This is a genomic window from Phaeodactylibacter sp. (assembly GCF_022763345.1).
Taxonomy (GTDB): Bacteria; Bacteroidota; Bacteroidia; order Chitinophagales; family Saprospiraceae; genus Phaeodactylibacter.
Window position 1 is genome coordinate 1 of record NZ_JALEGS010000062.1, and the last position, 57671, is coordinate 57671.

The following is a 57671-nucleotide window of genomic DNA, read 5'->3' on the forward strand; positions in this document are numbered from 1 at the left end:
GATCATGCTCGAAAGCATAACCTCCTTTGGTAGTGCTAATCTATGAAATTTTCAAAGAACTTGCTCAGATGCTAAACATAGCATCTGACATTGAGTGGGTTTGCCGCGGCAAACCACTTAATCGTCAGTATAACCACATAAAATAAACAGTAGATAAGCGGCTTGATCCATTCTTGACCACAATATACAATGGTCCTGGCTTTCTCTTCGTGACAGTTTTGCGGAAAAAAGACAGGGCAGAATTTAGTGCAGACTAAAAGAACATAGCCTAGCCGCCTTATTTTTTTTGATTTTTACTCAATCAAATTAGTAGCTCTTAATACATTTCCTTTTCGAAAAAGCCGCAAAATCATTCCAAAAAAGACAGTGTAAACAGAGCGTTCTCACTTCTGCAAAGGCATAGCAATCCTGTCTGGAGATTAAAGGAAGCTAGTGCAGAGCGCCTGGAAAGGCCCGGGCTCAAGCGCTATACCAGCAAGCTCACCTTCCGCCGCAGCCAGCTGCGGTTTGCCAGCTCGGGCTGAGCATCGATGCGGTGCAGCAGGGCATTCAGGTTGTCCGGGGGGGCGCTGCCGTATTGTGCCTGACGGCTGCGCAGTTTTTGCAGGCGGGCGATCATCTTGAGAAAATTGCCGTTGGACTGTTTCTGATAGGTGGAGAGTTGCCGGTTGCGCTTGATGTACTTGCGGGACGCTTCCAACAGAGCGTAGAGCGCTTCCTCCTCCTGTAGTTCGTAATAGCTTTTGAGCTGTATCATTTTGGCAGCCATGTGGTAGAAGGCGTCGGAAAACTCGACGCCCTGAAGGGTTTGCAGGGCTTCCTGATACTGAGCGCGTTCAAATTGCAGGGCGGCCAGGTTGTAGGTAAATACGTTTTCCTGTACCTCCGGCGCCAGCTGAGACCGGTAAGTGTAAATAAAATCTTCGGTCCACTTAAATTCCTTGAGGCGGATACCGGCAGTGACGATGTTGATGTAACTCCACTGCGTGAGGTAGCCTTGCCGCAGGAGCACTTTGCGGTCCAGCATTTCCTTGTAGAGGTCCAAAATATCCCGGTAGAAAGCGGCTTCCCCGGAGTTGATACGCTTGACGCAGTAGTTCTGGGCGTAGTCGTATAAATCCTGCAACTCTTCCAGTGCAAAAACACTATGGTGCTGACTGAGCAGTTGGCGCAGCGACCGGTAGTGGGCTTCCTCCTCCGAGGAAAGCATCATGAGGGCCTGATAATAGGTTTGCAGGGCCGGAGATTCTGCCAGTAACGGCGGTTGTTGCCGGAACAGGCTCAATAGCTCGTCCAGAAAATGGCAGGTGTAGGTTGCATTAATCGCCCGGTTGCGGCTGGCCATATCGCAAGCCAGGCGGAGTTTGTTGCACCAGTAATAGCGGTCAAGGGCATCGCTTTGGTGTTGCAGGTGGGGCGTAAAGCGGCGGGGGTTACGCTGTAGCGAAAAGCGGTCCAGCAACTGCGCCATCTCGTAGCGCTCATGCTGATAATGATGGGACCGGTGAGGCAGGCGCTCGGTAAGCTGTTGCAGCCGCTGCGTACTGTGCCGCAGGTGCTTTTCGGCCCTGCGGCCGAGCAGGGCCTCTAGCTCCAGGCGCTTTTGAAAAGGGCTCCGGGTTTCCAGTTCCAGTTGGGCCAGTAGCTGATAGCCTAGCTGTAGGGTGTCCGACAGTAGGTTGTTAATGCGTAGCTCCTCATACCCTTCCTCTTTATAAATATGGCGGTAGGCGGCACGCTTGTCCAGCTCTTCCGCATCGTAATCCGGTCCAAAACCCAGGCAAAAGTCCAGCAAAGCCCGTATCTTTTGGTTCTTATTGAAAAACGGAGAGGCTACCAGCTCCCGAAAACGGGCTGTTTCTCTGGCATCAAAGCTCCGTAGCAGGTCAATTAACTTAGATTGCCGCATCTTTATATCTATATTTTCCTATCGCTAATCTATTAAAAACAAGCATTTCAATACCTAACCTCAGCTTTAAAAATCTATAATTGAAGAATAATGTACTTTTTTCCGGGATAGGGTCCGGCTACATTTGTATCGTAATAATTCCAGGAACGCCCGCAAGGGGCAGACCTTTTGCGGAAAAAAGACAAAACTATTATCTCCATGAAAAAAATGATCTTAGGCATAGTCGCGCTTGTGCTCAGCACCTTTGCCCTACATGCCCAGCAAAATTGTTTCAACCTACTCATTGACAGTCAGACCGCCACGCCTGGCGATACGGTCTGTTTGTCCGTGCGCGTAAACAACTTTGAAGACATACTGGCCGTACAAACGGCTTTCGAATGGGACACCACCCGACTTGACTTTATAGAAATTTCTAATTTCAACCTACCTGGCCTTATCATCCAGAATTTCAACGTAGAAGGTGGAAATATTGGGGACGGCCGAGCTACTTTTGCTTGGTTCAATACAGACTTTACCGGTCTGGATTTGATGGACGGCACGGCAATATTCGATTTTTGCTTCGAAGTCATCGGGGACGATGGCTATGGTGGGTTTCAATTCGTTTCGGCCAGTGAAATCACTTATACAGAAATAGTATTGAGCAATTCTGAAATATTGCCCAGCTTCAGCCTGCTGGGAGGCGGAGTCTCCATAGAAGATGGTTTCTCCGAGCCGGTTAGGTTTGCCAGTGCCTGTCAGGACCTGGGCGACTGCAACACAGGCAGTAACCTTTCAGTTGTTGTAGCTGGAGGCACACCGCCCTACACCTATTCCTGGATGCAGGGCAATGCCACAGTTGGCAGTGGCGCCGATTTCACAAATGCCCCTGCCGGATTATACGAACTCATCGTATCCGATATGAACGGCGATGAAGTTTCCGGCTTATTCAATGTGACCCCTGAGGATGGCATCAGCGTCAGCAACCTCATCCTTACACCCCCTACCTGTGGAAACAGTGACGGCGCTATTCAGGTACTGGTGGCAGGCGGCTCCGGAGCTTATGATTTCATTTGGAGCACCGGGCAGACGGACGCTCACAGCATTTCTAACTTACCAGCAGGCAGCTATAGCCTTACCGTTACGGATGCCAATACCGGCTGCGATTTTGCGATAGGTATTGCCCTCGAGGACGAAGAGCTGATTACCAGCTACGCCTATGAATGCACCATAATGCCGGATGGCAGCACGATTGCGGATATTTCCTGCGCCGTGTGGTCAGACGGGCAGACGCCTTATACGTTTGAGTGGAGCACCGGCTTTACAGAGACCACCGATGAAATCATAAGTACGCTTGCCGGGGTGAGCCCCGATCAGTCTTATTCTGTAACGATTACAGATGCGAACGGCTGTACGAGTATCCCGGGGCCAGCTACGCCCGATTGCCCGGGAACGGGAGGTGACCCCACCATTTACGTTGCCAATGAAACGGTAGCCGAGGGCGGGTCCATCTGTATTCCGGTCAAAGCAAGCGAGGTCCCGCCCATCACCCGGCTGGATTTTGCACTGACCTGGTCCACTGATGTCCTGTCCTTCACAGGCGTCAATGAAGGGGCGCTGACCGCCCTGCTTGACGATGGGCTTGACCTTTCTCAAACGGACAATGGGGAACTGACCGTGCAGTGGGATATCGATATCCCGGAAGGTCTGCCGATACAGGAAGATGCCACTCTCTTTGAAATCTGCTTCGATGCCGTAGGCGATCCGGGCAGCTCCACCGACATAGCATTTGATGACAGCATCCTGGCCAGTTACCTCGAAAGCGGGGCGGAGGTGTCTGCTGCTTTTGAGGATGGCAGTTGCAGTATTCTGTGGGACTTTTTGACCGCGTATTCTTACGAATGCAATGAATTTGCAGACGGTTCGGTACTCGCTTCTGTGTCCTACGTCGTCTGGGCTGGTGGTGTACCACCCTACACTTTCGAGTGGAGCACGGGGTTGGTGGAGCAGGACTCCATCTTTTCAACCCTGGAAAATGTACCGGACAATACAACCTACAGCCTAACGATTACAGATGCGGAAGGTAGGACGCATAGCCCCGACCCCGTTACACCGAATTGCGGAGGCGCGGGCAGCTCAGCTACCGTGACGATTGGCGAAGCGGTAGTGAATACCAATACCAACTTCTGCGTACCGGTAACCGTCTCAGGTGCAGCTGAAGTTACTGGTTTTGAAGCAGGAATGGCTTGGCTGCCAGGTATACTTAGCTATACCGGGGTTACAGGTGGCGTTCTTGGCGATGCGGCCACCTTCACCATTGATGACAGCGATTCGGATATTGGGCAACTGAGCCTGATTTGGAATCCTACCGCGCCTGATGCTATTTTTGTTGAAGACGGAGATGTGCTCTTTGAATTGTGTTTCGATGCAATCGGGGATCCGGGCAGTTCCACCGGAATCAGCTTCAATGCGTCCAATCACCCCTTCCTGTTAGAGAATGTAGAAGGCATTGAATTCACACCGGTCAACGGCGGGGCTTTCATACAGGGCTCCGGGGGACCGGATGATGTGACGCTGCAGATCGGTAGCGCTATGGTGGACACTGGCGAGGTGGTTTGCCTTGACGTGACCGTTGAAAATTTCACGGAAGTTGGCACTGTACAGCTATCCATCAACTGGGACGAAGACCGGCTCAGCTTTGACACTCTGATATTAGCCGGCAACCTACCCGGGCTGAATCCGGCAACAGACTTCAACCTTAATCTTACAGACGAAGGCATTATTGCCATGTCCTGGTTCAATCTCGACCTCAATACGGTAACCCTCCCGGATGGTGCACCGCTATTCACGCTTTGCCTGCGGGCCGACACCCTGCAGGGGCCCACTCCGGTGACCTTCTCCCCCACCCCGGTCAATATTGAAGTGACGGATCTGGAAAACATCCTTCCTGTTGTCCTCCAAAACGGCACCGTGGATGTGCTGCAGCCCGAAGTCTGGCCCGGTGATACCGATGTGGATGGGCTGGTGACCCACTTCGACCTGCTCAATATTGGGCTTGGGTTTGGCACTGCCGGACCAGAACGGGCCAATGCAACGATTGCCTGGGAAGCCCAGGTAGCACCAGGCTGGCAAAACGCCACACCAAACTCCAACGTCAACTACAAGCACTTGGATACCAACGGCGACGGCTTCATTGATGCGGCAGATACCCTGGCGCTGGTGAACAACTGGGGCGAAGAGGTGAACTTCCTGCCGGAAGAGGAAAACCGCAGCATAGCGGGCGTCATCTACATCGAACCGGACACGGTGGTCCTTGGCATCCCGGCTACCTTCAATATTATGCTTGGGGAGCCTGGCACGACCGTACCCGAAGTCTATGGCCTGGCGTTCACCATTGTGTACGACACTTCCGCGGTAGCGCCCGGCAGCGCCTCCGCTTCCTTCCTGGAATCCTGGATTGGCAATACCAACGAAGACCTGATCGGGCTTTCCAAAGACCGCTACGACGACGGCCGCATTGATGTAGCCCTGACCCGTACCAATGGCCTCAACGCGGAAGGCAGCGGCGCCATTGGCCAATTGCACATTACCATTCAGGACGTCATTTTCATGCGGGGCAATGACTATCCACTCGACTTTGACATTGAGAACATACGGCTGATCAATGCTGCAGAGATGGACTTCCAGCTGGAAGGGCTGCCTACTTCAGGAGTGGTCAAGGATGGGCTGGTGAATGTGCCGGAAACTGCTCAGGCGTTTAATGTACATGCATTCCCTAATCCAGCCAGTGATCAAATCAGCATCCTGGTGGAGGGTGCGCAACTGGAAAGCGCCCGCCTGATGGCAACTGATGGCCGTACCGTACAACAAATCCAGGGCGGACAGTCTGAGGTCAACCTGCAGCATTTGCCGGAAGGCTTGTACCTGCTTCAGGTGTTGACCAGCGAGGGGGCGACTACCCATCGCATCATGATTGCGCGTTAACTTTAATTTCCTTTCGATGAATTATTAGTGGTGCTGCCTGCTTACGGGCAGGCAGCACCTTTTAAAACCCGACTATTATGAAAAATACACTCATAACTCTGGTAGTGCTATGTTTATGCTCAGCTACCGTCTATGCTCAAACGGCTACGATTAGTGGCCAAATCACCCGACTGAATGACAGCCCGGTAAGCGGTATCGTAGTGCATCTCCTCAACTGGAATGAGGGGCTTATCGCAGTGGATACAACCGATACACAAGGTGCATATGCCTTCAGTGGCCTCACGACCGGGCAGGAATATACTATTGTGCCTCAGGACAATCAGGAAGTCAGCTACCTGCAGGATGTCTCGACCTTAGATTTGGTGATTGCTGCGCGTATCATTCTTGGGATACAGCTACCGGAATCCCCCTTCGTTTACGTTGCAGGAGACGTCAATAGTAGTGGTAGCCTGACCACACTAGACCTGATTATGATGCGCAAGCTAATCCTTGGTATTGATACAATTTTCGAGAACAGCCCTTCGGTACGGTACCTGCGTACAAACGCCAGTTTTATTAATCCTGACACCCCATTTTCAGGCATCAACTATGGTAATCCGACCCTGCTTTTAGACACCGATGCCCCTGCTTTCGACTTTTACCAGGTAAAAACAGGCAACCTTGCCCCATAAGGGCCTCTACCCCATTATTGTAATCCCATAAATCCCTAAGGGGCAAGCTGGCACTGAACTGCGCGGCTTGCCCTTATTTTTTTTTGGATTTGCCGACTGTGCCCGGCTGTTTTTGCTGTAAATCAGGATGGAGCAGCTCTTAAATTGAACGAATTAACGTTAATTCGTTCAACTAACGGTCCGTATATGCGTAGTGCGACCGCTTAGGTAGCATTATCGCATATACATTGTTGTAGCCAGTTTTTCTCGGTATTTTTTCTCCAAGGCACTCGCAAAAGCCATTTTATCTTTCCGTAGTAATTCCATTGCTTCTCCATTTACAATGGTCGGATGAACATCCCTGAGGTAACTATCGCTCCAAGTTGCAAGTTCTACAAGTATGGGGGTTAAAGCTAAGCCCTTCTCGGTCAACAGATAAAGATTGGTCTTTTTATTATCAGGTCGTTTTGTTTTCATAACAATCCCTAACTCTTCCAGCAATTTGAGTCTGGTTGAAAGAATATTGGTAGCAATGGCTTCATCACTTTCAACAAAGTCCTTAAAGGTTTCCATGTCCTCTACCAGCATCTGCTTTATGATAACCAATGTCCATTTGTCACCTAAGATATCCAAGGCTGAAGTAAACGGACAATTACAGCGAAATTTATGTTTCATGTTAAGTCTATGTTAATTTTTACTTGCAAAATGCAATTTAATCTTCATTAATGCTTGCATATTGAAAGTTACTCTGTAGTTTTACTTGCTAATCAAAAGTAATAATGATTTTTCAAAGGACATAGCCAATGAGAAGAGTATTAACTGCAATAGCTCTAACAGGTATCCTCGCTTCCTGTGGTACAGCTCAGACAAATTCAACAAGCGAGGTCAACTCAAACAACACCAAAATGGATCATAAAGTAACCGTAGGCACTTTTTTAGGTGCAGTAATGAACAACGACCCAGAGACAATGCGTAAGTACGCAAATGCCGATTACATTCAGCACAATCCATTTATCCCAACAGGTTTAGAGCCATTTATTCAAATGCTTCCTGTTTTACAAGAAAATGGAACAACTGCTGAAAATATCCGAATGTTTCAGGATGGCAATTATGTATTCATGCACAACATTTGGAGAAATGCCAAGCCGTTTGGTGCCGATGAGGCGGTATCGTTCGATATTATTCGATTGGATGATAACGGCAAAGTAGCCGAACATTGGGATGCCATGACTCCATTAGTAAAAGAAACTGCGAGTGGAAGGACACAGACAGACGGACCAACAACGCCAACAGATTTAGATAAAACGGATGCCAATAAGGCATTGGCAAAAGCTATGGTTGAAGATATTCTCATGGGTAAAAATCCACAGAAGATTACCGATTATATAAGCACCGAACAATACGACCAACACAATCCTGGTATCAAAGATGGATTGGCTGGTATCGTCGAAGCCGTAGAATACCTCACTTCTCAAAACAATATGTTCCAATACACTAAAATTCACAAAGTGTTGGGCGAAGGGAATTTTGTACTCACCATAAGTGAAGGAAAATGGAACGGAACGACCAATGTTTTCTATGATTTACTACGCTTTGAGAATGGAAAAGCTGTGGAGCATTGGGATGTCATTCAAGAAATCCCAACCGAAAATTTAGCAAACGATAACAGCATGTTTAACTTTTAAACTAAAAAAATGAAAATACTAAATCTTAAAACAATAGTCGCACTTTTTATTCTAACCGCATTTTTTGCATCCTGCGACAAGGACGATGACTTAACTCCCGAGTTGACTCAAAGAGAAAAAATAACAGCATTTTTTGAAGCTGTTAATACCCGTGATGTTACTACCATAGAGGAGCTGGTAACGGAAGATTACATACAGCACAATCCATTTATACCTACAGGCAGAGACCCTTTTGTTGGCCTTTTGACAACGGTATTGGAGGATAATGGCACAAAGGTCGAAAATATCCGAATACTTGAAGAGGGTAACTTTGTCGCTATTCATAATCTATGGACTAATGCTGCACCTTTTGGAGCAGACACAGTAGTGAGTTTCGACATATTACGGTTTGACGAAAATGGGAAAATTGCAGAACATTGGGATGCCATTCAACCTTGGGAAAGCCAAACGGCAAATGGCAATACGATGGTTGATGGACCAACCAATATTACTAATTTGGATGAAACAGAGGCTAATAAAGCGTTGGCTATATCTATAATAGAGGATGTTTTGATGGGGCAAAACCCAAATAACATTATCAATTATATCGCTGAGGATTATGTTCAGCATAATCCTGGTATCGATAATGGTTTGGTGGGGATTCAAGCCGCTGTGGATTATCTAATTTCTATCAATAATATGTTTCAATACAACACGATTCACAAAGTTATTGGTGAAGGCAATTTTGTATTGACGATTAGTGAAGGAACTTGGAATGGTACTTCTAATGCCTTTTATGATTTGTTTCGCATGGAAAATGGTAAAGCCGTAGAACATTGGGATATTATTCAGCCTGTTCCTACCGAAGGTTTGGCGAATGATAACGGAATGTTCGGTGGCTTTTAATAGTAACCGTTAACTTTTAAAACAAAATAAATGAAAAATATTATTATTACAGGCAGTAGTAGTGGTTTTGGCTTAAAAGCTGCCAAAGATTTGGCCGATAAAGGCAACAAGGTATTCGCTACGATGCGTAAGCCTGATGGCAAGAATGCAGAAAAGAAGGCGGAATTGGAAGGACATTCTGTTCACATCAAGGTCGTGGATATGGATGTGACGGACGAAGCATCTATAAAAAATGCTATTGATAACATTATCGCTGAGGTAGGGAATATTGATATTCTGATTAATAACGCAGGGATTATGTACTTGGGTATTACCGAAGCGTTTAGTGTGGAACAGGCTCGTTTCCAGATGGAAACCAATTATTTTGGTGCGATTAGAACAATGCAAGCAGTTTTACCAAGTATGCGTAAAGCTGGTAGTGGATTAATTATCAACACATCCTCGCTGGTTGGTCGTATGTCGCCACCGTTTTTTGGCACTTATACTGCCACCAAACACGCATTAGAAGGGTATTCACAAGCCTTGCGTTACGAGGTTTCCCCATTTGGTGTAGATGTGGTCATGGTAGAACCAGGACCTTTTGGAACAGGACTTTTAGCATCTGGTCAAGCTCCTGCACATTCCGAAGTACTTGATTCTTATGGAGAATTGGCAGGAGTCCCAACAGCTATGGGCGAAAACTTTGCTCAAATGTTACAGAGCGAAGATGCTCCAGACCCACAATGGGTAGTGGATGCCTATTTGAAGTTAGCCGAAATGCCTTTTGGCAAACGTCCTACACGAACCGTAGTTGGAATTACTTGGGGTGTTGACAAAATAAATGAATTGACGCAACCCATTCAAGATAGTGTCCTCAAAGAAATGCAATTGGATTCCATTCTTGCCGGTGCTTCTGCCTAATCGTTGAAAATTCAATTAATTGTATAAAATCACAAGGGTTACGGCTCTTGTGATTTTTTTTGTTTTCGATATTCTAATTGGCTACAACTGAATGAATTAACGCGAATTCGTTCAAAATACAACCCTGGCAATATTTCTTCGTATTCCCATTAACCACACAGCGCCACCCCGTCGCAACAGGCTGGCGCTGTGAATTTCCATTATTGAGTAGCCTTTGGGAAAGCGTAAGACAAACGGTATTAGCTGCACGACTTCATAGAAGTCGTATGTTAGTATCAACAGCACACCACGGGAAGCCGACTTCGTAGAAGTCGCATGTTAAACCACCAAGGGGCAGCCCCCTGACTACCTCATCTCTTCCCTCACTCCCTACAGCCCAAATGCCGCTTTCACCTTATCCACGTAGTCAAGTTTTTCCCAGGTGAAGGTTTCCACCTCCATCTCCTTAACGCGGCCGGCACCATCGACGAACTTCACCGTCTTTTGCTCCGGTGTACGGCCCATGTGGCCATAAGCGGCAGACTCGGAGTAGATCGGGGTGCGGAGCTTCAGGCGCTGCTCAATTGCATAGGGGCGCATGTCAAACACCTCCTCTACTTTCTTCGCAATCTCGCCATCACTCATTTTCACGTTAGCGGTGCCGTAAGTGTTGACGTAAATGTTGGTAGGCGCCGCCACACCGATCGCGTAGGACACCTGCACCAGGACTTCATCACAAACACCGGCAGCCACGAGGTTCTTCGCAATGTGGCGGGTCGCATAGGCCGCAGAACGGTCTACCTTGGAAGGGTCTTTGCCGGAAAAGGCACCACCACCGTGGGCACCCTTGCCGCCGTAGGTATCTACGATGATCTTGCGGCCCGTTAGCCCGGCGTCTCCGTGCGGGCCACCGATGACAAACTTACCGGTCGGGTTGATGTGGTAGGTAATATTATCATCAAACAGCTTCTGAAGTTCAGGCTTGAGCTGAGCTTTGACCCGTGGGATAACAATCTTGATGATGTCCTCACGGATTTTATTCAGCATGCGCTCATCCTCATCGAAGTCATCGTGCTGTGTGGAGACGACGATGGTATCGATGCGCTGAGGCGTGTTGTCATCTGCATACTCGATCGTCACCTGCGACTTAGAGTCCGGGCGGAGGTAAGTCATTTCCTCCCCTCCCTTGCGAATAGCCGCCAGTTCCTGCAGGATTTTGTGAGAAATGGCAAGCGCCAGTGGCATATAGCTCTCCGTCTCATTGGAAGCATAACCGAACATCATGCCCTGATCGCCGGCGCCCTGCTCCTCCGGGCTTTCGCGCTCCACGCCCTGATTGATGTCAGGCGATTGCTCGTGGATGGCAGAAAGGACACCGCAAGAGTGGGCCTCAAACATGTATTCTGACTTAGTATACCCAATGCGCTCGATCACATCGCGGGCAATTTGCTGCACATCGAGGTAAACATCAGACTTGACCTCACCGGCAAGCACCACCTGACCGGTTGTTACCAGCGTTTCACAGGCGACCTTTGAAGAAGGGTCAAAAGCAATGAAATGATCAACGAGGGCATCGCTAATCTGATCAGCGATTTTGTCAGGGTGCCCTTCGGAAACAGACTCAGAGGTGAATAAGTATGGCATAAATTCGGTTTATTTCGGATTAACGCCGGGAAATAGCCCCGGCAAAATCGCTGCAAAAATAGGAATAAAGCACAAAATGGCTCGCTTTTCAGGGCTTCTCGACAAATAAAATACACAACTGGGTTTGCCCCAATACTAAGGCACTTGTTGCGCCCTTATTTGATTTCGCAGCGGAACATGGATTTAACTTCCGTCTTCGTGTGCAGGAAGCCCTCCAGCTGATCGCCAATTTGCACCGGCCCTACGCCGGCAGGCGTGCCTGTGTATATGAGGTCGCCCATTTGCAATTTGAAGAACTTCGATACGTAAACAATGATGGCATCAAAGGAGAAAAGAAGGTCTTTGGTGTTGCCGTGCTGCACCGTCTCCCCGTTTTTCTTCAGCTCAAATTCTATGGCGCCCCGGTTGCACTGCTCAATGGGCAGAAAATCGCTGATCACAGCAGAACCATCGAAGCCCTTGGCAATTTCCCAAGGGTGGCCTTTATCTTTCAGGCGTTGCTGCACATCGCGGGCGGTAAAGTCGATGCCCAAACCAATTTCCGGGTAGTACTCAGCGGCAAACTCCGGCTGTACGTGGCGGCCGTTTTTGCCGATTTTCAGCACCACTTCTATTTCATGGTGCAGGTCTTTGGTGAATTCCGGGTAGTAAAAGGGCTTGTTGTTCACCAGCAGCGCAGAAGGCGGCTTCATGAATACCACCGGGCTGCCCGGCACCGGGTTATTGAGCTCTTTGGCATGTTCGGCGTAGTTGCGGCCGATGCAGATGATCTTCATAGTCGTGATTTAAAACTTCACATTGGACAGCCCCGCCATTTCCTTTACGGCACGGACGGTCTCCTGTGCTTTCTTGCGGATTTCAGCAGAAGACGCCTTGATTTGGTTCTTGATCTCCTTCTTATCGGCCTTCAGGGCTTCCTTACGGGCTTTAAAATCAGCGCTCAGCCCCACAAGGGCATCGGCTACGGCATCTTTTAGGTCCACATACTTTAATTCGCCGGCCTCGTAGTCTTTCATCAGGCTTTCGTAGGCCTCCATAGACTCAGCAGCCTTGAGCAGGGTGAAGAGGTTGTCCACGCCCGGGCTCATTTCGCCGGCAGGCGTATCTCCGGTATCGGTTACTGCGGAGCGGATTTGCTTGCGGATGCGGTTATCGTCACCAAACACATCAATGTAGTGCTTCTCGCCTGCACTTTTGCTCATCTTACGAGTGGGGTCGGCGGTAGAGCGAACCTTAGGCACTTCTGTATACAGGGGCTCCGGCAGGACGAAGTATTCTTTGCCCATCTGATTATTGAAGCGTTGGGCGATGTTGCGGGTGAGCTCCAGGTGTTGTTCCTGATCCTTGCCTACCGGTACATAATCCGCCCGGTAGATCAGGATATCCGCGGCCTGTAGCACGGGATAGTCCAGCAAGCCAGCGGAGATAAAGCTGTCGGTAGCGGTTTCAGCCACCTGCGCGCTTTTGTCCTTGAACTGCGTCATACGGGTCAGCTGCCCGTAGGAGGTGAAGCAATTGAAAATCCAGCACAATTCTGCATGCTCCGGCACCAGGGACTGAATAAACAGGGACTCCGGCTTAACGCCAACCGCCATCAGGTTAAAAAGCAGTTCCCAGGTATTTTCCCGAAGTTTTTTCGGATTGTAGGGCATCGTCATGGCATGGTAATCCACCACCCCGTAGATGCAATCGTACTTTTCCTGTAGGGCGACCCAGTTCTTCACTGCCCCGAAGTAGTTGCCAAAGTGCATTTGCCCGGTGGGCTGAATAGCAGAAAGGACTTGTTTGCGTTGCTCCATGGTCATTTTTTTGGACAGCGCGAATATACTTGTTCCATTGGTTTTGGAGCAATAAAAACGGGGAATTCCCATCAGAAGCCGGGTTTTGGCCAGCCCGGCAGTCACAGCACTGGAAAATCCAAGTTGGGCAGGCCAGCCGCAGTTCGTACTTTTGCTGCGGATTCAAACAATACCGAATTGCGAATGAGAATACTGATTGTTGTTTTTGCACTGCTCACCATCCTCCCTGCCTGCCAGTCGGGCTATCAGCCTGCCGACCTGCAGGGAAACTGGCAAGCTGTGGCTATCACGGAAGAAGGCACGCCTTTGGCGGTTGACCCCAGTCAGATTGAACTTCAATTCACGCCCGCAGACCGCTATACCTACCGGAGCACGCTTAACTACCGGGAAGCGGGCAGCTTTTACTTGGATGGCACTTATCTGTTCACCCGCGACACCCTCAACCAGGCCAGCACCGAAAAGGCAGTCGAAATTCTCAAGCTTGCCAATGACACGCTTCAGCTCAAAATGATGGATGGGGATAAGGAGCGGCTCTTAACGATGGTAAAACGGTAATGCTCTCGTACTGAAACTGGTTTTTCGGGCGTAAATTTCGTACCTTTAATAACATTAAAAGCTGACTGACAGCAGATTAAAAAAGTCAGTTCCTATTATCGTGTACTCAATCGCCCCTGCTTATGAAATCTCTTTACAACGGTTTACTATCTGGTCTGCTGATGCTGAGCGCCTTCCTCAGCCACACGCAAACCCCTGGCAACCCCATCCCCCTAACGGCAGGAACACGAGCAGATGCTTACTTCCCTTGTGATTTCTCTGCCTTCGCCTTTACCAATGAGTATTCGTATGACCAATTAGAGGTGCCGCCTGATTATTGCCCGGGCAGCCCTATTGTGCCCCACAATATTCAATGGATTGGATTTACGCCACAAACATCGTCCTTGATCATTGAACTGGAAGCCGTAGTCTGTGAATGGCATTTCGGCATTCAGGTTGGGGTTTGGAAGGCACCGGATGAGCATTGGCCTTACCTGCAATACGTTCTGCCTTGCTACTATGAAGTGCCGCCCTATGCACCTACCAATCTTTACCTGGATGGCTTACAGCCGGGAGCACTGTATTATTTTGTCTTTGATGGCTATGATGGAGATATATGCGAAATCGAAATGCATTTGCAAAGCGGCTTAATGGATTCAGGTACTATTCTTGGGGAGACCTCTATTTTGATGGGGGGCAATGAGGACTTTCAGGTTTGTACGGGGTCTGATTTTTCATTGGAAGCCAGTTCTGTGTTTAACGCCAGTATCTACAATTGGACCATTGATGGGGAACCCCAAAGTAACCTGCGGTCCTTTGAACTCAGTATCGAAGAAGCTGGCAGTTATGAGGTTTGTGTCACTCCGACGAATGGTTGCGACAGCCTGGGCACTACGGTATGTGAAACCATAGAAGTTTTTGACCTGCCTGACCTTTCTACCGTTCAGGATACTGTAGTCTGTGGCGCTTACACACTACCACCAATTGAGGGCAGTAACCTTACCGGCAACGAAAACTATTACCTCAGTAACGATTTTAATTTTTGGGAAAGCACACCAGTCCCTGTAGGCACGACCATAGACACTTCCGTTTCCTTAACCATCATGGACGGAGTTGAAAACTATTGTGCCTCCACCCGAAGTATTGATATTCTGATTACCCAGCCGCTAGCCCCGGATACCCTTGCCGACCAAACCGGGTGCAGTTTTTTCGTATTTACCGCACCAGATACCAGCCTGCAGCTTCCGCCAGTAACGTATTATTCCGCCCCCAGTGGCAATGGCGATATTTTTCTGCCCGGAGACACCACTTTCAACAGCGGCACCTACTATCGTATTTTTGAACAGGATGCCTGCCTGGCAGCACAAGCTTTTGAAGTCGAGCTTTCCGCAGCCTATTGCCCCGATGGCGTAGTAAGTATTGCCGGTCAAACCACTAAACCCGATGGCACACCAATCAGCAATACGCAGATCAGCCTGCAGTCTTTTTCTCAACTCCTGCAATCCACCGATACAACCGGGCATTTTGCCTTTGACAGCATTCCCGGAGGATTCAATTACACGCTGCTGCCCACCCGTCAGCAAGACGTTCTCGATGGTGTGGACTTATCGGACGCTTTCGCTATTCTCAAGCACGTTTACGGGCTGGAAACTTTTTATGATACCCCGCAGGCCCCGTACCTGCTCATCGCAGCAGATGTCAACAGCGATCAGGCGGTTACTGTAGCTGACTTTGCCATTGTCCGGAATACCTTTATGGGGCTTCTGGACACTTTTCCCTCAGCACCTTCCTGGCGGTTCATCCCTGCCGGTTTCACTTTCGATTCCCCCAATAACCCCTGGCTGGACGATTTTCCGGAAAGTGCGGCCTTCCCAAATTTGCTGACAGACACATTAGTGGATTTCTACGGCATAAAAATCGGGGATGTCGATTTCACCAATACCGCAGAAGGCTTGCAGGTAGCCCCTCCCACCCGCCTCTGCATGCCTAATCCGGCCTTAAAGCGCGGGGAAAAGATTACGGTGCCCGTTACGGTGAAAACAGACCGGCTGGCGGGGGTCCAATTTGAGCTCAGGTATGATACTTCCAGGCTGAGGCTTTTGAAAGCGCAGCCCAACAAAGACTTGTTCCCGGATCAGCCTGTGGAGGAATTGAGACCAGGACAACTACCGGTTATGCTACTCTGTCCAGCGACGGAAGGCATAGCAGCCGGTACGACCCTGCTCACCCTGGAATTTGTAGCTAATCAACCTGGTCAGCTGTACAGTGGATTAGAATGGCCTATATCGGAACGGCAGGCTCTAAGCGTGCAGGCAGATGGGCAGAAAAGCCCTTTGCTGTTTACGGATTGCAACCAGGCTACAGTCAGCACTTCAGACAATATTGAGGTGCCCAATTTAGAGATTGCATGCCTGCCAAATCCCTTCTCAACTTCAGCAACGCTTAGCTTCCATACGCCTGTTGAAGGCCCTGTTGAAATACAAGTCTTCACGCCATCGGGCCAACGGGTCAAAAGACTGCAACAACAATATGGTGCAGGTACGCATCACGTTGCTCTGGGAGACTGGCTCCCTTATTCGGGCAGCTTTCTCATCACTGTGACAAATCAAAATAAAACTGCCCGGCTGTGGGCTGTGCGCATGTAAGATCAGTTCAACCCCTTCACCCGCACATTGACGTTGCCCGTAAGGGCCAGGTCAACGACCATGCCATCCACCGTGAGGTAAGCATTGCGGAGGTCGAGGGCTTCCAGGTTGCCATTCAGCACCACGCCGGTAGCCAGCTCATACTCCTGAAGCTGCTCCTGGAATTGCGCCTGCATGTCCTTCATGTTGTAGTCGAGCAGGAAATTGAGGTTTTCGGCAATTTTGTTTTTGATGGTACTCTTCATCAGCCAGCCGGCAGACCGGAAGAGGTAGTTTTTGGTATCGAGCGTATACTCCAGGTCTTCGATATCGATGGTATTCTTTTTGGGGTTGAAGACCGGGCGGCCGACCAGGTAAATGCTGCCGTTGTAGGTGCCGCTCAGCGTGGTATTGACTACGATATTACTGCCTTTCCCAAAAAACTCCAGGTCCTGTATCGTCACGGACCGACGGCCGTAGGAGAAGGTTTCGCCAACCAGCTGGGTTTTGGCGAGGCGTTCGGCTTCATCGTAAGAAATCTCGGCGTTGATGTGCAGGGTAAAGTCTTCGGCTTCCACCGGGCTGATGCGCAGGGGCGGCAGGGGCTGTATGTACTTGGGGTCCGGGCGCTCACCGATTTTCACCGAGGGTTTGCCCTCCACGTAGATGGTAGTCGCGATCCTCCCCCGCTCGGTGGAGACCGGGCTCATACCGATATACTGTGGGTTCACGGTAAGCCAGGTGTTGTATTCTTCGGAAACCAAGGCCGGCTGAAACATCTCCCGCCAGGCTTCCTCCACGGTCTTGCGCAGGTCAAACTGCTCCCGGACCAAGTCGTCTATCGCTTTGGAAATCTGCCGGGTACTGTTGCGCAGGACGATGTCCGCAATAAAACCTACAGGCAGGTCCACGAAGCCCATTTTCACCCGCGGTTTTTGTTGCCATTGGTGGCCTTCCAGCGTGGTCGTGGTAAAGATGCTCCAGTCTGTATTCACTCCAAAGCCGGTTTTGAAATCCAGCGAAATCTGACCATTGGCTTCAACGGTACTGATGCCAAGGTCGTACTTGATCCAAAGGTCGAGTGGGATACGGTAGGTAATGGCTTGGGAGTCAAGCCCCAGGAGGATATCATCTTGTTTGATGGCCCGGACCATCATTTTATCGCCATCCCGGAGGTTGTTGTCTTCGTAGAGGATGCCGCTCAGTTGTTTGTTGAGCACAGCCTCCAGGTCCCGCACCGGGACATCCACAGGGATGTTGATGATGGATACTTGATCACGGTACAGCTCTTCGTATTCTTCCATAGGGCGAACGGGCTTCGTCACTTTGCAGCTGCTAAGCAGTAGCATCAATATAGCGCAGGCAGGCAGTAGATGTTTCATTTAGGGTAGTTCTTTGCCCCGAAATTAGCAGAAAGAAGACTACCGAAGCAAATAATTGAGGTAGAAAAAGATGACCAAATAAATCCAAAGCCCGTCCAAAAAATGCCAGTAGATGGTCAGCAGGCGGAGCTTGAGCCGCTTTTCGGGGTCAGAAAAATAAACCAGCACACTCACCGGCTCTTTCATGCGCTTGCGGGCCGTCCACAGGAATAGCCCCAGGAAAGGCAGGCCAGCGATAACGTGGGCAAAATGCAAGGCTGAAATCACATAAAGGTAGCCCGCAGAATTGTCGCTGTGGATGTAAATCTGATTGCTAAATAACTGATACCAACCCACGCCCTGCAGGATCATAAAGATGAAGGAAATCGCCATGGTGGCGATAAGCGCCCGCTGATAGTTTTCCGTATCATCAGATTTGTAGCAGCGCTTTGCCCAGACCATTGCGCCACTACTTGCCAGTAAGACCAGCGTATTGAAAATAAAAATATTCGGTAGCTTGATTGGCGGAAGGTCACTCTGCACCCTGGTGTACACAAAGGCGGCAGTAAATGCAAGGAACATAGCGGTAATGCCCAGCAGGGACAATATCAGCAATACGTTGTAAGGGTGGAAGGCAAAGTTGCCATATTCGTTGTACCCTTCCTCTGCAGGGTCTTTTTGCTGTGATGGTGGATTTTCAGACATATTATTTGGCTGCTTACCAGCTAAATTTTTGAGTGAACAGTTCAGTTTCGGTCCCGTTTGGCCTCCCGCCGGCAACGCTCGCTGCAATATTTGACCTCCTCCCAGACCTTTTCCCATTTTTTTCTCCAAGTGAAGGGGCGGCTGCATTGTACGCAGTCTTTGGTGGGGAGGTCTCCCTTTTTGCGTTGCTTTGGCATTCGATTTTCTGAAGGAAACGGCAATTCGCTCTTTTTGTTTTCAGGATATTTTGGGGCAGCGGAACGTTAAAATATTTGCTGGCACCTCAAGGATAAGGATTTCACGTTTAATCAAAAAATCAATCACTCATGCGCACGACTATTCTCCTGCTTTTTGCCCTATTGATGCTGCAATGCGCTGCTCAGGCGCAGTCTGATACGCTGCCCACTTCCCCGACCTTTGGGCCTTACTACAACCAGATTGGCGTGGATCTTTTGCCTGCCATTATTACAGGGGGAGGTGGAAAACTCGGACATTATCAGATAGAAGTGCTCTACCGGGAGCATCAGCCCAATGGCGATTTACGGATCAAAATCGAGGTCAACAACAGAAATTACTTTGAAGGCTTCGTTCCGTATCCGGACCAATTGCTGCCGGGCAGTACGTTGGAAGAGCAGCTCTTCCAGCAGAACGACCTCTTCCCGCGCGCCAGCCTCCTGTTTAGCATAGGGCGGTCTACCTACCGGTTAAGCCAAAAGCTGCCCGTCTACCTCGGCGTGGATGCTCAGGCCGGTGTGATTTTCACCGAACGTATCACCTTTATAAACGATCGTCCACTGGAAGGCATGCCTTCTGGCTTCAGCAGTATTGTCGGCTCTGCCAACCACACCCATTTTCTTGGAGGGCTGACTCCATTTATCGGGACCAATATCCCGGTAACTGACCGCCTTTCTTTTGGAATAGAATTTGGGCTCCCTATCCTCTACCATACCGGCACCTCCAGCTATATCACGGAAAACGGGGACCGCTTTGATGTGAACATTTCGGAATTCACGCTATTTGACGGGCGGCCGATTAATGACCTGGCTATTTTTTACCGGCTTTGAAACGTTGCTGTAGCCGCTTAAGCAACTTGAGCATCTTGATATTGAATCGGAGGTTGATGTTGAAGAACTTTTCATCGATGAGCAGCCAGTCCTTTTCGCGCTCTACGTTGCCCAGGGTTTCGTAAAGCACATAGTGGGGCGTTTGCAACTGCGCTTTCCAGTACAGGCCCCGCTCGGTCATAGCAAAGCCTTCTTTGCAGGAGCCCAGCAGGCTTTGATCGCAGATAAAGTAAATCCGCTCGTCCCGGCGCTCCGGCTTCAGGAAGAACTTGCCGGCATTGCGCAGTTTCTGTACAGGCATTTTTATAAAGTCCGTGTAAACCGTTTCATCGGGCTCGCTGCCAAAATCGAGGTAGTCAAAGATGAGTGTTTCCAGCGGGTGATCATCTGCGCCAGACCCCTGATGCCGCAAAATGGCTTCGGGGAGAGGGACGGAATTCAGGCCTTTTGCATAATGAATGAGGAAATAATCGGTGAGTTCTTCCAGATGGCGCTTTACCCTGATATTTTGCGAAGTAACTGACTCGCCTTCTCCATCCAGGTATCGCAGCTGATCGGCCAACTGAGTCTCCCGCCGGTGGAGCATATCCCGAAAACCGGATTCGTACAATAGTTCCCGGTAGGCTTCCACTTCTGTGCCGGGCTGTTCCTCTTCTACTTTTTGGCGCATTAGGCGGAAGAAGGCTTCCGTCAGTTGTTTGCTTACGTTGCCATTGAGGTCAATCATAGGCTGCGTATCTGCTTCTACAGCCGCCTGCCCCTCCGGCTGCGGCGCACCGCACTGATGGCAAAATCTTGCATGATCAGGCAATTCGGTATGGCAATTGATACACTTCAACAGACGTCGGTATTTGCTCCAAAGTTAACAAACTTATCTTATGGTCAGCTGTACCTGAGGCGTGGCCGGGTAGGCTACACAGGTGAAGATATGACCGTTGGTAGCGTCGCTGTCTACCCGGCTGTTGTGGGTGTACATTTCGACCCGCCCTTCGGTCAGTTGAGCGGAGCAGGTTGTGCAGCTCCCGCTCCGGCAACTGTAAGGCAATTCTATACCTGCAGCTAATGCTCCTTCCAACAGGGTCTGCCCCGGCGATACCGGAAACGACAGCACCTTGTCTTTGAACTGTAGTGTTATTGTGGCCTGCGGCAACTGACTGGCTTCCGGCCGGAAAGGGGTGTGAATAATAAAGTCCTCCTGATGCAGCCGGTCGTCTCCAAAACCGAGAAACCGCAAGGTCATAGACGCTTTGAGCATGAGCCCCGGCGGGCCGCAGACATAGGCATGAGTCTCTGGCATTTGCTTACCCAAAACCTGCTCCGCCCAGAACTCCAGCCACGCATTGCTCATCCGCCCCTGCCTGACTTCTGTGTGGGCCGTTGCTTTTAATTCGTCTTCGCAGGCTTCCGTGGCCTGGCTTAGGAGGTGAAAGACCTTTAGGCGGCCAGGATGGCGGCGCTCCAGTTGCTTCAGTTCCTCCCGGAAAAAAACGGACTCGGCATTCCGATTGGCCAGCAGCAGTTGGGTTTTTTCGGTTCCCGGCCCGTTCAGCGCGGCTTTGAGCAGGGCAAACACTGGCACAAAACCACTGCCCCCGGCAATCAGCAGCAAAGGACGGGGCGTGTCGGGCAGCACAAACTGACCGGCGGGCGGCAAAGCCTGAAGGGTATCCCCCACCTGCAGCTTTTGGGTCAGGTAAGCCGAAGCCTGCCCGTTCACAGTCCGCTTGACGCAAATCGACAACTGAGGGTCTACTCCGGGAGTGGAAGCCAGCGAATAGGACCGCCGAAATGGTACAGGCCCAAGGTCCGGGAAAAGCAGGGTCAAAAACTGCCCGGCCTGATAATCCGGCAATGGCTGCTCCTCCACATCAAAAAAGATATGCGCACTCCCCGGCACCGGCCGGCTGATGTGCGTGACAATGAGGGTTAGAAGTTCCTGGTTCATATTTATGCTTAGTCATGCGGCGACCACCGCTTCCAAAACGGCAATCTGAAGGTACGAACATACAACACTTAGTGTAAAAATTGGCAAAACCCTGCAAGCTGAGTATATTTGCCCACGCGAAACAGCAGCGCCGCAAACAAGGTATACCTTCAGGTGTTGTAATGACAAATATTGAACACTAACCATAGAATTCAGGTATGGATACAGCGACGGAAAAGAAAAAAAACACCCGCAAATCGCGGTCTAAGAAGCCTAAGTACAGCAAAGAGCAGTACCTACAGTGGTATGAACTCATGTTCCGCATCCGCAAATTTGAGGAGCGGGCACTGATGATGTACGGCCAGCAGAAAATCCGCGGGTTCTGCCACGTTTACATTGGGCAGGAAGCGGTTGCAGCGGGTATGGAATCTGCCATCCGCCGCGAAGACGCTATTGCTACCGCTTACCGTCAGCACGGTACAGCACTGGGGCGTGGCTGTGATGTCAACGCCTGTATGGCAGAGCTTTTCGGTAAGGAAACGGGTATTGTGAAGGGAAAAGGTGGTTCTATGCACTTCTTCTCGAAGGAGCACCGCTACTTTGGTGGCAACGGTATCGTGGGCGCTCAAATCCCAATTGGTACAGGCATCGCTTTCGCGGAAAAGTACAAAGGGACGGACAACCTCTGCGTAACCATGTTTGGTGATGGTGCTGCCCGTCAGGGTGCCCTCCACGAATCCTTTAATATGGCTATGGCGTGGAAACTGCCGGTGCTTTACATCGTGGAGAACAACGGCTACGCCATGGGTACTTCCGTAAAGCGGACGAGTAACGTGACCGAGCTCTACAAGATGGGACTGGCCTACGATATGCCCAGTGAAGCCGTAGACGGCATGCAACCGGAAGCAGTTCACGAAGCAGTGAGCCGCGCTGCTGAGCACATCCGTGCCGGCAATGGCCCTTACTTCCTTGAAGTGCAGACCTATCGCTACAAAGGCCACTCCGTCTCTGACCCGGCCAAGTACCGTACCAAGGAAGAGGTACAGGAGTACAAGGACCGCGACCCGATCAAGATTACGGAAAGAACGATTCTGGACAACAAAATTGCGACAGAAGACGAACTCAAGGAAATTGAGAATAAAATCAAGGAAGAAATCAAAGCAGCTGTAAAGTTTGCGGAAGAATCAGACTACCCTGACCCTTCAGAACTCTACACGGATAATTACCTGCAGGAAGACTATCCTTTTATAAAGGATTAGGATACCAAAGGAAATTCTGTTTGAAGAAACACTGTATCAGCAGTTCCAAATTTGGGACTGCTGATTTTTTTTGCCCTCCTGATAAATGTCAGTGGCTCAAGTGAGCAATCTCAATTGCAAGGCTAAAGATATCGCGCATATTTGAACCGTAATCAACAACAAAAAACTAGGATTCATGCAAAACGCCAAAGCAATTGAGACGGCCCTAAAGAATCTGGGCATAGAAAGCCCGGCAGCAGTTCGCTACAACCTGCTACCGGAGGAATTGGTCGAAGCTACCCTATGCAAGGATCAGGGCGTACTGGCCGATAGCGGCGCGCTCTGTGTCAGCACAGGCAAGTTTACCGGACGCTCACCACAGGACCGCTTCATTGTTGAGGATGAAGTATCCAGAGAACGGGTAGACTGGAACGCCATTAACAAGCCCTTTGATGCCACCGCTTACGACAACCTTCGCGCTAAGCTGGTGAAGTACTTCGATGGCAAGGAAATCTACGTACGCGACGTACAGGCATGTGCCGACCCCGAATACCGGACCAATATCCGGATCGTTACCGAATATCCATGGAGCAACCTCTTCGTTTACAATATGTTCCTGCGCATGAGCGAGGAAGAACTCGAAAACTTTGAAGCCGACTGGACCGTGCTGAACGCGCCAGGCTTTGAAGCGGATGTCGAAATTGACGGTACTCGTCAGCCTAACTTCTCAATCATCAACTTCGCTAAGAAAGAGGTGATCGTAGGGGGCTCCGGCTACACCGGTGAGATCAAGAAAGGGGTATTCTCTGTACTCAACTTTGAATTGCCTGCTTTCCGCGATCTGCTGACCATGCACTGCTCTGCAAATGTAGGCAAAGACGGCGACGCTGCCGTATTCTTCGGCTTGAGCGGTACTGGTAAGACTACTTTGTCTGCTGACCCTAACCGCCTGCTGATTGGTGACGATGAGCACGGCTGGGGCGAAAATGGCATCTTCAACTTCGAAGGTGGCTGCTACGCAAAGACCATCGATCTGACTCGCGAAAAAGAACCGGAAATATTCGATGCCATCAAACATGGGGCGATTCTGGAAAATATTGGGTTCTTCCCCAATACTCGAACCGTTGACTACGAAGACAGCACGGTTACGCTGAATACACGGGTATCCTATCCGATCTATCACATTGACAATATCGTTGAGCCATCTATGGCCGGGCATCCGAAGAATATCTTCTTCCTGACTGCTGATGCTTTCGGTGCATTGCCTCCGATCAGCAAGCTGACGCCCGGACAGGCGATGTACCACTTCATCTCTGGCTATACTTCCAAAGTAGCAGGTACTGAAGTAGGTATCGACGAGCCGGTGAAGACCTTCTCCGCCTGCTTCGGCGCACCATTTATGCCACTGCGCCCCACTGAATATGCCCGCATGCTGGGTGAGCGCATGGAAAAATACGGTGTAAATGTATGGCTGATCAATACCGGCTGGACCGGTGGCCCTTACGGTGTGGGCACGCGCATCAAACTGAAGTATACCCGGGCGATGATCACGGATGCCCTGGAAGGCAGACTAGACAACGTGGAGTACGAACAGGAGCCGGTATTCGGCCTGCACATTCCAAAAGAATGCCCTGGCGTGCCTTCAGAACTGCTCAACCCTCGTAATACCTGGGCAGACAAAGATGCATACGACTACAGAGCCAATAAGATGGCAAAAGCCTTCATTGACAACTTCCGCAAGTTCGAAGACAGCGCGGATGAAGAGATGATGGCGGCAGCACCACGCGTCATTGAAACGGCGTGAGCAACTACAGCATACTGACTGACAACTAGACAATAGCTTGGTTTTCGAATGCTGCGGGCGAACTTTTGTTCTCCGCAGCATTTTTTATGGATAGCAGTATTAATCAATGCTAAAACCTAACCACATGAAAAACCTACTCATCCCCGTTGATTTCTCCAATGCTTCCCGCAATGCGTTTCAGTATGCCATGGAACTGGCTGCCCATATTGGTGCAGAACAGGCCAAACTGGTCCACGTATTCCTCCCGGAATCAAGCGGGGAAGCGGACTTTATCCCACCCGTAAATGCTTTAATGGAGACCCGCCATAAGCTGCTGAATGACTTCTTAGAAGACTTGATCAGCGAAAGTCCGGGCGACTTACCGGTAGAGGTGCAAACGGAACTGCTCGTAGGCTTCCCTGCCGATGAGATTGCCTCGAAGAGTGAAGATTTCGACCTCGTAGTGATGGGTACTACCGGTGATGGGGGCGTGCTGGAGCGTGTGTTTGGCAGTGTCTCCTCCAGCGTGTCGCAAAGAGCCGAGTGCCCGGTGCTCCTCATCCCAAAAGACGTGCGCTATGCCCCGATCAAACATATGGTGTACGCCAGTCATTACGATGCCCACCATGAGACGGTAGTCAAAAAACTCATTGCTTTCAACCGGCTTTTCAATGCTCACGTCCACTTTGTGCACGTACAGCGCAAGAAGGACATCCCGTTTGAGCAAGAGCAGGGGAAATTGTTTGAAGAGCTATTCGAGCAGGGCGATCCGCCTTTTGCTTTCGAAATGGCAGAAGTCAAAGACGACTCTGTTGTTGAGGGGCTAAGCGCTTATGCTGCTGCTCACGGTGCACAGGTCATTGTCATGGCAACCCGCCACCGGGGCTTTTGGGAAAACATTCTCCACAGCAGTCAGACCAAAAAGATGGTGTTATCCGCAGAGACACCATTGCTGATTCTCCACCTGGACATGGATTAAAAAATAGGGGGTGCCCGGACTGGAGGCTCCCCCTTCATGATTTTAACGATGCGTCAAAGCCCGCGAGACTACGCACTTTGACAGATGTGACTTTTGGCTTACTCCGCGTTATCGGGCTGAGGTTTGTATTCTGCCCGGAAGGACAGTTGCCCCTGCCCGCCTGAGATTTCCAGAAAGACTTTATTCACGCTATAGGCATTTGCGGACTTCAGTAAATCGAAAAAGCGGGATTCCTGAGTCATTTTACCCTGGCAAAGCATTTTCGTGGAAGCGATCTCACCAATGTTTAGGGTACCGTCCTCCTGAAGCGTGATAGTGGAACTGAACTTATTGCAGCCACTGTGCCCGGAGATTTTACCATTAGCGATGGTAATCATAGGGAGGTCCTCTTTTCCCATTTTAACACTTCGCCCATCGTAAACATACTCCGTCAGAAACCACTTCTTTACCTCCACCTGAGGAAAAGCAGGCTTGTAATCCGGTGACACCAGGCTGGCGTCTTCGATAGGCGAAGCTTCTGTCTCCGCCGGAGCGGCAGGAGCCTGACCTACGTCCCCTTCTGTTCCTTCCTGAGCAGCATCACTACCACAAGCCAATAGGCTGAACGACAGCAACATCATCAAAAGCGTTCTCATTTTCTATCTTGTTTATTAGAAATTGGTTCTTTTATGCAGCAGGATGAGCGCTCCGGCCCACTTCTGTCTGTGCGGGCGAAATTACAAAATTTTAGTGCGATACTATCTTTTAGGTGTGGAGAATGGACGGATAATGCAACCCTCTGCTTACGACTGCCCCCCTACAGCCCTGTTCTTGGCGCTGACCGTAATGCTCCCAGCGTCTCCACACCCCGCTTTTGGAGCCGGTGCAACAGCTTGAGCAGCAATAGCGCCGTTATAAAAGCGTCTCCCGGGGCTGTATGCCGGTCACTTTGGGGAATCCGGTAGATATCACACAGGTGGTCAAGCCCAAATGCACCGGGACGGGCCATCTGAGGGTTCCGGGCCACCCTACGGGCCAGCACCCCTGTATCCAGGACGATATTCTGCAACTTCCCGCCACCTGCTGACCGAATGGCCGCGTTGAGCATCGCAACATCAAAGGCAGCGTGATGAGCAACCAGCACATCGCCCCCAACAAAGGCCAGAAAACGGCGTACGCCTTCTGACTCCGCAATACTGTGAAGTTTTTCTCCTGGTAATATACCATGTACGGCGACGGTTTTCCCATCCGGATGGTATTCCTGATGAATGTAACACTCCAGGCGGTCCTCTACACTAAGCTGCCAGTTTTTCACCCGTACGGCACCTATGGAAAGGATTTGGTCTTCTTGTACATCCAGACCCGTGGTTTCGGTATCAAAAACTACAAAGCCAATCTCTTCGATTGGGGTCTTTTTGTAATAGGGGGCAGCGGCCAGGTCTTCCAGGTAAGCCCTCCAGAAGGCAGGCGCATTCGGGTCAGGGGGCGGCTTTTTTTTGAACCATTTGAACATGCAGCACAGGGTGTATTGGTTAGGAAATAGGGCGGTCAGCTAAGTAGAGCCAGCCGGAACCGGGTATTTAGCAAAGATTGCAGCTCTTTAATGGGGCGAAAACAATTGCGCAGGTTAATCCGCTCCATTTTGGTCAGGTCGGAAGGGTTGAAGTAACGGCCGGAGTTTTGCTTTTTCAGCCCCTGAAGCGCCCGGTAGCGCATCAGAATTTCATAGGCATCGGCAGCCTGCTCGTAAAGTTCTCTGTTTTTGGGCTCCAGCTCTGCCAGTCGCTCAAACCGTCGAAAGGTATTGTTGATCATGCCAACCCGTGCGTGCAGGACCAATAGACGGGCGGCATCTGCCAGGGGCATCATGGCCCGGGCTTTGATGTCGAACTCATCTTTATGAGCACCGCTGCTCTCTACCACAAAGTTCCGAAAGAACGTCAGGGGCGGTGGGTTTTGCAACGCATTCTTACCCAGGTAAACGAGGAAAATCTCCTGATCGTCAAGTGCCTCGAAGATGTGTGTTGTCAGAGCTGAGGATAAGGAACGGTCACCGTGTATGGGGCGGAAGTCGAAGAAAATCGTACAGAACATCACGGCTTTAGGCTCCGGCTTGTGAATCCATGTGGAGAACTGCTGCTTCCACTCGCTCAACGACAGGCACCAGGAAGGATTGCTCGCCATCATATCTGCCGGGCAATATTCGAAGCCCACCTCATTGAGCAGGCGGGTAACCCGGCCGGCAAAATCCAGATAATAAGCCTTGGTTTGCTCATAGGCATCCTCCGGCACGTCCTCAAAGACCAGCGCATTGTCCTGATCGGTCCGGAGTAGCTGCTCTCCCCTGCCCTCGCTGCCCAGCGCCAGCCAGCAATACTTTGCACCAGGGCGCTGCTGTCCTTCTGATGCCAGATCTGCCTCTGCCAGTTCAATGCAACGGACAATGATCTCGTCGTTGATCTCGGTCATCACCGTTGAGATGAATGCGATGGACACTTCCTGAAAAATGTATTTTTTGAGCAATTGCTCAGCACGATCACGGATATCCCGGAGGGCTTCCACAGCCTTGCAGCGCCGGATTTCCCGAATAAGAATAGCGGGGTTGTTGCCCTGCATCACCATCAAGTCATGCTCTGAGAGCACACCGACTACCCGGCTATCGGTCGTCCCGTCTTCTGTCAGGCAAATGTGGTTGATCCGGTTTTTGACCATTTCCATTTGCACATCCGCCACAGTAACGGTAGGGGGCATCGTAATGACCGGGCTCGACATGATATCAGAGATGGGCGCGGTCAGCTCCATTTTACCGGTTGCCACTTTATGCCTCAGGTCTTTGTCAGTCATAATGCCTACCGGATGGCCCGAGGGATTGACCACAATGATCGACCCTACTTCCTCCGCCGACATAATGAGCGCCGCTTCCTGAATAGTGGTCTCCGGCGGGCAGGTAACCGGAAGCTTACTCCGCTCCAGAGATTGCACCTCCATAAGCGCAAAATTGTCTGTGGTACGGTCAGAGCGGTCCAGAAAAAGCTGAGAGGGGTTTGCCGTTTTGTACTTTTGCCCCACACCAGCTGCGTAATTGCTTGCCAGATAAAATGCCACCTGAGGGTGAGCTTCCATCACTTCGCGGAAGCCCTCAATATTAATGGCGTAGAGCAAAGTTTCCTCAGCAGCACGGGCGGTAAGGGCATAGGTTTCTTCAGCCAGCATGGGGCGGATGCCAAAAACGTCACCCTCATCGCACTGTTCAACTAGAAACGCCTCTGACTCCGTTTCCCGGTACAATTGGACAGCGCCTTCCCGGACGATAAAAATATGCGTTCCTGGCTGATCACCCTGATGAAAAATTTCCTGCCGGGGCTGATAGTACTGTACCAGCACCCGCTGTGAGACCTTCAGCAGCAAATCATCGGGCAGTAAACTAAAGGGTGGATAGGCTTTCAAAAAATCATAGATGCGGCGCGGAATGATGTTTTCCATGGCATTCAGGTTTGGACAACGGAATATCCTGCTTTTTAGCAACGGCACCAAATATTAACGCAATTAGATGTATATATTTGTTTATATCAGCCGGTAACCCTATTTTGGAGTTTTGTTTGCAAGCTTCCTGAGCCTGCCACCCAAGTATATACAGCCATGAAAACTCATTTCAACGTCAATTTTTTGGAGGACTCGACCGAGACATTGCGTGCAATTGCCCACCCTATACGCATTGCGATCATTGACTTGCTGTACAACAACGGGCAAATGACCGTAACGGATATCTACCAACACCTGAATATTGAGCAGGCCATTGCCTCCCACCATCTTCGCATCCTTAAAGGAAAGGACGTCGTGAATGCCGAGCGCGACGGCAAAAACTCCCTCTATTCCCTGACCCGGGCAGAATTCTATGAGATCATCAAGACACTGAAAAAAGTCATTTAAGCCTGTAGACAATCGGTAGTCCCCCCCTCAACTTTTCTTCCTGCCTATAGTTCAGCCACCTCCACTTGCCATAGAACCAACAAGCTGCCCTTCATTTTTCCGCATATTTTTTTGGTCAACCCCACAGCATTTGCAATAAGATTTTGAGAAATGCAGAAAAAAAGCACAAGAAAACTTGCACACATATACATATCTATATACTTTAGCCAAAGTAAACTACGCTCATCAACAAATCAAATACCAGTTAGTATGAAACTTTTTACCAAATTCCTGACCCTTGCCTTGCTGCTGTTGGCAGTAAGTATGCAGGCACAGATTATTGAGGATGACATCGATCATTCCTACAAGCCACTTACGCTTAGGCTTGATGAAAGTGGCAACAAATATATCCGGTTTATCGTCTGGCATCAGCACTGGACCGTTACCAATAATCTGGCAGTAGAAGATGCCAACCTGCAGCTGACCCACCTGGCCCGCCGCTCCCGTTTTCTGGCCTTTGCGCAGGTTTCTCCCCGCTTTTTGATCCTGACCCACTTCGGGCTCAACAACCTGACACCGGGCAATATGACCTCTTTGGGCAATAACGGGGATGCCCCACAGCTTTTCCTGCATGATGCCTGGACAGAATTCAAAGTCAGCAATGACAACTCCTTCTTCATCGGAGGCGGCCTCCACTACTGGAAAGGTCTTACCCGCCTGTCCAATCAGAGTACGCTCAACTTTATGACGCTGGACAACCCCCGCCCGTTTGTGCACTGGCACTCGCTTGGGGTTACGGACCAATTTGCGCGGCACTTAGGCCTCTATGCCAAGGGGGTTATTGGGAAGTTTGACTACCGGATCGCACTGAACAATCCGGGACGAAATGCTAATGCCGGCTTACCGCTCGGAAATGGCGTAAGCTATGGCAGCAACAGCAGCAGCGTGGCCTATACCGGTGTTTCCACTCCTGATAGGGACGGCAACCCAACCGGAAATAACATTATCGAAGGTTACTTCCGGTACAACTTCATGGATAGCGAATCCGTAAAACTGCCTTATGCCGTTGGCAGCTACCTGGGCACCAAGAAGATCTTCGCACTGGGCACTGGCTTCTTCGCCCACCCCAATGGCATGTTCAATGAAGCTACCGGCGAACACGAGAATGTGACCCACTTCGCGGTTGATGCGTTTCTGGATATGCCGATCACAGATGGGGACTGCCTCAATGCCTACGCTTCTTTCATGAGCTTCGACTATGGCGACAACTACGTGGCCCGCTGGGCAGGAACGGGAAGTGTGCTATACGGGCATGTAGGGTATAAACTCCCCAATTCAAGGTTCATGCCTTACATTGCTGCACAAACTGGCAACTACGGAGGCTTCGATGAAAACACCTCAGCGCTGGATATTGGCCTTAACTATTTCCTCAACGGGCACAGCGCCAAGCTGACCCTGGAGTACCATACGATCAGTAATGATGTCCGCGAGGGCGGTCTTGATGCCAATGGCAATATTCAGGATGTGCGCCAAATCCGTATGCAGGCACACATTTTCTTATAGACTATTTTTTTGCCGAAACGCAACAAAACATTTAGATAACTATATTCAATCATCTTAAAACTCAGGCTTATGTCCAACGACAACAAAGCTCAAAAGTACTGGAAAGAGAACCTGGTTTACCTGGGCATTCTGCTTGCCGTATGGTTCCTTGTTTCTTATGTGTTTGGGATTTTCCTGGTAGAGCCCCTGAACACGGTCAAAATTGGCGGTGCAAAGCTCGGCTTCTGGTTCGCTCAGCAGGGCTCCATCTACGTTTTTGTCATTCTCATTTACGTTTATATCGCCTTGATGAACAAGCTCGATAAAAAGTACGGGTACGACAGCTAGTGGCCAACCGCCCTGTTCTATTATCAAATTAGCTAAAAATTAAACCGAAATAACATGAGTGTTCAAACCTGGACTTTCATCATAGTGGGGCTGACCTTTGCCCTGTATATCGGCATCGCCATTTGGGCGCGGGCCGGTTCTACCTCAGAATTTTACGTAGCCGGCGGCGGTGTCCCCCCGATTGCCAACGGTATGGCAACTGCGGCTGACTGGATGTCGGCAGCTTCTTTCATCTCCATGGCGGGCCTGATTTCCTTTATGGGTTACGATGGCGGTGTTTTCCTGATGGGCTGGACGGGCGGCTACGTCCTCCTGGCATTAACCTTAGCCCCCTACTTAAGGAAATTCGGGAAGTTTACGGTCCCGGACTTTATCGGGGACCGTTATTACTCCAACGTAGCCCGTACCGTGGCCGTTGTTTGTGCCATCATCGTGTCCTTTACGTATGTAGCCGGACAAATGCGCGGTGTAGGGCTGGTTTTTTCCCGCTTCCTTGAGGTAGATATCAATACCGGCGTATATATCGGTATGGCAATCGTTTTCTTCTACGCGGTTCTCGGTGGCATGAAGGGTATTACCTATACACAGGTAGCACAGTATTGTGTGCTGATTTTCGCCTTTATGGTACCGGCTATCTTTATTTCCATGAACATGACCGGCAACCCAATCCCACAGCTTGGTTTCATCGGTACTATGGCTGATGGCTCCAACATGGCGCTACTCGACAAGCTGGACCAATTACACCGGGAACTGGGCTTTACAGAATACACAAGCGGTACCAAGAGCATGATCGACGTATTCGCCATTACCTTTGCACTGATGGTTGGTACGGCTGGTCTGCCGCACGTGATCGTCCGGTTCTTTACCGTACCTGACGTAAAAGGTGCGCGTGTTTCAGCGGGTTACGCGCTGATTTTCATCGCCATTCTCTACACCACTGCACCGGCTATAGCAGCCTTTGCCCGCACCAACCTCATCGAGACCGTGAGCAATCAGCCTTACGCTGATATGCCAGAGTGGTTCAGCAAGTGGGAACAGACCGGACTGATTGCCTTTGACGACAAAAACAATGACGGTACTATTCAATACGTAGCTGATGCTGCTGCCAATGAACTGACGATTGACCGCGATATCATGGTACTGGCCAATCCGGAAATTGCCGAATTACCAGCATGGGTTATTGCCCTGGTGGCTGCCGGTGGTCTCGCGGCCGCCCTGTCTACTGCGGCGGGCTTGCTACTCGTGATCTCTACCTCTATCGCCCGTGACCTGATTAAGATGCAGATCAAGCCGGATATTTCCGAAAAGGGTGAGCTGCTCTCCGCTCGTATCGGTGCAGTATTTGCGGTGATCGTGGCCGGTTACTTTGGCATCAACCCACCCGGGTTTGTAGCTGCGGTTGTGGCCCTGGCTTTCGGGCTGGCAGCGGCATCCTTCTTCCCTGCTATCATCCTGGGTATCTTCGATAAGCGGATGAACCGGCAGGGTGCCGTATCAGGCATGATTGTCGGTATCACGCTGATGCTCTTTTACATGATCAAATTCAAGTTCGACGGCTTCGGGGGCGGCACGCCTGAGCAATGGTGGTTCGGCATCTCTCCGGAAGGCTTTGGCACAGTAGCGATGTTCGTCAACTTCATCGTTTCCTTTGCTGTGTCCCGGATGACCTCTCCGCCACCACAAGAGGTTCAGGATATCGTTGAGGATATCCGTCTCCCAAGTGGTGCAGGCGAAGCGCACGTACACTAGAAAAAGTCAAACCATTCAAGGGCAGCTGTCTCCGGGTGGCTGCCCACTTTTCATACCTGCCAAATTCTTACCATGAAACTTCAACTTGGCCGCAAGGCATCAGACATTATCGCTTCCATCTACATCATCGGCACCCTTTTCCTGCGTATCCTGCTGGAGCCTCAGCTCAATGGGCACTTCATCATTTCTGTTGCGCTGGGTGCATTCGGGCTGCTTTTTCTTTGGGCTCTGGTCAAGTCCAAAATTCTTAACCCTTCCTTCTTTGGCTTATGGCCTGGCGAAGAAGCGGAAAAGGCAAAGGCAGCTTAAGCCCGGCTGCCTCCAATATCTTCTAATGCCAGGTAAAGGCAGGGGACAATCACCAGAATAATGGAGGTCGCAAAGACAATGCCGAAGCCCAAAGAAATGGCCATTGGAATAAGATAGGTGGCCTGACGGGAGGTCTCCAGGATGATCGGCGTTAACCCGCCAAAGGTTGTGAGCGTCGTCAGCAAAATAGGCCGGAAACGGCGCACTCCGGCATCTAAAATGGCAGAGAAAGCAGCTTGATCCTGACGTTTCTTATTCGCATAGTCGATCATAATCAGCGCATCATTGACTACCACGCCGGACAGGGCGATCACGCCCATCAGGCTGATGAGGGAAAGGTCGTAACCCAATAAAATATGCCCTAACACCGCGCCCACAATTCCAAACGGAATGGCCCCCAGTACAATTAACGGCTGTGTGTAACTCCGAAAGGCAACGGCTAGCAAAGCATAAATCACCATCATCGCTAAGGCGAAACCGCCCCACAGGGCCTGCGTGGACTCTCGCATGTCGGCCTGACTGCCCTGAAAACTCCAGGTAATCCCCGGATAATCGGCCCGCAATTGGGGCAGTACTTCCTCCTGAATAGACTCCAGCACGCGGGTCACGGCATTGGAAGGCTCCACGTCCATACCTACCGTTACAATACGGCGGGCATCTCTCCGGTTGATGGAGGTAAATGCTTCCGTCTCTTCCACCCGGGCCACATCCATGAGCGGGACTTCCATTCCGGCCGGGCTCCGCACCAGAAAATCTTCCAGGTTATACATATCCTTCCGCTCGGCTTCCGGCAGTTTGACCCGGACTTCAATTTCATTCGTGCCCCGGAGCTGCCGCAGCGCCAGTGCCCCAAAAAACGCATTCCTGACCTGCCGCCCCACTTCATTGGAGGTTAGCCCAAGGTTGCGCCCTTCCGGCAGCAGCTTAAAGTCCAGCTGCTGCTTGCCTTTATTGTAATTGTCGTTCACATCGCGGGTGGCGGTGAAGGACTCCATCCGGTTGAGAAAATCCTGGCTAGCCTGTTCCAGCACGGCCACGTCCTCATGGCTCAGGTCTACGCTAATGTCCTGCTGCCAGCCACCGGGGCCACGCTCTGCCTCAAAGGTGATCTGGTCCACTCCTTCGATTTCTCCGATTTCGTCCCGCCAGATTTCTATGACTTCCTGGGCGGTCATATCGCGTTCGGTGGGAGGCTTCATGACAATTTCCACATCAATGAAGTTCTGTCCGCGTACGTTGGTCTTCACCCCTTCTGCTACTTCGTACAGATCATGGGTGTCAAACATCCGCTGCGTGGAGGCTGTAATTTCCTCCGCGACCCTTCCGGCCTGATCGATGGTCGTACCTACCGGAAGAGAAACGCCCGCTTCGATTTCATCAGCTGCGACTTCCGGCATCATGATGACGCCCATGTGGTCACTGTAGGCATAGGCGCAGACCATCCCAAGGAGCGCTACGGCGGTAGTTAGTGTGATGTACCGATGCTTCAGGCATAGTTTCAGCAAGGGCCGGTACCGTTGGTCAATAAAGCGGGTAAAAGCTTGGGCTATCCGCTGCTGCCCCCGCTCGAGGTACTGCCCGATTTTGAACCGGTTGCCCTTCGAGCTGTGCGCCAAGTGGGCCGGCAAAATGAACAGCGCCTCAATCAGCGAAATGGCCAGCACGATAATCACTACGGCGGGCAGAGGCCACCAAAACTTACCGGTGGTGCCGGGTATGAACAGCAGGGGCACAAAGGCGATAATATTCGTAAGAATGCTAAAGGTCACCGGACGGGCCATTTCTTTAGCTCCTGCTATGGCGGCATCCATGTAGGAATAGCCCTGCTGCCGGTACTCGTAGATATTTTCACCGACCACCACGGCATCGTCCACGACAATACCCAGGACTACCAGGAAGCCGAACATGGAAACCATATTGATGCTGATGCCAAAAAGCGGCAGGAAAAGAATGCCCCCGATAAAAGAAATCGCCATACCCATCATTACCCAAAAGGCGAGGCGGTACTCCAGGAAAAGCCCCAGAATGACCAGCACGATGACAATAGCCAGCACACCATTCTCCGTGAGCAGGGAAAGGCGCTGCTGGTAGTCTTCGGCGGTGTTGCTGTCGATGCGATAGGTGATGCCTTCCGGCAAAAAGGTTTCAAAATCAAGCAGTACGCCTTGTACTGAATTGGCAATGTCCAGTGGCGACTGATCGCCCACCCGGAAGATTTGCAGCTCTACCGAGGGTTGCTGATTGAATTGAGCGTGGAATCCGGTCTCCTCAAAGCCATCGTCAATGCGGGCAATATCACCCAGGGCAACCCGTGCACCATTTTCCCCGGTGACGATCTCGATCTGGGCGAATTCCTCAGCAAATTGCTTGCGCTCCTTCATCCGCAGCAAAATTTCGCCCCGTTTGGTTTCCACTGCCCCGGCGGGCACATCCTGGCTGGATTGAGCGATCAGGTCAGCAACCTGCCCCAGGGTCAGGTTGTACTGACGAAGCTGATAGCGGGGTATTTCAATATGGGTGACGTATTCGGGCACATTGCCAATCTCTACCTGCGTAATGCCCGGCGTACTGAGCAGCCGGTCGCGGAGTTGCTCCGCCAGTTTACGAAGGGTCCAGATGTCCGCATCGCCGTAGAGGCCAATTTCAATAACCTCCCGCTGCCGGGCCTGCAAGCGGACTTCCGGTTCCTCAATATCATCCGGGAAAGTACGGATACGGTTGACGGCCTGATCAATATCCTGAAAAGCTTTCATCCGGTCAGTTCCCGCCACCAGTTCGATAGAGACCCGACCCGACCCCTCCTCGGCGGTGGAAGTGATTTCCTTAATACCCTGCACGCCGCGCACGGCCTCTTCCACCGGCAGCAGTATCCCCTGCTCCACTTCTGCCGGAGCAGCGCCCGGGTAGACTACGCTCACCTCCACTATATCCAGCTGAAATTGTGGAAAAACCTCCTTTTGGATGCTGTACATAGACCATACGCCCCCACCAATCAGCAGGATCATCAATAAATTTGCGGCTATGGAGTTGCGGGCCATGTAGGCAATGCCCCCTCTCTTGTGGTCAGACTGGCTCATTTACTGTACATCTTTTGTGGTGCGGGAATCTGTGGACGTAATCGAAGAATCGGCGGCAGATGTCTCGGGCAGGCGCAGGGCGGCACCTTCCACAACAGTGGACAGATTGGTCTGTACCACTTGATCGCCAGCATTCAAGCCGGATCGGATGTAGGCATATTCCGCATCTTTGAGCACCACCTCCACCTTGCGGATATCAAGGCTGTCCTTTTGCATCACCCAAACGGTCTCATCCTCCCGGAGCATATCGCGGTTGAGGCGGACTACACTGTCCATCGTTTCTCCTTCCAGGTGTGCTTCCAGAAATGCGCCGATCATTAGTCGGGGCTTGCCGGAATTTTCAGCTTTTAGCGCCAGTGGGTCAGGGACTTCGACAATGGCTCTTGCCATGCGTGTATTTCCCTCCAGGGTACCCAGTAGTTTGAATAAGTAGCCGGTGCGGTAAGTGCCTTCCTTCCAGGCATTCGGGCTCGTCAGTTTTACCGGTGCGCCCTGCTGTTGAGCCGTTTTGGGAAAATCGAGCCATTGCAGTTGTGCCGTGGGTATGGCTACCGTTACCCAGTACTTGTCTGTGCCAATGAGTTGTCCAAGGCTATCGCCGGGGCCGACCTGTGCGCCTACATTTGCGTTTCGGCCCAGCAACTGGGCATCGAAGGGTGCGCGGATAGCGGTTCGTTCCAGATTGAGCCGGGCTTGATCCACTGAAGCTTCTGCCGCTTTCAGCCGGGCTTTAACTGCATTGAGTTGCGGCTGTCGGAGTACGAGCGCTTCCCGTTCCACGGACAAGGTGTCGCCCAATAAGGTGTAGTCCTGCCGGGCGACCTGCTGTTGCCCCTGTTCCATTTCCAGGTCGGCTTGTACCTGTGCCAGCTCGCTTTCGCGGAGCTGTAGGGTATTCTTAAAATCAGCGGGATCCAGCTGTAACAGTAGGGTGCCTTTTTGAACAAATCCTCCGGGGACAAAGCTCGGCGTTATTCGGACCACCTGCCCCGTTACCCTTGGACTTAACTGTACTTGCCGGGCGGGCTGCACGGTGCCTGTCGCCACAATAGTCGGCTGATAGGTGCCCATTTGGACCGATTCTGCCTCCACCAGCATAGCCGTTTTCTTAGTTGCACCCTGCCGCTGTGCTTCGGGCTCGGTATTGAAAATCCAAAAGACGACCCCGCCAGCTACGGCCAGGATGAGGATACAAATCAGTAAGGTGCGCTTCCAGTTCATGTTCTTTAATTTACTGTGTGGAGGCTTTGGGGGTATCGATGGGGCCTGCCAATGCCCGGTAGAGGCTGATCCTGAATTCCAGCAGGAGGTAGCGGGCGGAAAGGAGGTTGCGTTGCAATTGCTGTAGTTGGTCCAGGGCAGTCAGCACATCCAGGTAAGTACTTGTGCCGTTGAAATACTGCAGCCGGAGTTGTTCGTAGGATTGTTCGGCCAGGCGGATTTGGTCTTCAATGGACCCGATAGCCTGTTTTTGGTGAAACTCTCTCGCCAGAGCGTCCTCCACTTCCCGGAAAGCCAGGAGGGTAGCCTGACCATATTCATATAACCTTTGATCGCGCACGGCACGGCTCCGGTCCACCTCCGCCCGCAGCCGCCCGGCATTCAGCAGAGGCGCTGCAAGATTAGCACCCAGGGAGTAGGCCCAGTTTTCAAAAACATCACGCAGGTTATTCGACCGTAAGCTGGTGGAGGCACTCAGGGAAAGCCTTGGGTATTGGTTACTGATTGCCGCTGCCAGTTCCCGGTCCGCTGCCTTGACCTGAAGGAAGGCCCGCTGCAAATCCGGCCGGCGACGGACCAGCTCCAGCGGCAATCCGGTTTCTGGAAGATTGGGCGGATCGAATATCGTGTCAGGCAAAGCCGGTAGAGGCGTTCCAGGCGCCTGCCCCAACAATACAGACAACCGGTTTCTAAGGGTCTGTAGATCCGCCCGCACATATGCAAGTTGCTCTTGGGTGGCTGAGAGCAATTGTTCCTGCCTAAGCACATCCACACCCCGCACCTGCCCGATACCTAGCCGCTGCCGGATGAGGCGTAGAATCTGTTCATTGGTCTCCACCTGCGCCTGTAGGATAGCCTGCTGCCCTCGGGCCTCTGCCAGTTGAAACCAGGTACGCGCCACCTCTGCTGAAAGAGTCATCGCCCCCGCCTGATAATCGGCCAGGGTCGCTTCCCGCCGGAAACGCTCCGCATCCACCAGGGCATGAATCCGTCCCCAGAGGTCTACCTCATACTGCGATTGCAGGTTCAGCCGTACATTCTCACCACCCACAAAGTCGGGTTGCGGAAAGCTTGCTCCAGCCTGCATATTAGCCCTCAGGTCTGGCCACAACGCTGCCGACTCCCGGTCCACCACTGCCCGGGCCGCCTGCAGCCGCTCCCAGCCTACCACCAGATTGAAGTTTTCGGTCAGAGCCGTATCCATCACCCGGTTCAGGACCGTATCGCCCAGTGCCGTCCACCATTTTCCTGGCAGCTCCATTTCGCCCGTTTGGGAAAAGGCATCGGGCACTTCTGCGGGTAGTGTGGTGGTCCCCGTCCTGGGGGCACAGGCCGGCAGGGCGAACATGCCCGCAAGCAATAAAGTTATCAAAAAGTGCAGGGGCCGGGCGGCATGCATGATCAGTGGGTTTTCAGTTGCGTTTACTAATGTTGCAACTTTGGAACGGGTGCGGTGGGGAGAGGTTCGTTGTTGGGGTGAGACGCAGGTGTTTCATGCTTCCTACGTACCGCATTGAACAACGCCTACCTGCCCTAATGGCCAAAGGCAAATTGTTAACTTCACACTCCACCTACAGCATCAAGGGCAGCGCGTCTCCCCCGCAGGCGGGGGCTGGACTTCTTACAATTACAATTTTGACAACCTTTTTCTAGGAATTGGACGAGATTTTGACACTGGTTCCTCACCCTAGCTCCCTCTAGAGGGGGACAAGGCGTTGCGCTGGAGGTGAGGGCGTTGAAGCAAAATGCAGCCGTTTCACGCTTCATACATACCGCACAGAGCAACGCTTCCCAGCCTTAATGACCAAGAGCAAGGTCTCCCCTTTACGCTCCATTTCCACCACCATGGGCAACACGTCTCCCCAGCCGGCGGGGGCTGGGGGGGTGGAACTACCGCATTCTCCTCCACCCATTTCAAAATAATCTCCGAAACATCATCTATCCGGTTCAGCACCTCCCAGTTGGAGAAACGGAGCACGGTAAAACCCACTGCCTCAAGGTCACGGTCTTTTTGCCGATCCCGTTCAGCAGCTTCTTCCGTCTCGTGAGAAATACCGTCTACCTCTATGACAAGACATAAATCAAAGCATGCAAAATCCGCGATGTAGTTTAATATGGGGCGCTGCCGACGGAAAGTGTACCCTTTCATATTTCCGGCGCGGAGGACATACTTCCAGAGGCAGGCTTCGCCTTTGGTCGCGTTTTTACGCAGCCGGTTAGCGAAGGGCTGGAGCCTTTTGTTGTAGTGGTAGTTGTTTTTTGGAGAGGCGGGTTCCATTTGGGATGTTTTTTTGACTTTCTAAGATACCACTTGTTTATCACGATGTCAACTCATTACAGGTGTAAAAGTAAGGGACAACCATTTTCAGGATTTTACCCGGTGATCTGTCAACTTATTTTAGGAATCGACCCTTTTCAGAAAATAATCTTTTCCCCCCTATTAATTTACCCCATCAGGTGGCGACTTTGGAGTCGCGACCTGAGTGCACGCTCCGGCTGCGATGGCGTGATCGCCGCCCAAGACCAACCACTCAAAAACCCAAAATTCCCTATCTTACCCCCAAACCACCAGATATGACCACCAATGACCGCAGCCTGAAACTCATCAGCATCTTCTTATTAGGAGTGATGCTGTTTAATTTCCCGTTGGTCAGCCTGTTTAGCAGGGAAGGGCTATTCCTGGGGCTGCCAAAGCTGTACTGGTATTTCTTTGTCGTCTGGGGCAGTATCATCGCATTAACGGCCTGGGTGGCGCGCCCGGTAAAAGCTAAAAAGGACTGACCGTGCAGCCTATCCTCATCATCAGCATATCGATTGGTTATGTGGCGCTGCTGTTTTTCATCGCCTGGATAGCAGACAAGCGGGAGGCAGCCGGCAAGAGCATCGTGAAGAACTCGGCCATCTATGCCTTGTCGATGGCGGTGTACTGCACGGCCTGGACATTCTATGGAAGTGTAGGCCGGGCGGCAACGACCGGGCTGGGCTTTTTGCCGACTTACCTCGGACCGGCACTGCTGGCACCGGTTTGGTGGCTGCTGCTCAAAAAGATTATTCTCATCAGCAAGTCGCAACGTATTACCTCCATTGCTGACTTCATCTCTTCGCGCTATGGCAAGAGCACCTTTTTGGGGGTGATTGCCACTTTGGTCGCTGTGCTGGGTATTATACCTTATATCTCTATTCAGCTCAAAGCCATTTCAAACAGCTTTGACCTGCTGGTTGGTCAGGTGGCGACTTCTCATGCGGACGTTCCTTTTTACCTGGACACGGCACTATACATCACCATAGCCCTGGCAGCTTTCACCATTCTTTTCGGCACCCGTAACCTCGATCCCAATGAGCGCCACGGCGGACTGGTAGCCGCGATTGCGTTTGAGTCCCTGCTCAAACTGGTGGCTTTCCTGGCGATTGGACTCTTTGTCACCTTTGGGCTATATGATGGGTTTGGAGATATCTTCAATAAAGGGGCGGCAGTGCCTTCCATCCGGGCGCTGTTCACCCTCGAATCGGCCGGGCTGAATGGCTGGGAGTGGTTTTGGCTGCTTTTTCTGTCCATGTCGGCCGTCATGTTGCTGCCGCGGCAGTTTCATGTAGCGGTGGTAGAGAATACCAATGCAGCGCATGTGTCCCGGGCATCCTGGATGTTCCCACTGTATCTGTTGCTGATCAACATATTCGTGCTGCCTATCGCAGTAGCGGGGCTGATGATGTTTCCGGAAGGCGGAGTGGAGCCAGACAGTTATGTATTGAGCATCCCACTGGCAGCAGGATACGAAACGCTGGCCTTGTTGGTGGCCCTTGGGGGCTTTTCGGCGGCCACAAGCATGGTGATCGTCGCGGTCATTGCGCTCAGCATCATGATCGTCAACAACCTGGTCTTGCCGGGCATTGTCAGAAATCAGGACTTCCGGCAGGACAATCCGTACAGCATCAGCAGCAGTCTTTTGGGCATTCGGCGAATATGCATCATCCTCGTTTTGCTGCTGGCTTATGCCTATTTCAAAGCCGTGGGCGAACAGTACAGCCTTGTATCGGTGGGGCTGATTTCCTTCACGGCCATCGCGCAGTTTGTGCCGGCAGTCCTGGGCGGTATTTACTGGAAGCGCGCCACCAAGAAGGGGGCCATCTGGGGGCTTAGCATCGGGTTTCTCATCTGGGCGTTTTGCCTCCCTTTTCCCACCCTTGTGGAAACGGGGCTGGTCAACGACCGGGTCATGGCGGAAGGGCTCTTCGGCTGGGGGCTGCTCCAACCTTATTCCCTCTTTGGGCTGAGCGGCTACAGCCCGGTAGCCAATGCTGCGTTTTGGAGCCTGGCGCTGAATACCTTTGCTTACATTATTGTATCTTTAAATACCCAACAGAGCCCGCTGGAGATTTCTCAGGCTGATCTTTTTGTAGACATTTACAAATACCGCTCCGGTGGTAGCGAGTACGAAGTTATGCGGCGGCGGGCCAGAGTCCGGGATATCCGCATTCTGATGAACCGCTTCCTGGGCGTAGCGCGGTCCCAATCCTTACTGACTGCTTATGAAAACCGAAACCGCGTAGATTTGTCCCGGCAGCAAACCGCAGAGGCCAACCTGATTAACTATGCAGAAACCCATCTGGCTGGTGCTATTGGCGCCGCTTCGGCCAAAATCATCATAGGTTCCATTGCCAAAGAAGACCCCATCAGTCTGGAGGAAATGTTCAAGGTGCTGGAACAAACCAAGGAAATTGTAGAGTACAGCAAGGCGCTGGAGAAAAAATCAGCCGAGCTCGAACGCACCACCCTGCAGCTCAAACAAGCTAACGAGCAGCTCAAGGAACTGGACCGGCTCAAAGCCGACTTCATCACCACCGTGACCCACGAGCTGCGCACGCCCATTACGTCCATCAAAGCGCTGTCCAAGATTATGCTGGACAACCGAAATATGCCCGAAGAACAGCGGGCAGAGTTTCTCTCTATCGTGGTTACGGAGAGCGCGCGCCTCACCCGGCTGATCAATCAGGTACTCGACCTGGAGAAAATACAGTCACAGCCGGAAGACCTGAAGCTTGAACCGCTTGACCTGGCCGAAGTGGCCCGGCAGGCTTTCAATGGCTTACGGCAACTAATGCGGGACAAAGGCATTGTGCCGGAGCTTATCATTAAAGATGCGCCTGTGCCCGTATATGGCAACTTTGACCGTCTTACGCAGGTAGTCGTCAATCTGCTGTCCAATGCCATCAAGTTTGCCGATGACGAACAGGGGCAAGTGCACCTGCGCTGCTATCAGGGGGCAAAGGGAGGCTATATCGAAGTGCAGGACAATGGCCCCGGTATCTCTCCCCGCGATCAGGAACTGATTTTCGAGAAATTCACTCAGATCAGCGATAGCGATAAGGGGAAGCCTCAGGGCAGCGGGCTGGGGCTTTTCATCACCCACACCATCGTAAGCCAGCATCAGGGGAGGCTATCCGTGGAAAGCGCGCCCGGCGAAGGCGCCACCTTTAAAGTCACCCTGCCTTTGTACACGGAGCAGCCGGGCCATGTCGTTCAGCCTTCCCTGCAATAGATTTTGTCGGACAAGAACCCGGGCTGAAATTTTTTTATTTTCCAAAAATCTGTAATTTTAGCAGGCTAACAGTAAAACCAGCAAAGTATTATTTCATTCGCCCTGATCAGACATGAATAAACAAACCACTAAGGTGCTACTCGTTGACGATGAGCCGCACATCCTGGTTGCCCTGGAGTACCTGGTCAAGCAGGAAGGCTATCAGGTATTCAAAGCTTCGGATGGTGAAAGCGCGCTAGATCTTGTACAGCAACAGTCCCCCCAAATTGTCGTGCTCGATGTCATGATGCCCGGTATCGACGGCTTCGAAGTCGCCCGCCGCATCCGCAACACGCCCGAGCATCAGGATACCCGCATTATCTTCCTTACCGCTAAAGGCACTCCCGCAGACCGCTTTCAAGGTTATGCCACCGGGGGCGAAGTCTATCTTACCAAACCTTTTGACAACAAAGAGCTCATTAATACAATAAATGAGGTCGTAGAATTTGGATAACCGAATTCTATTTTTTTACTTTACAGATATAAACATCTAAATATCTAGATATTTTAAAATTTATAAGCCTTTATTGCCTGACCAAGTAAAAAGGCTTGCCTAAAAACAAGACTTATGACACAGCAAATCAAGTCCTTCGATGACTACAAAGCGGTCTACCAAAAGAGCGTGGAAGACCCGGAAGGGTTCTGGGCAGAACAGGCCTCAACCTTCACCTGGCGCAAGCAGTGGGATAAAGTGCTGGACTGGAATTTCACAGAGCCTAATGTCAACTGGTTTGTGGGCGGTAAGCTGAATATCACAGAAAACTGCCTGGACCGCCATTTAGAGACGCGGGGCGATCAGGTGGCCATCCTGTTTGAGCCCAACGATGCAGATGCGGAGAACATCACTTACACTTATAAAGAATTGCATGCCGAGGTATGCAAGGTAGCCAATGCGCTAAAAGCCAACGGCATTGGCAAAGGCGACCGCGTTTGTTTCTATATGCCTATGGTGCCGGAGCTAGCGATTGCGGTATTGGCCTGCGCCCGTATCGGGGCGATCCACTCCGTGGTCTTTGCCGGCTTCTCGGCTCAGGCACTGGCCGACCGTATTAAGGACGCGACTTGCAAAGCCGTCATCTGCTCGGATTACAACAGCCGTGGCGCGAAAAACATTCCGGTCAAAAAAGTAGTGGATGAAGCCCTGGCCATGGATTGTGACAGCATTGAGACGGTGCTGGTGCACAAAAACACCGGTGGCGAAGTGACGATGGAAAGCGGCCGCGACAAATGGTGGCACGATGAGGTAGACGGGCAGAGCACGTCCTGCGAGGCAGAGGAAATGGACTCTGAAGATATGCTCTTCATCCTTTACACTTCCGGTTCTACCGGTAAGCCTAAGGGCGTGGTACACACTTGCGGTGGCTATATGGTGTACACCAAGTATTCTTTTGAGAATGTCTTCCAGTATCAGGAGGGCGATATCTACTGGTGTACGGCTGACATCGGCTGGATTACCGGCCACTCTTACATCGTGTACGGGCCGCTGCTGGCTGGTGCGACTACTGTAATGTTCGAGGGCGTCCCCACCTATCCGGATGCCGGCCGCTTCTGGCAAACCTGCGAAAAACTAAAAGTCAATCAATTCTATACGGCTCCTACTGCCATCCGTGCCCTCATGGCTCAGGGCGACCAACATGTGACCAAGTACGACCTCAGCTCCCTGAAAGTCTTGGGCAGCGTGGGCGAGCCTATCAACGAGGAAGCCTGGGAATGGTACCACGAGCTGGTGGGCAAAAAGAACTGCCCGATCGTAGACACCTGGTGGCAGACCGAGACCGGCGGCATTATGATCGGTGGGCTGGGCGAACATAGCCCGATGAAGCCGGCACACGCCGGGTATCCGCTGCCGGGCATTCAGCCTTGCCTGATGGATGCCGATGGGAAAGAGCTGGAAGGTAACGACATCGAAGGATTGCTTTGCGTGAAATACCCCTGGCCATCTATGCTGCGGACCACCTACGGCGACCACGAGCGATGCCGTCAGACCTACTTCTCCGCCTTTGAGAACCTCTACTTCACCGGTGATGGTGCCCGCCGCGATAAGGATGGCATGTACCGTATTATCGGCCGCGTGGATGACGTGATCAACGTTTCCGGCCACCGTATGGGCACTGCAGAAGTGGAAAACGCCATCAATGAGCACGAGCTCGTTGTCGAGTCAGCCGTAGTGGGCTATCCGCACGATATCAAGGGTCAGGGCATCTACGCATACGTGATTGTCTCTGGCGATATCGAAGATGAAGATGCTTTCCGCAAGGAGCTGATCCAGGTCGTGGTCAAGGAGATTGGGCCGATTGCCAAGCCCGACAAGATTCAGATCGTCTCCGGGCTGCCGAAGACCCGCTCCGGCAAAATCATGCGCCGTATACTGCGTAAAGTAGCAAGCGGAGATACGTCCAACCTGGGCGACACCTCTACCCTGCTCAATCCGGAAGTCGTTGATGAAATCAAAGACACTGCATTGGTATAAAGTTAGATTTGAATTGTGAATGACATAAGTCAATAGAATGGCGGGTATGGCTCCGGATGGAGTGGCCCGCCATTTTTTTATCCCGTGACCTTTGTCATTCCTACTCTTCTTCAAAAGCCTCAACTTACCATTTCAATGGCCTCACCACTGGCCAGTTCTCTATTCTTGGGTAAGCCCTGCGCGCCCTGCAAACAAAAACCATTATGACTTATCAGGAATTCTACAACAACAGCATGGCGGACCCCACGGCTTTCTGGAAAGCTCAGGCGGACGCCATCGACTGGTTTGAAAAACCATCCGATATTTCCTTTAAGGACGAAACCAGCTTGTACCGGTGGTACAAGGGCGGCCAACTGAACACTTCCCACCTGGCGCTAGACTACCATGTAGCCAACGGACGGGGCGATCAGCCTGCCATCTTTTATGACTCTCCGGTAACGGATACCAAAGAAACCATCACCTATGCGCAGTTGCTGGACCGCGTGGCCAGATTTGCCGGCGTGCTCAAAGCACAGGGGGTAGAGAAAGGCGATACAGTCATTATCTACATGCCCATGATCCCGCAGACCGTAGTAGCCATGCTGGCCTGTGCGAGGCTGGGCGCTATCCACTCTGTGGTCTTCGGGGGCTTTGCGGCTCATGAACTTGCCATCCGTATTAATGACGCCAAGCCCAAGCTCATCCTTACCGCCAGCGCGGGCAAGGAAATCAACCGGGTGATCGACTATATGAAGATTGTCAATCCGGCACTGGACGAAGCCGAGCATCAGGTGCAGGGGGTGATTGTCTATCAGCGGGATATCTTGGAGGCCCCGCTTAAAGACGGGCGCGATTTTGACTGGGACGGGCTGCTGGCAGATGCCGAACCCGCTGACTGTGTCCCGGTGGAGAGCACGGACCCGCTGTACATTTTGTATACTTCCGGCACCACTGGCAAGCCTAAGGGCATTGTACGCGACAACGGCGGCCATGCCGTGGCTATGAAGTTCAGCATGAAGTACATCTACGGCGTAGAGCCGGGCGAGGTCTACTGGGCCGCTTCTGATGTTGGCTGGGTGGTCGGCCATTCCTACATTGTGTATGCGCCGCTCATCCACGGTTGTACCACGGTATTGTACGAAGGCAAGCCCGTACGCACGCCCGATGCCGGCGCTTTCTGGAGGGTACTTGAAGAATATGGCGTAAGTGTGTTTTTCACCGCGCCCACCGCTTTCCGGGCCATTAAAAAAGAAGACTCCGAAGCGAAGCTTAAAGCGCAGTACGACACGAGCAAACTCCGCTATCTCTTTTTGGCAGGCGAGCGCTGCGATGTGTCTACCCTGGAATGGTGCCAGGATGTCCTGCAGGTGCCTGTCATTGACCACTGGTGGCAGACCGAATCGGGCTGGCCCATGCTCGCCAATATGGCAGGTGTGGAACTCTTGCCTGTCAAGCCGGGCTCAGCAGGCAAGGCAGTCTGCGGGTACGATTTGAAAGTCGTTGGCCCCGATGGAGAGCCGGTGCCGCCGAATACGGAGGGTGCTGTCGTGATCCGCTTGCCCTTAGCGCCGGGCACCTTGCCCAACCTTTGGCAGGATACCGCCCGCTTCATCGATTCTTACCTCAGCCCCTACCCCGGCTACTACTTCACTGGTGACGGCGGGTATATTGATGAGGATGGCTATGTATTCATTACCGGGCGCATTGACGATATCATCAACGTGGCCGGGCACCGTTTGTCGACGGCAGAGATGGAGGAGGTGGTAGCGGCTCATCCATTGGTTGCCGAGTGCGCCGTCATTGGGGTGCATGATGACCTCAAGGGGCAAATCCCGGTCGGTTTTGTCGTGCTCAAAGCCGGAGCTGACATTTCGGATACTGAATTGGAACAGGAACTCATTAAGATGGTGCGTGACCAGGTCGGCCCGGTCGCCTCCTTCAAAAAAGCCACCGTGGTACAGCGCCTGCCCAAGACCCGCTCGGGTAAAATCCTGCGCCGCATTATGCGCCATATTGTGGATGGCAAGCCGTATAACCCACCCTCTACTATTGAGGATATGAGCGTGCTGCCGGAGCTGGAGGCTCAGGTGCGGGCGGAGGTGTAACAGGTATAAACCCGGAATACCTTAGAGCTCCAACATGATAAGTCATTCAACAGGCGTTTGGAGGGTCAAGAGACTACAGAACGCCTGTTGTTTATTCTAGAGGGAACCTATCACGTAAAAGGGCCATTCTACTCTTCCAGCAATGTAAAGCCGGTGTAGGTGACATTATCAAGATAAACAGCGACAGGGTCTACACCATGACCGTGAGCAGATTCGGTCGCCTTATTTCCATTAATCTGCATGCCGATTTGAAGGAAATTTTCCACCCAGCCTTCAGAGGCTGGTACGTAAGGCAGCCTTGCTGAAGTCAGATCGAAAACGATTTCGTCAATGCGCATTCTATGATAGACGATCTCGGAAGGGGTGACATACCCCTCTAGTTGTATATGATACCACTGATTAGGGATCAGACAATAGAATAATTCAGGGCTGAAAGACCGCCAGCCCTTTGCCTGTCCCAGCGCATCCATTTGATCATCCCAGTACCTCCATTCACCACCTTTGCTGAATTGCACCCCGAAGCCATGGGAATACGGGATTTCGATATGTTGCCATGTGAGTTCCAGCCCTTCAATTGTGGCGGTGTCCGGTTCATTGCAATCCAGTTTCCCTTCAATGTATACATCTAGTTCATAGACCAGGTACTTTGCCGACTGATGAACCCATGGATCGCCCTCCCAACGCAGCGCACAAGTGTTGGTAAAAAATACGTTATTGTACGGGTCGCCTCCGGTGATCATGCACTTCAGAGACGCCCCTTCAACGGCAGGGGCTGCAACATGGCTGATCGACCAGTCTATACCCGTTCCCGGAAATATGATATCCTCGTAGACCCCCCAGCCTGTGAAATAGAGGGCCGACGTTTCATCATACAACCGTCCTTCAGCTCCGATGGTATCGCCTTCGAGCTGCTCGTATTTGAATACCATATCTCCTTTTTGCCATTTGCCTGCTTCCGTAGACTCCTTGCGACAACTCATCCCCAACAATACTAAGAACAAGCAGACCCTATATCGGATAGCCATACGCATAATTTTCCTGCAAAATACGCATGGTTTACCCAATCTCCCAACTGCCCCCCATTTTGATCAGATGGGTCTTCTAATTTCAGCCTGGGATCTAAATCCCTGCCATTTCTTCGCCCCGTCAGGTAAAGAAGCCTGCCACCCCACTGCCATTTCTGCAATAATGTCAGGAAAACCGTTTTGGCACGTCCTGTGATAGGACATAAGTGAGCCTGTGGGCTCGCTATATCATTGTTTAACAAAACGGATTCTAAAGATTATGAAGCCCATCAATGACAGAGTTGTGGTCAAGCCCGCCCAGGCAGAAGAAAAAACGCAGGGCGGCATCATTATTCCTGATACAGCCAAGGAAAAGCCACAGCGTGGCGAAGTAGTTGCAGTAGGCCCAGGCAAAGACGGCAACGCAATGACCGTTAAGGCTGGCGATATCGTACTCTACGGTAAATATGCAGGCCAGGAGCTGCAGTATCAGGGCCAGGATTACCTGATCATGCGCGAAGACGACATCCTTGTCATCCTGGAAGGCAACGAATAAGCCTTTCCGCTCTTACATCCCAATCCTAACCTTTTTTACAAAACAAAAAAATCAAGCTTACAATGGCTAAAGAAATTAGCTTTGATAGAAATGCCCGGGAAGGACTGCGCAAAGGCGTAGACGCTCTGGCCAATGCAGTAAAAGTAACCCTTGGCCCTAAAGGCCGTAATGTGGTCATCCAAAAAAGCTTCGGCGCGCCACAGATCACCAAGGACGGCGTGACCGTTGCTAAAGAAATCGAACTGGAAGACGCTGTGGAAAACATGGGCGCTCAGATGGTAAAGGAAGTCGCGTCTAAAACAGCAGACATCGCTGGTGACGGTACGACAACGGCTACCATCCTCGCTCAGGCTATGGTAGCTGCCGGTCTGAAGAACGTCACGGCTGGTGCGAACCCGATGGACCTGAAGCGTGGCATTGAAGCAGCGACCAAAGCGGTAATTGCTAACCTGAAAGAGCAGTCTGAGGTAGTAGGCGACGACTTCGAGAAAGTGAAGCAGGTGGGTTCCATCTCTGCCAACAACGACGAGGAAATTGGTACACTGATCGCTGACGCGATGAAGCGTGTATCCAAGGACGGTGTCATCACTGTGGAAGAAGCTAAAGGTACAGACACATACGTGGACGAAGTACTGGGTATGCAGTTCGACCGCGGCTACCTGTCTCCTTACTTCGTAACCGACACCGAGAATATGGTGACGGAGTACGAAAACCCATACATCCTGATCCACGATAAGAAAATCTCCAACATGCAGGACATCGTACCTGTACTGGAGCAGGTGGTGCAGGCTGGCCGCCCGCTGCTGATCATCGCAGAGGATATCGAGAGCCAGGCACTGGGCGTACTCGTTGTGAACCGCCTGCGTGCTCAGCTGAAGGTTGTTGCCGTAAAAGCGCCAGGTTTTGGCGACCGCCGCAAAGCCATGCTGGAAGACATTGCTATCCTGACCGGTGGTACCGTGATCAGCGAGGAGAAAGGCTACAAGCTCGAGAATGTGGGCATGGAGCACCTGGGCTCTGCTGAGAAGATCACCGTTGACAAAGACAACACGACTATCGTAAATGGTAGCGGTGACGAGAGCCAGATTCAGGCTCGTATCAATCAGATCAAGCAGCAAATCGAAGCCACCACTTCCGACTACGACCGGGAGAAGCTGCAGGAGCGCCTTGCCAAACTGTCAGGCGGTGTAGCTGTACTGTACGTAGGTGCTGCCACTGAGGTGGAAATGAAAGAGAAGAAGGACCGTGTGGATGATGCCCTGCATGCGACCCGTGCGGCCGTGGAAGAAGGTATCGTTGCCGGTGGTGGCGTGGCACTCGTTCGTGCGATCGCTGCAATCGAAAACATGAAGGGCGCCAACGAGGACGAGACCATTGGTATCCAAATCGTTCGCAAAGCTCTGGAAGCACCACTGCGCACCATCGCGGACAACGCAGGTATGGAAGGCTCTGTGATCTTCCAGCGGGTGAAGGAAGGCGAAGGCAGCTTCGGCTACAATGCCCGCACTGATGTCTTCGAGGATCTGAAGCAGGCTGGTGTGATCGACCCGACTAAGGTGACACGCATTGCGCTGGAAAACGCCGCTTCTATCTCAGGCATGCTGTTGACGACCGAGTGTGTGATCAGCGACAAGCCAGAGCCGGAAGGCGCTGGTGCAGGTATGCCAGGCGGAATGCCAGGTGGTATGCCGGGCATGATGTAATCATGAATCCGTAAAAGTAACGCTCGCAGCTCCTGAATTTTGCTGCAGCGGATACAACATAAGCCTTCTTGCCTCCCTTATAGGTAAGAAGGCTTTTTTTTAATTCATAATCCTAAAGCAAAGATTCCTATGCAACGCTACCTGTTTCCCATTTTAGCCCTGGCGATATCCCTGAGCAGCTGTGTAAGCTACCAAAAGTACGAAGACGCCCTTGCCGACCGCGATAAGCTGCAGGCCAATTACAATGACCTCGAAACCCAGCTGGAAACGGCTCAGGGGCAAAACAAAATACTCCGGGAACAAAAGGAAGAATTGGAAAAAGACCTGGCAAACACCCGGGAGGACCTCCGCACCCTCCAAAACCGTTACGAACAACTCGACAAGGCCAATCAGGATTTGCTCAAGCGTTACGACCGCATGCTGGAGCAAAACGAAAAGATGCTGGAATCCTCTTCTGATGAACGGCAAAAACTCATGGCGCAGCTCACCCTCAAAGAGCAGGAGCTCGACCGCCGGGAGCGGCAGCTGCAACAACTCGAATCTGAGATCGAGCAACGGGAAACCGAAACCGAAGCCCTCCGCAAAAGCCTGGTGGAACGCGAAGCCCGGGTGAACGAACTGGAATCCGCCATCGCCGAGAAAGAGCAAAAACTCAACGCCCTGCGGGAACGCATCAATCAGGCCCTGCTTGGCTTTTCAGATGCCGACCTGACCGTGCGGGAGCAAAACGGCAAAGTCTACGTCTCCCTGAGCCAGAACCTGCTCTTCCCGTCCGGCAGCAAAACCATCAACAGCGCGGGCAAAGATGCCATTCAGAAAGTAGCGGAAGTGCTCAAAAACAACCCGGATATTGCCATCACCGTAGAAGGCCATACCGATACCGATGGGGATGCCGCCTTCAACTGGGACCTGAGTGTAGGCCGGGCGACTTCTGTCGTCAAGGTGCTTACTGCCAATGGGGTGGACCCGCAGCGTATCACGGCTGCCGGGCGTGGAGAGTTTTACCCCGTTGCCTCCAATGATACCGCCAAAGGCAAAGCCCAAAACCGGCGAACGGAAATTATTCTGACGCCGAAGCTGGAGGCGTTGTATGAATTGATTGGAGAGTAGGCTTTTGTTAGAGTTCTAAAGCGGAAAAACCTCCCCCGCCATTTCCACCGACTTCCCGAAGTGGTCAATAGCCACCCCTGTATCCGCGCCAATATCACGGAAGTAGTACACCATGTTTTCGGTAGGCATATTCCCCGTCAGGTCATCCTTGGCCATGGGGCAGCCGCCGTAACCGCGAATGGCACCGTCAAAACGCCGGCAGCCGTGCTCATAGGCCGTGGCGACTTTCTCTTTCCAGGCCGTTGGGGTGGTGTGAAAGTGGGCTCCGAATTCAATATCCGGGTAATGGGGCGTAATATTGCTGAACAGGTAACGGATACTCTCCGGGCTGGCCACGCCAATAGTATCCGAAAGCTGTAAAATGCGGATGCCCATATCCACAAGGCGGTCGGTCCACTGCTCGACAATCTCCACGTTCCAGGGGTCGCCGTAGGGATTGCCGAAGCCCATGGAAATGTAGACCACAAGCTCCTTACTGCTGGCCATGCAGATGTCCTGAATTTGTGCCACCCGCTCGATAGACTCTTCTATAGTGGCGTTGGTGTTGCGAAGCTGAAAGGTTTCTGAGATGGAGAACGGGTAGCCCAGGTAATCGATTTGTTCAAATTGGGCAGCATCATTGGCGCCCCGGCGGTTAGCCACGATAGCCAGGAGTTTGGTCTTCGTCTTTGAGAGGTCAAGCTGACCGAGCACCTCCGCCGTATCCCGCATTTGGGGAATGGCTTTGGGCGATACAAAACTGCCGAAGTCCAGGGTATCAAACCCCACTTGCAGCAGTTGATTGAGGTACGCTGCTTTGGTTTCCGTAGGAATAAAAGGCTTAATGCCCTGCATAGCATCCCGGGGGCATTCTATAATTTTGACCATGGACGGGTTTTGGTTAGGGTGTGGCGCTAAGAGGTGCTATGTTTGCACCTCGAAAACTGTTCTGAGCCAAAAACGTTAACGCTAATATAAGCACTAAAAACATGAATAAGAACAAGGCGATTTACACATTGGTTGGCTTCATTATTGCCGGGCTTGGCTTTTCTTCTATCATCCTCAGCCTTGTGGGCGCCAAGCTCTCCTTTCTGGTTTGGATTGATGATTTTGGCGCACTGAGCGGCTTTGTCATCAAGCTACTGATGATCATTAGCGGTATTGTAATGATTTACCTCGCACGTACCGATTTCAGCGGAGAGGAGCCGGTTTAGCCCCCTACCCTTCCGGCTCAATCGCGTAGCGCGCCTGCGCCTTTTCCTGCGCCACGGCCTCTACCGTACGGTCCGACACTTTGGCCTCCAGCCAGGAAATGATATCCAGGTAGAGGAATGGGCGGCGCTCGTAGGGGTCTGACTCGTGCTTCAGCAGGCGGTCACGCAGATTGCTGAATTCCTCCTTCAGGTCTTCCTCCATAATCCGGGGCACCCGGCGGATGAAGCGAAAAATTTCTTTTTGCACCGCGTGCAACTCCTCCATTTTTGATAGAAAACGGTACACCGACTTGACCTGATACTCCACCAGCTGCGCATTGCCCAGTTCGTAGTGGGCGATGAGGTTGAGAATGCGCGCAAAACACTGTATGTCGGCCCGGTAGTCCGGGTTTTTCTGATTGATGATCAGGTTGAGGTAGTCAATGGCCTTATCGTTGTCGCCACTGCCAAAGTACAGACAGGCAATGCGGTAGTAAAAGACCATCTCCCGGCGTTCATCCCAGTTGTAGCGGTCCTCTTCTATCGCTTTCATCAGGTCGGGTACCAACTCCAGCCCCTTACTGAAGGTACCGGTCAGGAAATGCTGCTTAATGGAATGGATGTAGTGGTAGAGGTAATAAAGCCCTTCGATATTCTTGCTCTGACTAAGCCCGTATTCTTCCTTGAAGGCCCGGAGCGCTTGTAATGCCCCTCCAAAGCGATTATACTGAAGGGTGTTGAACAGGGCATTGAGCAAGTTGTGCAGCCCTTTGAGGTAAAGCGGCGCATAAATCGAGCGGTAATCCGGGTGATCGCTAAACAAATCCACCCACTTCTGCGCATATCGGTAGCAAAGCACAAACTCCTGCGTCATGTGGTAATACCAGACATGTGACTGACAGAAGTAAAGCTTCCCAAAGAAATCCAGCTCCTGATAATCTGCTTTAGGCAGGTTGGACTGGAAAAACTCCCGCACATAGAAATAGTCTTTTTCATTGCGCACATAGCCCACCTTGAGGTAAAGCCCGTACAGCTGCAGGGAGAGGTTGGAAAACTGATTGGTATGGTTGAGGCGCTCGGAGAGTTGCAGGGCCTCAGCGGTCAATGCTTCTGCCCGGCCTTCGATACTCCGGGTAATGTACTGGCCTTCAATCAGCTTCTCGAACTCCACGATCTCCATTGCCAGGGTCATGAGGCGGCACTCATAAGCGCGCTCCTTGGCTTTAGACAGCATATCAAGCGCCTGCCGGTACAGCCCTTTGTCGTAAAGCACCCGCGCGTAGTCCACCATTTCCCGAAGTTGGATATCCTCGTTGTGGTTGGCATTGAGCAGGCGAAGGCTGACCAGCAACTGCTTGTACAAATGCGCCTTCAGGTTAGACAGCTGCCGCTTCTTGATGGCCGGTATCTTTTTCAGGATCTGCGACTCATCATAAGCCTTATGCTTGTCCAAAAAGTCGAACAGCTTCAGGAAGAGAATATCATCCGAAGCCTGATTGCGGCGGACAAACAGCCTGAAGTGCCGCTTTTCAGCACGGGTCAGGGATTTGATAAGGGCGAGCAGGTCATCAGTCTTCTGCTTGGGCATTGTAATTCTTTCTTGTCTAATTCACTATATATCAAAAACTTACAAGTTCAAACCATCCATTCCCGCATAGTATTAGCAAGCGATTCTGGTTTTAGGAGCCGTATGGAAGAGCCCATATTTGACGTTCGGCATAAGTAGGAAAAAAATGCTTACGCCAGTTGCCAAATTAAACCGAAGTAAGCAAAAATACACTTTTGCACCCAAAAAAATGGATTATGACTGACAACCAGGTATTCATATTTGATACAACGCTCCGCGATGGAGAACAGGTACCGGGCTGTAAGCTCAATATGGACCAGAAAGTGGAAATCGCCCGGCAGCTCGAAAAGCTGGGCGTTGACATCATAGAGGCCGGCTTCCCCGTTTCCTCACCTGGTGATTTCCAGGCGGTGCAGGAAGTGTGCCGGGCGGTCACGGAGCCTACAGTCTGCGGCTTATCACGAGCAGTGGAAAATGACATCAAAACAGCGGCCGAAGCCCTGCAGTACGCCAAACGCCCAAGGATACATACCGGTATTGGCACTTCTGATTCGCACATTAAATACAAGCTGCGCAGCACGCAGGAGGAGATTCTGGAGCGGGCGGTAGCGGCAGTGAAATACGCGAAGTCTTTTGTGGAGGACGTGGAATTCTACGCCGAAGATGCCGGCCGTACGGATAACGAATACCTCGCCCGTGTGCTGGAAGCGGTTATCAAAGCAGGGGCCACCACCCTCAACATCCCGGATACCACCGGCTACTGTCTGCCGGAAGAGTATGGCGCTAAAATCCGCTACCTGCGCGAAAATGTAAAGGGCATAGAAAAAGCCATCCTTTCCACCCACTGTCACAATGACCTGGGGCTGGCCACAGCCAATTCCATTGCTGGTGTGCAAAACGGGGCACGCCAAATCGAATGCACTATCAATGGTATTGGTGAACGGGCAGGCAATACTTCACTGGAAGAGACCGTGATGATTCTGAAGCAGCGCCCGGACCTGCCCTACTTCAGCAATATTAACTCCAAACTCATCTATTCCACTAGCCGCCTCGTGAGCGAGCGTATGGGCATGCCCGTACAGCCCAATAAAGCCATCGTTGGCGCCAACGCCTTTGCCCACTCATCCGGTATCCATCAGGATGGGGTGATCAAGCGGCGGGATACGTACGAGATCATCGACCCCCTTGAAGTCGGTGTTGACCATTCCAAAATTGTGCTCACGGCACGCTCCGGCCGGGCGGCAATCGCCTACCGCGCTAAGAATATCGGTCATAACCTGACCAAAGATGAATTGGACATCGTTTATGCCGAGTTCCTGATCGTGGCAGATACTATGAAAGAAGTAGACGATGCTGCGCTGGAGCAAATCATTGTCAGAAAAACAGAACACGTAGCTCAAACCGCTTAACCAATGGGTAAAACCTTATTCGATAAAATCTGGGACAACCACCTCGTCTCTCAGGTCGGCGAGGATACACAGGTCCTCTACATCGACCGCCACTTCATCCACGAGGTGACGAGCCCGCAGGCGTTTGCGGGTTTGGAAAAACGCGGCATTCCGGTCTTCCGCCCACAGCAAACCGTGGCTACGGCCGACCACAACGTGCCCACCAAAGATCAGCATCTGCCCATCCGGGAGGAACTGTCCCGCTTTCAGGTGGATAAACTGACCGAGAACTGCGAAAAGTTTGGTGTGGAACTCTACGGCCTGGGGCACCCCTATCAGGGCATTGTGCACGTCATCGGGCCGGAGCTCGGCATCACCCAACCTGGTATGACCATCGTTTGCGGCGACAGCCATACCTCCACACACGGGGCTTTTGGCTGTATCGCATTTGGAATTGGCACGAGCCAGGTGGAACAAACCTTAGCCACACAGTGCGTCCTGCAGCGCAAGCCTAAGCGAATGCGCATCAGCGTGGACGGGGCATTACAGCCCGGCGTGACGGCTAAAGACATTATCCTCTACATCATCTCCCAGTTGACCGCAAGTGGCGGCACCGGGCACTTTGTGGAGTATGCAGGCTCGGCTATCCGCGCGCTGAGCATGGAAGGCCGCATGACCATCTGCAATATGAGCATAGAGATGGGCGCCCGGGGCGGCATGATTGCACCGGACGACACCACTTTCGAGTACATCAAAGGGCGGAAATTTGCGCCCAAGGGAGCTGATTTCGATACAGCGATAGAGCGTTGGTCTCTACTGTACACGGATGAGGATGCGACCTTTGATCAGGAATATCACTTCAGGGCAGAGGATATTGAGCCGATGATCACCTACGGTACCAACCCGGGCATGGGCATCGGCATCAGTCAGGCGGTACCCGAAGTGCCCGCCGGCAACGTCACCTTTGAGAACTCCCTGAAGTACATGGGACTACAAGGCGGGCAGGCCATGAAGGGTCAGAAAATCAACCACGTCTTCATCGGCAGCTGCACCAATTCCCGGATTGAGGACCTGCGTGCGGTGGCTGCTTTTGTAAAAGGCAGGAAGAAAGCCGACCACGTGAACGTGATGGTGGTACCCGGTTCCAAACAGGTAGAAGCTCAGGCGAAAGCGGAAGGGCTGCACGACATCCTCACCGCTGCCGGTTTTGATTTCCGGGAGCCCGGTTGTTCAGCCTGCCTGGGCATGAATGAGGATAAAGTGCCCGCCGGTGAATACTGTGTG

47 protein-coding genes (1 of these 47 running past the window's edge) are annotated in these 57671 nt (G+C 51.7%); 27 read left to right on the forward strand and 20 right to left on the reverse strand.

From position 1 onward, the window contains the following. Positions 1-466 precede the first annotated feature (466 nt). A complete protein-coding gene (locus tag MRY86_RS17260; RefSeq protein ID WP_293569215.1) occupies positions 467-1909 on the reverse strand; it encodes a hypothetical protein in 1443 nt (480 codons plus the stop codon). A 198-nt stretch (positions 1910-2107) separates the two neighbouring features. On the opposite strand from MRY86_RS17260, the gene MRY86_RS17265 reads away from it, so the two are divergent. Both MRY86_RS17265 and MRY86_RS17270 read left to right on the forward strand, forming a co-directional pair. Then, entirely contained in the window at positions 2108-5869 is a 3762-nt protein-coding gene (locus MRY86_RS17265) for a cohesin domain-containing protein (protein ID WP_293569217.1), read from the forward strand. 77 nt (positions 5870-5946) lie between these two features. Then, positions 5947-6540 carry a carboxypeptidase regulatory-like domain-containing protein gene (locus tag MRY86_RS17270; RefSeq protein WP_293569219.1) on the forward strand — a complete coding sequence of 198 codons (594 nt, stop codon included), beginning with the start codon at positions 5947-5949 and terminating at the stop codon, positions 6538-6540. A 213-nt stretch (positions 6541-6753) separates the two neighbouring features. Here the strand turns inward: MRY86_RS17270 and MRY86_RS17275 are convergent, their stop codons facing one another. Then, the gene (locus MRY86_RS17275) at positions 6754-7194 is read right to left on the reverse strand and encodes a helix-turn-helix domain-containing protein (protein WP_293569221.1); all 441 of its coding nucleotides are present in this window, start codon (positions 7192-7194) and stop codon (positions 6754-6756) included. 128 nt (positions 7195-7322) lie between these two features. Here MRY86_RS17275 and MRY86_RS17280 point away from each other — a divergent pair, with 128 nt between their 5' ends. Genes MRY86_RS17280 through MRY86_RS17290 form a run of 3 tightly spaced genes read left to right on the forward strand, consistent with a single transcriptional unit; the run spans position 7323 to position 9989 of the window. Then, positions 7323-8204 (forward strand): nuclear transport factor 2 family protein, encoded by an 882-nt coding sequence (locus MRY86_RS17280; RefSeq protein ID WP_293569223.1) that lies wholly within the window; start codon positions 7323-7325, stop codon positions 8202-8204. A gap of 9 nt (positions 8205-8213) precedes the next feature. Further along, on the forward strand, positions 8214-9089 hold the full coding sequence (locus MRY86_RS17285; protein ID WP_293569225.1) for a nuclear transport factor 2 family protein: 876 nt from the start codon (positions 8214-8216) through the stop codon (positions 9087-9089). Positions 9090-9119: 30 nt separating this feature from the next. After that, positions 9120-9989 carry an SDR family oxidoreductase gene (locus MRY86_RS17290; RefSeq protein WP_293569227.1) on the forward strand — a complete coding sequence of 290 codons (870 nt, stop codon included), beginning with the start codon at positions 9120-9122 and terminating at the stop codon, positions 9987-9989. 369 nt (positions 9990-10358) lie between these two features. On the opposite strand, the gene metK is transcribed toward MRY86_RS17290, so the two are convergent. The 3 genes from metK to trpS form a co-directional block, all read right to left on the reverse strand. Beyond that, on the reverse strand, positions 10359-11612 hold the full coding sequence (gene metK / locus MRY86_RS17295) for a methionine adenosyltransferase (protein WP_293569229.1): 1254 nt from the start codon (positions 11610-11612) through the stop codon (positions 10359-10361). A 155-nt stretch (positions 11613-11767) separates the two neighbouring features. Further along, positions 11768-12388, reverse strand: coding sequence for a fumarylacetoacetate hydrolase family protein (locus tag MRY86_RS17300; RefSeq protein ID WP_293569231.1), 621 nt, complete (start codon positions 12386-12388; stop codon positions 11768-11770). Positions 12389-12397: 9 nt separating this feature from the next. Continuing rightward, positions 12398-13411 carry a tryptophan--tRNA ligase gene (trpS, locus tag MRY86_RS17305; RefSeq protein ID WP_293569233.1) on the reverse strand — a complete coding sequence of 338 codons (1014 nt, stop codon included), beginning with the start codon at positions 13409-13411 and terminating at the stop codon, positions 12398-12400. Between the two features lie 183 nt (positions 13412-13594). Between trpS and MRY86_RS17310 the strand changes: the two genes are divergently transcribed. Together MRY86_RS17310 and MRY86_RS17315 are read left to right on the forward strand one after the other, a co-directional pair. Further along, positions 13595-13966, forward strand: coding sequence for a hypothetical protein (locus MRY86_RS17310; RefSeq protein ID WP_293569235.1), 372 nt, complete (start codon positions 13595-13597; stop codon positions 13964-13966). A 122-nt stretch (positions 13967-14088) separates the two neighbouring features. Next, a complete protein-coding gene (locus MRY86_RS17315; protein WP_293569237.1) occupies positions 14089-16590 on the forward strand; it encodes a T9SS type A sorting domain-containing protein in 2502 nt (833 codons plus the stop codon). Between the two features lie 2 nt (positions 16591-16592). Here the strand turns inward: MRY86_RS17315 and MRY86_RS17320 are convergent, their stop codons facing one another. The 3 genes from MRY86_RS17320 to MRY86_RS17330 are packed head-to-tail and all read right to left on the reverse strand — an operon-like array spanning position 16593 to position 18832. Beyond that, complete coding sequence (locus tag MRY86_RS17320; protein WP_293569239.1) at positions 16593-17951, reverse strand: DUF4403 family protein; 1359 nt, start codon at positions 17949-17951, stop codon at positions 16593-16595. Between the two features lie 39 nt (positions 17952-17990). Continuing rightward, positions 17991-18635 (reverse strand): cytochrome c oxidase subunit 3, encoded by a 645-nt coding sequence (locus MRY86_RS17325; protein WP_293569241.1) that lies wholly within the window; start codon positions 18633-18635, stop codon positions 17991-17993. A gap of 41 nt (positions 18636-18676) precedes the next feature. After that, the gene (locus MRY86_RS17330; RefSeq protein ID WP_293569243.1) at positions 18677-18832 is read right to left on the reverse strand and encodes a DUF2256 domain-containing protein; all 156 of its coding nucleotides are present in this window, start codon (positions 18830-18832) and stop codon (positions 18677-18679) included. A gap of 129 nt (positions 18833-18961) precedes the next feature. Here MRY86_RS17330 and MRY86_RS17335 point away from each other — a divergent pair, with 129 nt between their 5' ends. Then, on the forward strand, positions 18962-19699 hold the full coding sequence (locus tag MRY86_RS17335) for a hypothetical protein (protein ID WP_293569245.1): 738 nt from the start codon (positions 18962-18964) through the stop codon (positions 19697-19699). On the opposite strand, the gene MRY86_RS17340 is transcribed toward MRY86_RS17335, so the two are convergent. Continuing rightward, positions 19680-20537 (reverse strand): zinc ribbon domain-containing protein, encoded by an 858-nt coding sequence (locus tag MRY86_RS17340; RefSeq protein ID WP_293569247.1) that lies wholly within the window; start codon positions 20535-20537, stop codon positions 19680-19682. The two genes, MRY86_RS17335 and MRY86_RS17340, sit on opposite strands and share 20 nt — an antisense overlap. Positions 20538-20570: 33 nt before the next feature. After that, entirely contained in the window at positions 20571-21644 is a 1074-nt protein-coding gene (locus MRY86_RS17345) for a ferredoxin--NADP reductase (RefSeq protein WP_293569249.1), read from the reverse strand. 197 nt (positions 21645-21841) lie between these two features. On the opposite strand from MRY86_RS17345, the gene pdhA reads away from it, so the two are divergent. The 3 genes from pdhA to MRY86_RS17360 all read left to right on the forward strand — a co-directional run bounded on the left by pdhA (position 21842) and on the right by MRY86_RS17360 (position 25623). Then, complete coding sequence (gene pdhA, locus MRY86_RS17350) at positions 21842-22882, forward strand: pyruvate dehydrogenase (acetyl-transferring) E1 component subunit alpha (protein ID WP_293569251.1); 1041 nt, start codon at positions 21842-21844, stop codon at positions 22880-22882. Between the two features lie 175 nt (positions 22883-23057). Next, positions 23058-24665: a phosphoenolpyruvate carboxykinase (ATP) gene (pckA, locus tag MRY86_RS17355; RefSeq protein WP_293569253.1), complete on the forward strand. Its 1608-nt coding sequence runs from the start codon at positions 23058-23060 to the stop codon at positions 24663-24665. A gap of 124 nt (positions 24666-24789) precedes the next feature. Then, a complete protein-coding gene (locus MRY86_RS17360) occupies positions 24790-25623 on the forward strand; it encodes a universal stress protein (RefSeq protein WP_293569255.1) in 834 nt (277 codons plus the stop codon). Positions 25624-25721: 98 nt separating this feature from the next. On the opposite strand, the gene MRY86_RS17365 is transcribed toward MRY86_RS17360, so the two are convergent. From MRY86_RS17365 to MRY86_RS17375, 3 genes are all read right to left on the reverse strand, one after another. Continuing rightward, complete coding sequence (locus MRY86_RS17365) at positions 25722-26258, reverse strand: META domain-containing protein (RefSeq protein ID WP_293569257.1); 537 nt, start codon at positions 26256-26258, stop codon at positions 25722-25724. Positions 26259-26419: 161 nt separating this feature from the next. Next, positions 26420-27115, reverse strand: a complete 696-nt coding sequence (locus MRY86_RS17370) for a 3'-5' exonuclease (protein ID WP_293571760.1) — start codon at positions 27113-27115, stop codon at positions 26420-26422. A gap of 35 nt (positions 27116-27150) precedes the next feature. Then, positions 27151-29085 (reverse strand): DUF294 nucleotidyltransferase-like domain-containing protein, encoded by a 1935-nt coding sequence (locus MRY86_RS17375; RefSeq protein ID WP_293570232.1) that lies wholly within the window; start codon positions 29083-29085, stop codon positions 27151-27153. A gap of 156 nt (positions 29086-29241) precedes the next feature. On the opposite strand from MRY86_RS17375, the gene MRY86_RS17380 reads away from it, so the two are divergent. The 5 genes from MRY86_RS17380 to MRY86_RS17400 all read left to right on the forward strand — a co-directional run bounded on the left by MRY86_RS17380 (position 29242) and on the right by MRY86_RS17400 (position 33459). Next, positions 29242-29532 carry a metalloregulator ArsR/SmtB family transcription factor gene (locus MRY86_RS17380; protein WP_044215837.1) on the forward strand — a complete coding sequence of 97 codons (291 nt, stop codon included), beginning with the start codon at positions 29242-29244 and terminating at the stop codon, positions 29530-29532. A gap of 249 nt (positions 29533-29781) precedes the next feature. Beyond that, entirely contained in the window at positions 29782-31074 is a 1293-nt protein-coding gene (locus MRY86_RS17385; RefSeq protein WP_293570233.1) for a porin, read from the forward strand. A gap of 69 nt (positions 31075-31143) precedes the next feature. Continuing rightward, a complete protein-coding gene (locus MRY86_RS17390; RefSeq protein ID WP_293570234.1) occupies positions 31144-31401 on the forward strand; it encodes a DUF4212 domain-containing protein in 258 nt (85 codons plus the stop codon). A gap of 54 nt (positions 31402-31455) precedes the next feature. Continuing rightward, positions 31456-33150, forward strand: a complete 1695-nt coding sequence (locus tag MRY86_RS17395; protein ID WP_293570235.1) for a sodium:solute symporter family protein — start codon at positions 31456-31458, stop codon at positions 33148-33150. A gap of 72 nt (positions 33151-33222) precedes the next feature. Beyond that, positions 33223-33459, forward strand: coding sequence for a hypothetical protein (locus MRY86_RS17400; RefSeq protein ID WP_293570236.1), 237 nt, complete (start codon positions 33223-33225; stop codon positions 33457-33459). Here MRY86_RS17400 and MRY86_RS17405 read toward each other — a convergent pair. The 4 genes from MRY86_RS17405 to MRY86_RS17420 all read right to left on the reverse strand — a co-directional run bounded on the left by MRY86_RS17405 (position 33456) and on the right by MRY86_RS17420 (position 40035). Beyond that, positions 33456-36536, reverse strand: coding sequence for an efflux RND transporter permease subunit (locus MRY86_RS17405; protein WP_293570237.1), 3081 nt, complete (start codon positions 36534-36536; stop codon positions 33456-33458). The genes MRY86_RS17400 and MRY86_RS17405 overlap by 4 nt on opposite strands. Further along, on the reverse strand, positions 36537-37757 hold the full coding sequence (locus tag MRY86_RS17410) for an efflux RND transporter periplasmic adaptor subunit (RefSeq protein WP_293570238.1): 1221 nt from the start codon (positions 37755-37757) through the stop codon (positions 36537-36539). A 10-nt stretch (positions 37758-37767) separates the two neighbouring features. Next, positions 37768-39156, reverse strand: a complete 1389-nt coding sequence (locus MRY86_RS17415; protein WP_293570239.1) for an efflux transporter outer membrane subunit — start codon at positions 39154-39156, stop codon at positions 37768-37770. Positions 39157-39513: 357 nt separating this feature from the next. After that, positions 39514-40035: an endonuclease domain-containing protein gene (locus tag MRY86_RS17420; protein ID WP_293570240.1), complete on the reverse strand. Its 522-nt coding sequence runs from the start codon at positions 40033-40035 to the stop codon at positions 39514-39516. A 296-nt stretch (positions 40036-40331) separates the two neighbouring features. On the opposite strand from MRY86_RS17420, the gene MRY86_RS17425 reads away from it, so the two are divergent. The 5 genes from MRY86_RS17425 (at position 40332) to MRY86_RS17445 (ending at position 47887) form a co-directional block, all read left to right on the forward strand. Next, positions 40332-40538 carry a hypothetical protein gene (locus tag MRY86_RS17425; RefSeq protein WP_293570241.1) on the forward strand — a complete coding sequence of 69 codons (207 nt, stop codon included), beginning with the start codon at positions 40332-40334 and terminating at the stop codon, positions 40536-40538. Between the two features lie 2 nt (positions 40539-40540). Continuing rightward, positions 40541-43294 carry a sensor histidine kinase gene (locus MRY86_RS17430; RefSeq protein ID WP_293570242.1) on the forward strand — a complete coding sequence of 918 codons (2754 nt, stop codon included), beginning with the start codon at positions 40541-40543 and terminating at the stop codon, positions 43292-43294. A 112-nt stretch (positions 43295-43406) separates the two neighbouring features. Further along, positions 43407-43787: a response regulator gene (locus MRY86_RS17435; protein ID WP_293570243.1), complete on the forward strand. Its 381-nt coding sequence runs from the start codon at positions 43407-43409 to the stop codon at positions 43785-43787. A gap of 114 nt (positions 43788-43901) precedes the next feature. Next, the gene (gene acs / locus MRY86_RS17440) at positions 43902-45803 is read left to right on the forward strand and encodes an acetate--CoA ligase (protein WP_293570244.1); all 1902 of its coding nucleotides are present in this window, start codon (positions 43902-43904) and stop codon (positions 45801-45803) included. Between the two features lie 203 nt (positions 45804-46006). After that, on the forward strand, positions 46007-47887 hold the full coding sequence (locus tag MRY86_RS17445) for a propionyl-CoA synthetase (RefSeq protein ID WP_293570245.1): 1881 nt from the start codon (positions 46007-46009) through the stop codon (positions 47885-47887). Positions 47888-48015: 128 nt separating this feature from the next. On the opposite strand, the gene MRY86_RS17450 is transcribed toward MRY86_RS17445, so the two are convergent. After that, the gene (locus MRY86_RS17450; RefSeq protein WP_293570246.1) at positions 48016-48816 is read right to left on the reverse strand and encodes a hypothetical protein; all 801 of its coding nucleotides are present in this window, start codon (positions 48814-48816) and stop codon (positions 48016-48018) included. A gap of 355 nt (positions 48817-49171) precedes the next feature. On the opposite strand from MRY86_RS17450, the gene MRY86_RS17455 reads away from it, so the two are divergent. From MRY86_RS17455 to MRY86_RS17465, 3 genes are all read left to right on the forward strand, one after another. Further along, positions 49172-49447 carry a co-chaperone GroES gene (locus MRY86_RS17455; RefSeq protein ID WP_044215854.1) on the forward strand — a complete coding sequence of 92 codons (276 nt, stop codon included), beginning with the start codon at positions 49172-49174 and terminating at the stop codon, positions 49445-49447. Between the two features lie 62 nt (positions 49448-49509). Then, positions 49510-51150 carry a chaperonin GroEL gene (gene groL, locus MRY86_RS17460; protein WP_293570247.1) on the forward strand — a complete coding sequence of 547 codons (1641 nt, stop codon included), beginning with the start codon at positions 49510-49512 and terminating at the stop codon, positions 51148-51150. Positions 51151-51279: 129 nt separating this feature from the next. Beyond that, positions 51280-52260, forward strand: coding sequence for an OmpA family protein (locus MRY86_RS17465; RefSeq protein WP_293570248.1), 981 nt, complete (start codon positions 51280-51282; stop codon positions 52258-52260). 15 nt (positions 52261-52275) lie between these two features. Here MRY86_RS17465 and MRY86_RS17470 read toward each other — a convergent pair whose 3' ends face one another. Beyond that, positions 52276-53127, reverse strand: coding sequence for a hydroxymethylglutaryl-CoA lyase (locus tag MRY86_RS17470; protein WP_293570249.1), 852 nt, complete (start codon positions 53125-53127; stop codon positions 52276-52278). Between the two features lie 101 nt (positions 53128-53228). Here MRY86_RS17470 and MRY86_RS17475 point away from each other — a divergent pair, with 101 nt between their 5' ends. Further along, positions 53229-53453, forward strand: a complete 225-nt coding sequence (locus tag MRY86_RS17475; protein ID WP_293570250.1) for a hypothetical protein — start codon at positions 53229-53231, stop codon at positions 53451-53453. 4 nt (positions 53454-53457) lie between these two features. On the opposite strand, the gene MRY86_RS17480 is transcribed toward MRY86_RS17475, so the two are convergent. After that, a complete protein-coding gene (locus tag MRY86_RS17480) occupies positions 53458-55020 on the reverse strand; it encodes a hypothetical protein (RefSeq protein ID WP_293570251.1) in 1563 nt (520 codons plus the stop codon). A gap of 215 nt (positions 55021-55235) precedes the next feature. Here MRY86_RS17480 and MRY86_RS17485 point away from each other — a divergent pair, with 215 nt between their 5' ends. Both MRY86_RS17485 and leuC read left to right on the forward strand, forming a co-directional pair. Next, complete coding sequence (locus MRY86_RS17485) at positions 55236-56408, forward strand: 2-isopropylmalate synthase (protein WP_076650614.1); 1173 nt, start codon at positions 55236-55238, stop codon at positions 56406-56408. Positions 56409-56411: 3 nt separating this feature from the next. Then, positions 56412-57671, forward strand: the 5' portion of a protein-coding gene (gene leuC / locus MRY86_RS17490) for a 3-isopropylmalate dehydratase large subunit (protein WP_293570252.1). The gene runs 135 nt beyond the window's last position; 1260 of the gene's 1395 nt are visible here — the first part of the coding sequence; it begins with the start codon at positions 56412-56414; its stop codon lies off the right edge, out of view.

Coding starts and splice junctions, on each gene's coding strand:
- MRY86_RS17445 (WP_293570245.1), top strand. CDS start 46,007: ATGACTTATCAGGAATTCTACAACAACAGCATGGCGGACCCCACGGCT.
- MRY86_RS17485 (WP_076650614.1), top strand. CDS start 55,236: ATGACTGACAACCAGGTATTCATATTTGATACAACGCTCCGCGATGGA.
- MRY86_RS17290 (WP_293569227.1), top strand. CDS start 9,120: ATGAAAAATATTATTATTACAGGCAGTAGTAGTGGTTTTGGCTTAAAA.
- MRY86_RS17400 (WP_293570236.1), top strand. CDS start 33,223: ATGAAACTTCAACTTGGCCGCAAGGCATCAGACATTATCGCTTCCATC.
- MRY86_RS17370 (WP_293571760.1), bottom strand. CDS start 27,115: ATGTTCAAATGGTTCAAAAAAAAGCCGCCCCCTGACCCGAATGCGCCT.
- MRY86_RS17475 (WP_293570250.1), top strand. CDS start 53,229: ATGAATAAGAACAAGGCGATTTACACATTGGTTGGCTTCATTATTGCC.
- MRY86_RS17465 (WP_293570248.1), top strand. CDS start 51,280: ATGCAACGCTACCTGTTTCCCATTTTAGCCCTGGCGATATCCCTGAGC.
- MRY86_RS17420 (WP_293570240.1), bottom strand. CDS start 40,035: ATGGAACCCGCCTCTCCAAAAAACAACTACCACTACAACAAAAGGCTC.
- MRY86_RS17365 (WP_293569257.1), bottom strand. CDS start 26,258: ATGAGAACGCTTTTGATGATGTTGCTGTCGTTCAGCCTATTGGCTTGT.
- MRY86_RS17405 (WP_293570237.1), bottom strand. CDS start 36,536: ATGAGCCAGTCTGACCACAAGAGAGGGGGCATTGCCTACATGGCCCGC.
- MRY86_RS17265 (WP_293569217.1), top strand. CDS start 2,108: ATGAAAAAAATGATCTTAGGCATAGTCGCGCTTGTGCTCAGCACCTTT.
- MRY86_RS17260 (WP_293569215.1), bottom strand. CDS start 1,909: ATGCGGCAATCTAAGTTAATTGACCTGCTACGGAGCTTTGATGCCAGA.
- MRY86_RS17280 (WP_293569223.1), top strand. CDS start 7,323: ATGAGAAGAGTATTAACTGCAATAGCTCTAACAGGTATCCTCGCTTCC.
- MRY86_RS17395 (WP_293570235.1), top strand. CDS start 31,456: ATGAGTGTTCAAACCTGGACTTTCATCATAGTGGGGCTGACCTTTGCC.
- MRY86_RS17480 (WP_293570251.1), bottom strand. CDS start 55,020: ATGCCCAAGCAGAAGACTGATGACCTGCTCGCCCTTATCAAATCCCTG.
- MRY86_RS17330 (WP_293569243.1), bottom strand. CDS start 18,832: ATGCCAAAGCAACGCAAAAAGGGAGACCTCCCCACCAAAGACTGCGTA.
- MRY86_RS17380 (WP_044215837.1), top strand. CDS start 29,242: ATGAAAACTCATTTCAACGTCAATTTTTTGGAGGACTCGACCGAGACA.
- MRY86_RS17435 (WP_293570243.1), top strand. CDS start 43,407: ATGAATAAACAAACCACTAAGGTGCTACTCGTTGACGATGAGCCGCAC.
- MRY86_RS17375 (WP_293570232.1), bottom strand. CDS start 29,085: ATGGAAAACATCATTCCGCGCCGCATCTATGATTTTTTGAAAGCCTAT.
- MRY86_RS17415 (WP_293570239.1), bottom strand. CDS start 39,156: ATGCATGCCGCCCGGCCCCTGCACTTTTTGATAACTTTATTGCTTGCG.
- MRY86_RS17300 (WP_293569231.1), bottom strand. CDS start 12,388: ATGAAGATCATCTGCATCGGCCGCAACTACGCCGAACATGCCAAAGAG.
- metK (WP_293569229.1), bottom strand. CDS start 11,612: ATGCCATACTTATTCACCTCTGAGTCTGTTTCCGAAGGGCACCCTGAC.
- MRY86_RS17450 (WP_293570246.1), bottom strand. CDS start 48,816: ATGGTATTCAAATACGAGCAGCTCGAAGGCGATACCATCGGAGCTGAA.
- MRY86_RS17470 (WP_293570249.1), bottom strand. CDS start 53,127: ATGGTCAAAATTATAGAATGCCCCCGGGATGCTATGCAGGGCATTAAG.
- MRY86_RS17285 (WP_293569225.1), top strand. CDS start 8,214: ATGAAAATACTAAATCTTAAAACAATAGTCGCACTTTTTATTCTAACC.
- MRY86_RS17310 (WP_293569235.1), top strand. CDS start 13,595: ATGAGAATACTGATTGTTGTTTTTGCACTGCTCACCATCCTCCCTGCC.
- MRY86_RS17410 (WP_293570238.1), bottom strand. CDS start 37,757: ATGAACTGGAAGCGCACCTTACTGATTTGTATCCTCATCCTGGCCGTA.
- trpS (WP_293569233.1), bottom strand. CDS start 13,411: ATGGAGCAACGCAAACAAGTCCTTTCTGCTATTCAGCCCACCGGGCAA.
- MRY86_RS17275 (WP_293569221.1), bottom strand. CDS start 7,194: ATGAAACATAAATTTCGCTGTAATTGTCCGTTTACTTCAGCCTTGGAT.
- acs (WP_293570244.1), top strand. CDS start 43,902: ATGACACAGCAAATCAAGTCCTTCGATGACTACAAAGCGGTCTACCAA.
- MRY86_RS17360 (WP_293569255.1), top strand. CDS start 24,790: ATGAAAAACCTACTCATCCCCGTTGATTTCTCCAATGCTTCCCGCAAT.
- MRY86_RS17455 (WP_044215854.1), top strand. CDS start 49,172: ATGAAGCCCATCAATGACAGAGTTGTGGTCAAGCCCGCCCAGGCAGAA.
- MRY86_RS17390 (WP_293570234.1), top strand. CDS start 31,144: ATGTCCAACGACAACAAAGCTCAAAAGTACTGGAAAGAGAACCTGGTT.
- MRY86_RS17425 (WP_293570241.1), top strand. CDS start 40,332: ATGACCACCAATGACCGCAGCCTGAAACTCATCAGCATCTTCTTATTA.
- MRY86_RS17345 (WP_293569249.1), bottom strand. CDS start 21,644: ATGAACCAGGAACTTCTAACCCTCATTGTCACGCACATCAGCCGGCCG.
- pdhA (WP_293569251.1), top strand. CDS start 21,842: ATGGATACAGCGACGGAAAAGAAAAAAAACACCCGCAAATCGCGGTCT.
- MRY86_RS17335 (WP_293569245.1), top strand. CDS start 18,962: ATGCGCACGACTATTCTCCTGCTTTTTGCCCTATTGATGCTGCAATGC.
- pckA (WP_293569253.1), top strand. CDS start 23,058: ATGCAAAACGCCAAAGCAATTGAGACGGCCCTAAAGAATCTGGGCATA.
- MRY86_RS17320 (WP_293569239.1), bottom strand. CDS start 17,951: ATGAAACATCTACTGCCTGCCTGCGCTATATTGATGCTACTGCTTAGC.
- MRY86_RS17270 (WP_293569219.1), top strand. CDS start 5,947: ATGAAAAATACACTCATAACTCTGGTAGTGCTATGTTTATGCTCAGCT.
- MRY86_RS17325 (WP_293569241.1), bottom strand. CDS start 18,635: ATGTCTGAAAATCCACCATCACAGCAAAAAGACCCTGCAGAGGAAGGG.
- MRY86_RS17385 (WP_293570233.1), top strand. CDS start 29,782: ATGAAACTTTTTACCAAATTCCTGACCCTTGCCTTGCTGCTGTTGGCA.
- MRY86_RS17315 (WP_293569237.1), top strand. CDS start 14,089: ATGAAATCTCTTTACAACGGTTTACTATCTGGTCTGCTGATGCTGAGC.
- groL (WP_293570247.1), top strand. CDS start 49,510: ATGGCTAAAGAAATTAGCTTTGATAGAAATGCCCGGGAAGGACTGCGC.